This window comes from Clostridium sp. 1001275B_160808_H3 (assembly GCF_015550425.1).
Lineage (GTDB): Bacteria > Bacillota > Clostridia > Clostridiales > Clostridiaceae > Clostridium.
Map to the genome: position 1 here is coordinate 1 of NZ_JADNAT010000025.1, position 49,244 is coordinate 49,244.

Consider the following 49,244-nt stretch of genomic DNA (forward strand, 5'->3'; position numbering starts at 1 on the left):
TTATATCATAGGAGCTTTTTTCTGTGCAGAGCTTAAGCCATTTTATCCACCGGCATAGCCAGTGGTTTTCAACACAATTAAAAGCTACTATTTTCTAAAATCAATTTAAAATAGTAGCTTTTAACAAAAATATTATTACTTATTAAATCTTTAATTATTTATTATTAACCGTTAATTGAATCTAGTGCCTGTTCAAAATCTGCAATTATATCTCTTATATCCTCAACTCCAATTGAAACTCTCATTAAATCTGGTGTTACTCCACTTGCTATTTGTTCTTCCTTCGATAATTGACTATGTGTAGTGGTTGCTGGATGTAAAATACAGCTTCTAACATCTCCTAAAGTGACTACTAATGCTACTAAATTTAATGATTTTGTAAATTTCTTTGCTGCCTCTATATCTCCCTTTATTCCAAAAGTTAATAATCCACTTCCTCCACCATTTAAATACTTTTTTGCTCTATCGTATTGTGAGCTAGTTTCAAGATATGGATAGTTAACCCAATTTATTTTAGGATGTTTTTCTAACCATTTTGCTAACTCTAAAGCATTTTGTGAGTGTCTTTCCATTCTTAAATGAAGAGTTTCTAACCCTAAATTAGTTAAATAAGCATTAAATGGACTTTGACATGCCCCAATATCTCGTCCTAATGTAACTCTTAGCTTTGTTATATATGCTGCATTGCCAAATGATTCTACATATTTTAATCCATGATAACTTGGATCTGGTAATGTAAATTCTTCAAAATTTCCATTTGCCCAATCAAAGTTTCCTCCATCAACTACTATTCCTCCAATGCTTTGCGCATGTCCATCTGCATATTTTGTAGTTGAATGTACTACAATATTTGCTCCATGGTCAAATGGATTGCATAAGTATGGGGTTCCTACAGTATTATCCACTATAAATGGAATCTTTAATTCCTTTGCGACCTCTGAAAACTTCTCAAAATCTAATATATTTAGTCCTGGATTACCAATTGTCTCCCCATATATTGCTTTAGTATTTTCATTTGCACATGAAATAATTTCTTCTTTACTTGCTTCTGGGTCAACAAATGTTACCTCTATCCCCATTTTTTTAAGATTAACTGTAAATAAATTAACTGTTCCACCATATAAAGATGATGCTGATATTATATGATCCCCAACCTTACATATATTTAATATTGAATATAATACTGCAGCTTGCCCTGAGGATGCAGCTACTGCTCCAACTCCTCCTTGAAGTTTAGCAAACTTCTCTTCCAATGCACAAACTGTAGGATTAGATATTCTACTATATAAATGCCCCTCTGCTTCTAAGTTAAATAGATTTTCTAAGTTATCTGGATCATCATACTTATAAGTTGCACTTTGAAATATTGGCAATACCCTAGGTTCCCCAGCCTTTGGTATATATCCTCCTTGAATACATATTGTTCCCTTTTTCCACTTTCCTACCATATTGAAATCCCCCTTTTAATATTATTGCTTATTGCTTTTTATAAAATAAAAAAAGTTACTTCAAAATAAGAAGCAACCTAAATATACTAAACTATTCACTAATACGATTAATGAAACACCTCATTTGCCAAGCATCAGCTTGCAGGATTTAGCACCACACTAATTTATAAATAATTTTATACTCAGTAGGTTGCTAGGCTTCACAGGGCCAGTCCCTCCACCATTCTTAATAAAGTCTTTTTTATTTAATTATAATATATTATACACTACATTTTCCAATTTTCAACCATTATTTGTATTTTTTATAATTCTAGTATTCGTGATTATATAGTCTACTTTAATATCATGTGCTTCACATTCTATTTTATCAACTACTTGTAAATCATATGCTAATGCTATCTTATTTTCTTTAGATTTTATCTCATTTAAATATCTATCGTAATATCCTCCACCATATCCTATTCTGTTACACTCATTATCAAAAACAACCCCAGGTACTACTATTAAATCTATATTTTCTTTTTCAATATAATCAGAATCATCTATTGGTTCTAAAATTCCCATTGAGTTTTTCTTTAACTCATCAAAAGAATTTAATTTTATTGCCTTCATATATTTCTCATCTTTATATACTTTAGGAATAAAAACGTTCTTTCTATCTTCAAAAGCCTTTTCTATTATATTTATTGTATTTATTTCATTGCTAAAACTTATGTAAATAAATATATTACTAGCTTTTTTATATAGTTCTGTATTTATTAACTCATTAAATATCTTAGTATCCATTATCTCTTTTTTACTGTTATCTAGTGAATCTCTTATTTCTAAAATTTTATTTCTTAAAACTCTCTTTTCTTCTTTATTCATAATTCTCTCCTAAATATATTTTTAGCTACTTTGTTATATTTTGCGAATTAAACTTAATTACATTTATTAACTTTACGATTTTTATACTAAGTTCAGCTAGCTTCACTAAATATTCAATGCCTGCACAGCTATTTATCTTATGGAACATATCTAGTTTATCGTATCCCTTATATTAGCAATTTATATTTATTATGTCTCTTAATATAGATGCAGCTGCATTTGTTGTTCCTGATGCACCACCAATTACACTAATGTCCCCTAAAGTATCAGTCTTATAAAGCACACCTTTATTTTTACCATCTACAAAATATAAAGGATGACTTTTATCTATTATCTCAGGTTTTACATATGCTTTTATTTTATTATTTTCTTTATATACTCGCCCTATTAACTTAATTTTATTATCTTTATTCTTTTCATTTATTATTAAGTGTTTACCTAACGAACTTATTCCTTCTATTTCAATATCATCAATGGTTAAGCAAGAATTCATAATAACATTGGCTAATATTAAAATTTTTGATGCAGTATCATATCCCTCTACATCTAACTTATAATTTGCTTCTGCTATTCCTAAACATATTGCTTTGTTCAATGCTCCACTATAATCAACTTCATTTTCATACATTTCAGTTAAAATATAATTACTTGTCCCGTTTAAAATCCCTTCAATAGATAATACTTCTGCTCCAGCTATATCAAATGTTCCAACATTTATAGATGGAAGTGCTCCACCAGTTGTACAGCCTATACCAAGCTTTACATTATTTTTATCGGCTAACCTTTTTAAGTTATTATATTGTAAAAGTATTGGCCCCTTATTCCCTGTTACTACATTAATAGAGTTTTTTAAGGCTAAACTTATATGAGTTAAACCAGGTTCACCTGTTTCTATATTAGTACTAGTCAATTCTACAAGTATATCTATATCTTTATTTTTTATTATTGTATTAATATTTATATCTTCCTTAAATTCAAAGTCTTCAATATTTAAATTGTAATTATTGTTTATAATTTCTTTTAAATTTATTCCTAAATTATTATAAATTCCACCATTACTTTTTATTATATATTTAACCTTTATATCAGTTCCTAGATTGTATAAATATTTCTTTTTATCATTTAATAGTTTTATTAAAGCCTTACTAACTCCACCAAAACCTATTATAGCTATGTCCATATTCTCTTCCCCCTTTATACTATTATAATATATTATTCGTTTTAGATAAAAAAATAGATATATACAAGTTTGCCTACTCCAAAGATTTACCTAGACATAATTAAACTTATACATATCTAACAAAAGATTTATTTTTAAACTAATTTATTAATATGTAAATATATTAATTTGATATTTCTGTGCTAAATATCCATTGTTTTTCCTTTATATCTCTTCCTTTAACAGTAACATTATTACCATTTACCTCAACATAAACGCCTTTAATATAATCAGTTTCTCTTTTGTAGCCTTTTTCTTCATTTGAATCTGGTATAATGGTGTAATGGACTGCACCTGTATTTACTATAGTAAAAGGTTTATTTAAAACTAAACTATTTTCATTTAAATTGCTATGAGTATGAGAGGCAAACATTATCACTTCCGGATATTGAGATAATATCTGCTTAATTTCTTCACTTTTATTAGTTCCAATCCATGAATTTTCTCCATAATCTAAGTGTTGGTGAAGAAATACAAATATCGGTTTTCCTTTTTTATAATTCTCAGCTAACTTTTCCTTAAACCATTCTAATTGTTCATCAGATATAGAGGCCGTTACTGAATTTATAGTTTCAGAATTACCATCTTCAGACCCTAATGATATAAAATGATATCCATTCACCCATTTATCATGATATACTTTTTCTTCTCCTGAGAATTTCAAATATTTATTTATAAAGCTTTGAACCTGCTCATTAGAATTTGTTTCAATATTATAATCAAAAAATTCATGGTTCCCTATATTTTTTATAATTATTTCTGGTAACAAATCCTTATTTTTATTTAAAGTGTTTTGCATTGAATTATATTGTTCATCTAAGCCCTGATCAACAGCATCACCATTTAATACCAATGCATCCATCTTAGGATTTATAGTGTATAAGTCATTAATAGCTTCTTGAAGGTGATTAATATTTTCATGAACATCTCCTAAAACAGCAAAAGAGAGGTCCGCATTAGATGACGATGTTACTGTTGCAGCATCAAACTTAAATTTAGACTCATTAATATATATGGCATATATTGCTCCTAAAAGAATTACTGTGATTGTAATAATAATTAATTTAAATCTTTTCATTTTAATCACCTCTTACTTTAAAGTTAAGTCTAAAATACTAATTAAATCTATTTTTTTCTAAAAACTTTATAATATTCATATGTACAATTTAAAATTTCAAACTCTAAATAAACATAACATTTACATATTTAATTTAACATTTATTTCCTAAAATGTCTAATACCTAAATTAAGTATATTTTTTAAAAGATTACGTATTTATTTAAATTTACTATGTTAATTTTTTTCTATAAACAAAAAAAATCGTTAATTCTATTTATAAGAATTAACGATTTTATATTTTAATTAAAAACTATATACACTAAATATTAATCTATATCTAAGATGTTTTTAATTTCATTCTTGTATGCATCTGCTTTAGCACCAAATATAGCTTGAATTCCGTTACCAACTTCAACTACACCAGCTGCACCTAAAGCTTTTAATTCATCTTTATTTACGTTAGCTTTATCTTTAACTTCAACTCTTAATCTAGTTATACAAGCATCAACGCTAACTATATTTTCTTCTCCACCTAAAGCTGCTAAAACTGCTGGAGCTTTTTCAACTATTTCATTGTTCTTTCCAGCTTTCTTGTTGCCAGACTTTTCATTTATATCAGCTTGAGGAATACCTGCTTTTTCTTGATAATCAGCTTTTGAATAAAGCTTAACTTCTTCTTCGCTTTCATCTCTACCTGGAGTCTTTAAGTTAAACTTCTTAATTAAGAATAAGAATAAGAAGTAGTAAACTACTGCATAAACTATACCAACTAAGATTAATCTTAACCAATGAGTAGGAACTCCTGCTCCTGCTGGTAATAATCCGAATAAAGTAAAGTCTATTAATCCACCTGAGAATGTCATACCAATAAATACATTAAGTATATCCATTAACATGAATGATAAACCAGCTAATACACAGTGAACTCCATATAATACTGGTGCAACGAATAAGAATGTAAATTCGATTGGTTCAGTAATACCAGTAAGTAATGCTGTAACTGCAGCTGATGCTAATAATGAACCAACAGCTTTTTTCTTGCTTGGAGCTGCTGTCTTATACATAGCTAAAGCTGCTGCTGGAAGACCAAACATCATGAATGGGAATTTACCAGCCATAAATCTTGTAGTACCTGCAACTACTGTTGACATATCTGCTGTTGAAGCTCCAACTAAGCTACTCATGCTTGATAATTGAGCAAAGTAAGCTGTATTAGCTCCTGCAACTGTTTGCCATGCACCATCTACTAATATTTGTCCTTCAACGAATGAACCATACCAGAATGGTGTATAGAATACGTGGTGTAATCCAAATGGAATTAATGCTCTTTCAATAACTCCATAGAAGAATGTTCCGATAGCACCTGCATTTCTAACTAATTCTGAAAGCACTCCTATACCATTTTGAACTACTGGCCAAATGAATGCTAATAAAGCACCAACTATTGCCATAGCTAAAGAAGTTACTATTGGTACAAATCTTGATCCTGAGAAGAATCCAATAACTTGTGGTAATTGTATTGTATGATATTTATTGTGTAATATTGCTGTAACTATACCTGTGATGATACCACCAAACACTGACATATTTAATGTAAATATACCTAAGTTAGTAGTAACATAAGTACCATATTCACCAACTGCATCTGGAGTAACTACTCCTAATTGAGTTAATCCTAATGCTAACATTGAAGATATAACTTGGTTCATAACTATGAAACCAAATATTGAAGCTAATCCTGCAGTTCCCTTATCTTTTTTAGCAAGTCCAACCGCAACACCTACTGCAAATAGTAAAGGTAGGTTTCCAAATATAATATCCCCTACGTTTTTCATTATTGTTAATATTGCTGTAACTACAGGAATATTAACAAATGCTATTAATGGTTGATATACTGCTGGTGGATTAGATAATCCTGATATACCTAATAAAGCACCACCAACGCCTAGTAAAATCCCTGCAATTGGTAAAGCTGCTATTGGAAGCATGATAGCTTTACCGATTCTTTGTAATTGTTGTAGCATCTTATAATTCCTCCTTAATTTATATAATAAAATAAATTACTACAGTAGTATGTGTTACTTCCAACTTATTATTGCCATATATTTATTTAGTTATGAATAATTTTAAAAATAGTATAAAAAAAAATAAAAAAAGGACCAAAACCTTATAGATATAGCTATATCTATAATATTCTTAGTCCTTGCCTGCATAACCAGTAACACACTACGTATTTAATTATGTAATTATAATATCATATTTAAATTTAAATGTAAATGTTTTTTTAATTTTTTATCATTTTATTTTTTTCTATTAATTTGTTAATTATACTATTTAGTAACTTATATTGATTCAAATCTTTAGTTTGTCTATTCATAAAACCAACTCCTTGTTACTTTATTATTATAAATAATTTATAAATAAAACACTAACCTCATTATAAATTGAATTTTTTTCTTTTAGACAATTACACCTTGTAATCATTTACCAACTGTGAAAATCTTATATTTTCTTGTTCTTTCTATGATTTATAATTTTTAATTATATCAGCATGCTTACTTAATACTATATGCTCCATCCCCCACAATAATTCCAATTCTTATGTTATCTTATTAGTTATGATGTTTTAAAAAAAGTTTAAAATGGTTTTATACTTTATTATTAAATTAATTTTCTCCCATATGTTTAAATCTTCATAAACTTGGATATAAATTAAATGAGGTGATACTTTGGAAAATAACACTAAAAATGCAAGTTCTTTAAGAATAGATTTATCAATTATTTTATTATTAACGTCTTTCTTATTTTTCTTAATTTATTGTACTAGCTTATAATAAAATTTTATAAATACACAAAATAGTATGTAGATTTTAAAAATCTACATACTATTTTTTCTTCTTTTATATGTAAAATAAATAAGAAAAGCGTCCTCATTTCTTAAATTCAATAATATTTTACAAATTCTTAAATATTACTACTTTTTTAGAATTCTAATTGTAGTCCTCGTCCTTAATAATCCTATCAATACCTTAGCATTAATCCCTATTTTACTTATACAAATTTCAAAATGAATTTATTAACATTTTGTTAACATCCATATTTTTTACTGTATATTTATTAATTTTATATCATTATTAAATATTAATTATCAAATTTTTCTATGGATTTTATACGAATTTGATTGTATAATTATAAAAAAAATAATTGATTACAAATTTCGAAAGGATTCGATAAACATGGCTTTAATAGGAATATTAATAATAATTATAGGACTTGCATTAAAATTTAATACTATTGCTGTTGTAATTGTATCTGGATTAGTAACTGGATTAGTTTCTGGTATGAGCTTTTCAGAAATCCTTACCACTTTAGGACAAACCTTTGTTCAAAAAAGAGAAATGTCTTTATTTTTACTGACTCTTCCTATTATAGGAATATGTGAAAGATATGGATTAAAAGAAAAAGCAACAATGCTTATAAAAAATGTAAAGGGCTTATCTACTGGGAAAATTATATCTGGATATTTATTTATTAGAGAAATATCTATTGCAATGGCTGTTAAACTTGGTGGACATCCTCAGTTTGTAAGACCTCTAATTAATCCAATGGCTCAAGGAGCTGCAATTTCAAAATATGGCGAATTAGATGAAGAAGATGAAGACTTAATAAAAGCTCACGCTGCTGCAGCTGATAACTATGGTAACTTCTTTGGACAAAATGTATTTTTAGCAAACTCAGGTGTTCTACTTATAGCTGGTACTCTAGAAACTTTAGGATATAATGTTGACACGTTACAAATTGCTAAAGCCTCAATTCCAATTGCTATAATAGCTTTCATTTTAGGAGTTATTCAAAACTATTATCTAGACAAAAAACTTGCTAAAAAATATAAAAATAGGTAGGTAAACTTTATGGATATTAATACTTTTTCAAATACATTATTGGAAATATTCTATATCATAGTAGGCTTATTCTTCCTACTTACTATGATGTTTACATTAAAAGATAAAAATCATAAAACTAAGTACGGTACTGCTCTTTTTTGGGGAATACTTGGAGTTATATTTATATTAGGTGAAGCACTTCCTTCAATTATAACTGGATTACTTATTGTTGTTATAGGTATATTAGCTGCATTTAATCAAATAAATATTGGAACAATTAAGCAATTAGATACAACTTTTTCAAACTTAAAAGCAAATCAAATTGGAATTAAAATATTTATTCCATCATTGATTATAGCTTTAGTTGCTTTAGTTATTGCTCAATTTACACCAATTTCAGGGGTAACAGCTGTTGGTATTGCTGCAATAGTTGCTTTAATATCAACATTCATAATAACAAAAGCGAGCCCTAGTGAATTTGTTGAAGATAGTAACAGAACATTTCAATCTGTAGGTGCTACTGCAATATTACCTCAGCTTCTAGCAGCTCTTGGAGCATTATTTACTGCTGCTGGTGTTGGTGATATTATCTCAAATATGATTTCAAGCGTTATTCCAGAAGGAAACATATTATTAGGAGTAAGTGCTTATTGTATAGGAATGGCTATATTTACAGCAATTATGGGAAATGCCTTTGCTGCATTTTCAGTTATAACAGTTGGTATAGGTGTACCTTTTGTATTTGCTCAAGGTGGAGATCCTATAATTGCATCAACATTAGCTATGACTGCTGGTTTCTGTGGAACATTACTAACACCTATGGCTGCAAACTTTAATGTTTTGCCAGTAGCTTTATTAGAAACTAAAGATAAGAATGCTGTTATAAAAGCTCAAGCTGTATTTGCAATTGTATTACTTGCAATTCATATACCACTTATGTATTTCTTAGCATTTTAACCTTTAAAAGGAGGCTTTTTAAATGAAAATATTAATTACAGGGTTTGACCCATTTGGTGGAGAAAATATAAATCCAGCATTAGAAGCTGTAAAAAAATTACCTGATACCATTTTAGATAATGAAATAATAAAATTAGAAATTCCAACTGTATTTAGAAAATCTCTAGAAACAATTGAAGAAAATATAATAAAACATAATCCTGATGTTGTTATATCCGTTGGACAAGCTGGTGGAAGATTTGGAGTTACTCCTGAAAGAGTTGCAATTAATATAGATGATGCAAGAATAAAAGATAATGAAGGTAATCAGCCAATTGATATATCTATTTTTGAAGACGGTGAAGCTGCTTACTTCTCAAACCTTCCTATAAAGGCAATGGTTAAAGAAATGGTGGACAATGGGATACCAGCTTCTGTATCTAATACAGCTGGAACTTTTGTATGCAATCATGTTATGTATGGGATATTATATTTAATTGATAAAAAGTATCCAAATATAAGAGGTGGATTTATACACGTTCCTTATATTCCAGCTCAAGTAACTACAAAGCCTAATATGCCATCCATGTCTATTGAAGATATATCTAAAGGATTAGAATTTAGTATCAAAGCTATCATAGAAAATTCATCAGATATAAAAACTGTAGGCGGAGCTATTTGCTAATGAGTAAAAAACTAAATATCTTCGTATATGGTAGTTTAAGAGAAGGCTTTTTTAACTATGACCTTTATTTAAAAGGAAAGATAAATTCTATAAGACCTGCTGAAATAAGCGGCTTTGAATTATATCATATGCCTTACAAGGGATATCCTGCCGTATTACCTGGAAAAAGCACTATAGTAGGTGAAGTTGTTGAGCTTATAAATTATGATTCAACACTTAAACCTATGGATGAGATGGAAGGCTTCTTAGGTGAAGGAAATCCAAATAATGAATACTCAAGAAAAGTTGTAAAAGTTAAATTAACTGATGATGAAAGCTTTGAAGATTGTTACTCTTATTTCTATAATAAGGATATAGATACAAAATTCCAAGATGAAGCTATTTATATTGAAAATGGTGATTGGAAGGAATACATGCTTAAGGAAATAAAAGAATTAAAAAGTGAAAAAGTAAAAGAATTTATATAAAAAACTCAGCTATATGCTGAGTTTTTTTTATTCTTCTTTATAAGTTTTTTACGAACTCGTTGCATTCTTTTCTATTTTTAAATATGTATATCTGCTTGTCTTTTTCTTCTTGAAGAATATTGTAAAACTTATCTCTATGTTCCTTATTAAAATTCCATATCCACTTTAAAAATTCTAAATCAAATCTTTCAGGGCACCCATCTGCCATATCTGGACGAACTTTACCGTAACTAGATAAAACTCTTTTAATAACACCAAATAGACAAGTTATTCTTGAATAATCTAAATAGATTACAGTGTCACACATTCTTAATCTTTCCTTTATTGTTCTATCATAGTTGCCATCTATTATCCATTTATCTTTTTTTAATTCTTCTTTAAGTAACGTATTAAACTCTTCCCTTGATATATTTACCCATCCTTCTTTCCAAAATATCTTATCAAGATGAACAACTGGTAAATTAATTTTCTTAGATAAGTTTCTAGCTAATGTAGATTTACCACTTCCCCCACATCCAATAATTATAACTTTATCCATATCTATTTATCTCCTGCGTATATTATAATATATTTATTTTGTATTCTCATTTTCTTCTATGCTGTTATCCATTACTTCTTTTAATTCCTCAATACTTCTAACATGATTTCCACAGTTATTTCCAAAATAAATTCCCTTCTTAATTGGTGCAATTAAATAACCAGCTACAACTCCTCCTAGAAAGCATGTTAAACATAATAATGTCTTTTCTTTATTTTTCATATAATTCCCCACCATCCTTTTATACACTAATATATTATTTTTCTATAATATATTTATATAATTATATCACGCAAATATACATTTTTATCCATATAATTTTGTGTTGTTAGCACTTTTATAATATAGCAAAAACTGATTTAACTATAAAAATTGAATGGAGCTGTCGCAAAAATACATTTAATATAAAATAGTTAGTATGCGCCAGCTCCACTTTATTTACTTCTTCTCAACAGGTATCCATATTTCACAAAAGCAATTTGAATTATTATCTTCTTTGTAAAATTCAAAATCAATATCATCTAACATGGTGTATTCTGAACTTGGCAAAAATTCATTAAATATTCTATTCCACGTTTCACCTATACATTCTCCATTTTCACCTATACATTTAAAAACTCCCCACAATGTCGGTTCTACACTCCATACTGCAAATCCTTCTGGAATATCCCCACCATCATATTTCATAGCAATTCCATAATCAAAATATTCACTTTCTTTAGATATAGGCTTACATACACCATAAATATCATGCTTTGATGTATTACTCTTTAATACATCAAACACTCCATTATTAGAGCATTCATTCCAGAAATTAGGTATATCTTCGTTATCATCTTCTGAAATTGACTCAACTTTAAATACTTTTACTTTTGCTAATAGTTTAAAACTTTCTTTTTTTACAATCTTATAATCCATTACTGTTCCACCTTCCAATGAAATTTTTATTACAAGGCGATTAAAAGATTTTAATTCCATTCCAGAACGTCTTGCTATATTAGGTGTAACCCCATGAAATCTCATAAATGCTTTTGAAAAACTCTCAGGTGAATCATATCCATACTTTAATGAAATATCTAAAACTTTAGCATCTGACATTGAAATTTCTTGTCCAGCCATAGATAATTTACGCTTTCTTAAATATTCGTTAACTGTTATACCTGTAATCATGCTAAATAACCTATGAAAATGATAGTTTGACATATAAACATGTCTTGCTACATCTTCATAATTAATATCTTCTAAAATATGACTTTCCATATAATCAATAGCTTTTTGAATACTTTGAATACAATCCATCTTTTTCTCACCTCTTATTTTCATTGTAAGGTATTGAAATTTATAATTCCTAGTTATGCTTGCTCAATTTTGTCCACCTAATATTTTTCATATAGAATACTATATCAACTAAAAATTTCTCTTATAATCTGTGGATATCATAATTGGCTCATCTATTTATTCATTTCAGCAACAAAACTAATACTTTTTGCAGTCATTTCAACCCATGCTGGTCTAAAACCACTCTTCATTGCATTCCTAACAGATTTAATATTAGACCAAGCTGCACAATAGAAAGGAACTTTACCTCTTTTGATTACTTCTAGCGCCAATTTACTAGTCAACGCAGATGCAATTCCTTTCCTACGATAATCAGGTAATACATCTATACCAATTTGCCACATTGTATCGCAATCAGCAGAACATCCTGCTAACCCAACTAACTTATCTCCATCATAAGCTCCTACTGCTAGAACATCTAAGTGCTTACGCTTTTTGCATAAAGCATTGCTCCACTCTGCAGTATATAAGTTTTGAAAATCATTGCGATTTAAAATCTTTATTTCATAATCACATTTTAGAATCTTAATTTCATTCATATCAGGTAAAAAATATTCTGCCATAAAACATATTTGCATTCCTCTTTTATATAGTTCATCATTAAGGACATACATATTAGGAGTTTCAAAACAATGTTCAATAGGAAATCTATTAATATAGCTTTCTACAATTTCAGCAATTTCCGAATCTACTGATGCCACAATATTATTTCCATAAGAAACTAAATTACAATAAAAAGGTAAATCCAAATATTTTCTAGCATCTTCATTTACAGATGATATAACAACCTTATTTTCACTTTTACAAAAATCCTCTGGTTCACAATTTTCATCTATAGCTGACTGTTGCATTGCTATAGCTAATAACTCTTTATTTGTCATTTTTGTTTTCTCCTTCAAAATATTGATTATATAGATACTTGTTCTTTATAGTAATTCTTTATTAATGAAGCATATTATTCTTCATTACATATCCATACTAATTTAAAATTATCTGAATTATAACATAATGAACCTTAACTTACAATAAAAGTAATATCCCTAAAATATGTTCTTCCTTAAAATACCATTTGCTAATTATTAAAAGAAAAAGTGCCTTCTATCAGGCACTTTTTAATATTCTATATTTTAACTTTAATTTATAGGAACATAAATTTCACATTTATGATTCTTCAGCATTTTATAAGCATATCTTTCAATTATAGGTCTTGAAATATCTATTTGATAACCTCGATTAAACAATACAGAAAATATTTCATTCCATGCTCTTTGAACTGCTTCTACTTTATGATCTATAGTACAAACAGCATATTTGCCCCCACTTGTTTTTCCCATTTTTATATGCTCATCATTTATTTTAATATAATCTGAAATCACTAAACATGCATCATATCTACACTTTTCCGATTTAGTTTCTTCAGGGTTGTCCTGTGTAATTCCAAGAACTATGGCCTCGTCATCAAGTAAATTTTCATTTCTAGCAAAAGTTTTTATTTCCTCCATTACTTGCATATTATTTTCTCCATAAGGCCCAACTTGCCTTATATACGCAATACTATAAGATGGTAAAATTTCAAACTTCATTTCCATAAAATCACTTACCTCTCTAAAATATGAGCGGTCTACAATCAATGTAACATGCTTTAAAATGGAAATCAAAGCAACTTTTAAAATTGTTTTTATCCAATTCTCATTTCTTCTAATTTCTTTGCTTTTTTATATGCATTACTAAGAAACTCTTGCATTGATAGATCCTCATATCCCCAATTCATAGGCTCTAAAGTAGTTGCGCCCTTATAACCACTTCCTTCTATTTCCCCCATAACTCTCTCCCAATTTATATTCCCATCAAACGGTAGCTGATGTTGACCTCTAACTCCTCCATTATCATGAAGATGCATTGCCATTAAACGTTTTCCATATTTACCTAACAAATCTCTTTCACTATAATAATTTTCATGATGGCAACTATCATAACAGAATCCTATTTTATTGGAATCAATAGAATCTAGTACACGAGTCACGTTATCAATATTCCTCAAGTTTTCCATAGCAACATTAATGTTAAGTTTCTCTGCCTTTTCCACTATTCTTTTAATTCTTTCCATTCCTAATTCATTAATTGGATATTTATCGTCAGGCAAGTGTACTACCATAGTTGGTATATCAAATTCTGCACAATCTTTAATGCATTGTAAATAACACTTAATTAGCCCCTCTCCATCCAAATTATCAAGTGAAAGCTTATTTTGTTCTTGCACAGGCGTATGAATATTTTCTATAATCAATCCTGCATTTCTAGCATACTGCACACCATCTCGATAATCAGCTCCACGTCCAAATCCATTACTCCACCATAGTAACACGCCATCAAAACCTGCTGCTTTTATTAGTTTGTATCTATCCTCAATTGGAACTTCATATCCAAACCAATCATATATACTTATCATCACTATTATCCCCCACTAACTCAAAATCTCAATATACATTGTTTATAAATACACTGTATACTTTTTTATTTTTATCTTATCATCCTCACCTTAATCTTGCAATAAATGGAATTTGCGTTTTTGATTTAATTCTAGTATGTTATAATTAATCTAAATAACATTGGAGATGATTTAATGGAAAATAAAATAGATAAACTATCTCAAATACTTAAGGAAAGTAATAATATAGTTTTCTTTGGAGGAGCTGGGGTGAGCACTGAATCAGGAATCCCCGACTTCAGAAGTTCTAACGGTCTTTTTAATGAAAAGCTTAATATAACTTTTACTCCTGAACAATTAGTTTCTCATAGCTTTTATATCAGATATCCTGAAGAGTTTTTTAACTTTTATAAAGCAAAGCTAATTTATCCTGAAGCTAAGCCTAATAAAGCTCATATTGCATTAGCTAAGCTTGAAGAAATGGGAAAATTAAAAGCAGTTATAACTCAAAATATAGATGGCCTTCATCAAGCTGCTGGAAGCAAGAATGTTTTTGAATTGCATGGATCTGTTTTAAGAAATTACTGTAGTAGTTGTAATGCATTTTATGATGAAAAGTTTATACTAGAATCTACAGGTGTGCCTATTTGTACTAAATGTGGTGGAAGAGTTAAGCCTGATGTGGTTTTATATGAAGAAGGCTTAGATGATAATACAATTAGAGGTTCAATTAAAGCAATCTCTGAAGCAGATACTTTAATAATAGGTGGAACTTCCCTTGTTGTTTATCCTGCTGCTGGACTTATTGATTACTTTAGAGGTAAAAATCTTGTTTTAATTAATAAAACCTCTACTTCTGCTGACAGAAAAGCTAATTTAGTTATTAATGATTCTATTGGTGAGGTATTAAATAAAGTTATTAATAATATATTTTAAAATAATTCTATCGTAGAAATATATTTTGTTTAGAATTTTATTTATTCAATTTTAAGTAAGATTTATTGCCTTAGAACAGTTAATTTCTTATTATTCTAAAGGGGCTCGCGTTTCGCGAGCCCCTTTTAAAGCATTGATTTTCCTTGCTTATAGGAATTTTTTTAGTTAAAATATAATTTTTTATCTAATACATAAATATACATAAAGATGAATTTTTTTAGAAATTTTTAACCTGCAAAAGCAATATAAGATTAATATTTATTTTTTATACTTTTTATATAAATTTATATTTTACTGAATCATCTTAGGTGAGTATAAAAGTTATTTCCCTACAACTTCACAATTTAAATACTATCATTTGATATAATATGTCATTTTTTAACCTAAAGTAACTCTTTTTTCTTACAATGAATATACTAAAGTATATTTAGCTTAAAAACACACTTAGAAGGGAGCTTATCTATGGCAAATATTATTACAAATCAGGCCACAATTAATTATAATAATACTACTTCAAGCAGTTATCCTGTTACAACTTATGTAGAACCATTATTAGCCGTAACTAAAAAAGCATATACTGTGCAAGATGGAATAATTAAAGATACAGGAACCGTAGGAAAAGATCGTACAGTTATATATGACATTTTATTAGTAAATCATAGCTCAACTGATTTTACCAATCTAGTTATTCAAGATAAAGTAACGCTAGATGATGTATCATATGTAGATCAATCTTTTACTTATGATACTGAAAATTCAACTTATCCAAATGAAGCAACTGGAATCAACGAAATTAAAATAACAGTTCCATCTTTGGCAGCTGAATCAACACTTGAACTTCATTATGCATTAATTTTTAATAATGATATTCCAATTGGGACTCTTTTATCTAATAAAGCTCTAGTAAATTATGCAGAAGATCCAAGCCAAGCAGGTACAGAATCTAATCCAGTTGATATAACTTTATATTATACTGAGACCACTGTCACAGCAACCAAAACAGGCCCTGATTCAATTTTGTGTGGACAAACTTATTCTTATAATCTAGAATTTGAAAATACTGGTGATCAAGTTGCGACAGATGTAAGCATTGTTGATAATTTACCTGATAACTTTACTCCTGATTTATCTAAGATAGTTATTATAAATGATGGTACACAACTTACCACAGATCAATATAATGCTGAATATGACTCTAATACCCATACATTAACTATTTCAGAAAAAGATGAGTCAGGAACATTGACTACTAACCTTAGTATTAAACCTGGAAAGAAGTTAACTGCAACAATAACCGGAAGTCATAATTGCACAATTTAATTTAAAGGAGGTAGTATTTTGAAAGAAAAATCTATATTAACTAATCAAGCTTATATAAATTATAAAATTTATAATAAAAAAACATCTTCATATAAAGAATACAATATTCCTACTAATGATGTTAAAACAATAGTTTATCCCTTAAATATTAATCTTGATAGTTGTTACAAATGCTGCCTCCAAAACATATGCTGTTGCTGTCAATATTGTAACATCTATAAACTTTTTAATAATAATTTTCCTTTATATGATGTAAAAATAAAAATATTTATACCTCGTAATTCTAAGTATTTATATAATAGCTTTTGTATTGATAAAAAGAAAACCCTTATTTCAAATGAATTAACTTGTTTTATACCTTATATAAATCCTAATTCTAGTTTAAGATTTTCATTTATAACTTTGATGAAACAAAGCTTTATACCTCCTAAAGTAATATCTTTCATCGAAATGGATTTTCATTGCTTTGATCCTTGCGGCAATTATATCAAAAGAACAATTCATTCAGCTATTTTTACTTAAAGATATATAAATTTTAAATTACTTTCAAAAGTATCATAGTAAAAATTATATAAATTATTTACATTTATAGGATGGTGTAACAATGAATTTAATAGTTTATGTTTTTAATGATGTAAATAAATCTGGTACATTCGAATCCACAGATATTGGATTATCAGGTATATATGTAACACTTAAATCTAGCGATGGAACTTGCATATCTCAACAAACTAATGAAACTGGATATACTACATTTAGCAACTTAGAATATGGAAACAAATATACAATTTATGAGACATGTGAAAATATAAATGGTAATTACTCTGAAGAATATTTTAATTCTTTCATAGCTCAGCAACCTAAATTAACTAATGACATGTGGTATTCAACTACTTCTACTACCCCAAGAAAATTTATTTTTACCGCTAATTATAATGCAAGTATGACTGTATATTTTGGCCATAGCATATATAAAAAAGTCAGATGTCATTGCAAGGGATTTCTAGTAACTAACCCTAATAATACTACTTATTCTGAACTTATTGAATTAGATATTCATAATGGTAAAAATCAAGCAGTTGCAAAGTACCCTGAAAGATTGAATGCTTTAGGCTATAATATTAAAGAAAATATACTCTATTCAATGACTTCACCTTCTGCTACTATGACTGCTACAGGATTATATAGAATAGATGGTGATTATAATATAAGTAAAATTAATACAATTATAAACAGTACTACTAATAATTCATGGGCACCAGTAAGTATGAGTATTGGGTCATTTGATAATAATGGAATATATTACATCGCATTTATTAACGCTCCTAGCATCTCATCTAGGTACTTTTATACAATTAATCTGAATCCAACAAGTCTAAATTATTTGTATATAAATTCAATGAAAATGCTCAATTTTGGTTCATCTTCTTATACTAATGGAAGTTATACAATAGCAGATTGGGTATTTAATAATACAACTAAAAAGTTATATTCTTATGTTGATAAAGATTTAAATTCTTATGCAGATATTGATAAAATTATAGAAATCGATGTAGACCTAGCAAATAATACACTAACTGGTAATTTATTAGAAACAGATATTACTGCAATAACAGATTATTCTTCTCAAGACTCTAGAACAATGGCAAAAATATATGGTTATGATACAGGCTTTATTTATTTATCTTCTGGCACAGGAAAAGTATATGAAGTAAATCTTAATGATACAGATATCAAAACTCTAGTTCTAATATCAACAATAACTCCTATTCCAACAAATGGAGATGGTGCAAATTGTTCCGAAGCAGAATGTTCATATGATTATGGAAATGCTCCAGAGACATCTGAATTAAATACAGCTTCCTATAAATCCTATGAGTCCAGTAATGGTCCAAAGCATGCTATTTCTAAAGATATTTACATCGGAAATATTGTGTACTCTGAACCAGATGCCATTATTGGAGCAACAGTTATTGATAATGATGGTATATCTTATCCTCTACCATATATAAATAACTCTTCAACTAAATATGCAATAGATGTAAAATGCTATAATAACACTCTTTACCCAGCCAAATTATACGCTTGGCTAGATTTTAATACTGATGGTATATTTAGCCTAAGTGAAGCCTCTGTATATGACGTACCTAGCAGTTCAACTCCACAAATAGTTTCTGTTGAATTTACAAGGCCTACTGGATATTCTACTATCTATGACAACACATATATACGCTTACGCTTAACTACTGAAGAATTATCTCTTCCGAAAAATATACAAAGGGATGATGAAGATCCAAGATCATTAACTACTTACACCCCTGCCATTGACGGAGAAGTTGAGGACTATTTTTTAACAACAGCAGTTGTCCCTTATATTAATTTTAAGAAGTCAGCCGATAAAGAATCCGTTTTTCCTGGTGACTTATTAACCTATACTATCACACTAGCCAATAATAGTAATACCTCTGCAGACAATGTTATATTTAAAGATGTTATATCCGATAAACTTGAATTTCAATCTGGCAGTTATATTAATGGTGAAGAAGAGCCTATATATTTTTCTGAAAATGAATTAACAAAAGGAATAAACATAGGCACCTTGAATCCATTAAATGGTACAGCTATTATTACAATTATTACAAAGGTTAAATAAATTAGATTTCCTACTTCAAATTCAAAAATATAATATCAGTTCTTAGTAAGATATTCTCTTTAATAATATAAGAGACTATAGTAAGTCAAATTATTTCCTGGTTTACTTACTATAGTCTCCTTAATTAAATTATTTAAATTTAGTGTAATTTCTTAATCATATGCTTTTCATTAATAATGAGATTTTATAAAAACTTAACTTCATATTCAATTATTATTTGTTTGAATACTTTTTATGAGTTAAAATAACTTCCTTTGCCATTCCTTTTAAAAGTTCTGTTGTCATTAATTGATCTTCTGCATGCATTAAAAGTAATGATATTTGCACTTTATCTCCTGATGCTTCTTGCATGATTAGAGAACTATGTGATTCATGTGCTTTTATTAATGAATCTTCAGCATCCATTACTAATTTATCTGCTTCTTCAAAGCATTCTTCTCTTGCAGCTCTCATAGCTTCAAATAAAGCTGATCTTGCTTCTCCTACATTACTAATTAATTGAAATGATACTAATTCTAAATTATCCATTTATTCCATCCTCCACTATTTATCTATTTTTGCACTTTTAATACTTTTGCTACTTTAGTTTCTACTGCTGATTTTTTTACAGCCTCTGCTACTGCTGCCCCAATACCTTTTTCAAATGCCTTTGGAAGAATTTTTTCTTCACTTAACTCTTCTATTGAAACAAAATTTGCTATAGCATAAGCAGCTGCAATTTTCATCTCTTCATTTATTTCTTTTGCCCTAACATCTAGTGCTCCCCTAAATATTCCTGGGAAAGCTAATACATTATTTATTTGATTTGAATAATCTGATCTTCCTGTCCCAACTATTCTTGCTCCAGCTTCTTTTGCCTCTTCTGGGAAAATCTCTGGAATAGGATTTGCCATAGCAAATACTATAGAATCTTTATTCATTTTTGATACCATGTCCTTAGTTAAAACATTTCCAACTGATACGCCAATAAATAAATCTGCTCCATTAATAACTTCACTTAACTTCCCTTTTTCATTATTAGGATTAGTCTTATCCGCTAATTCTTTTATTGATTCATTATGATAGTTCATGCCTCTATATATTGCTCCATCTTTGCCACAAACTATCAAATTTCTTATTCCTGATGATAATAATAATCTAGTAATAGCACTACCTGCTGACCCATCTCCATTAACAACAACTTTTAAATCCTCTAATTTTTTATTTACTATTTTTAATGAATTTATTAAAGCTGCTAAAACAACTATTGCTGTACCATGCTGATCATCATGAAATACTGGTATATCTAACTTCTCTTTTAGCCTTTTTTCTATTTCAAAGCATCTTGGTGCTGATATATCTTCAAGATTTACTCCACCTAAAGTAGGTGCTATTCTAACTATTGTTTCAACTATTTCATCTGTATCCTTTGTATCTAATACTAATGGAAAAGCATCTACATCAGCAAAGTTTTTAAATAATATACTTTTCCCTTCCATTACTGGTAATGCTGCTAAAGGTCCAATATCTCCTAAGCCTAAAACTGCAGTACCATCAGATACAACAGCTACTGTATTCCACTTTCTTGTGTACACATATGCAGCTTCTGGATCTTTATGTATTTCTCTACAAGGTTCTGCAACACCAGGAGTATATGCTAAGCTTAAATCTTTTTCATTTTCTATAGATACCCTTGAAGTTATTTCAAACTTACCTTTTGCTTGTTTATGATACTTTAAAGATTCCTCATATATATTCAAATATATCCCCCTTCTTTCTTTTAGCTAACACTAAACTACTTTAGTCCCATGAATTTCTTTAGCTCCAGTATATTCTAAGATATAATCTCTATTATCTTTATTAACACCCTTTCCAGGCATAATTATTATTCTATCTTTAGCATAGTCAACTAACTCTTTAAGCTTATCTTTACCAGCTAAAGCATTTTCACATCCACCCTTAGTTAATATTCTATCTACTCCAAGCTTTACTAAGTCATCAATTGCAGATTTTTTATCATCAATACTATCAAAGGCCATATGGAATGTTACTTTCATTGGCTTAGCCTCTTCTACCATTTTTTTAGTTAAGTCTAGGTCTATTGTATTTCCTTTTAAGGCTCCTATTACTACACCGTATGCACCTAAATCTTTACATACTTTAATATCTTGTATCATGATATCAGCTTCATCTTCAGAGTACTCGAAGTTTCCACCTCTTGGTCTTATAATAACCATTACTGGAATATTTAAATTTTCTACAGCCTTTTTAATTGTTCCAAAACTAGGTGTAGTTCCGTCTTCTAAAAGGTTATCACAAAGCTCTATTCTATTAGCTCCTAAAGCTTCAGCTCTAACAGCATCATTGTAATTTCCAACACAAGCTTCATATATATTCATAAATTTACTCCTTATATTAGTCAAATGTTATAGGCGATTTAATTCTTTTTAAATATGCATCTAACCACTCTTGACTTGCTACTTCATAAGTAGTTTTGCCATTTTCTTGTTTATTACACACATAAACTGTTGGCTCTAAATCTTCTGTAACTAATGAGAATGAGAAACCTTCAATATTTGTTGCAACTCCAAATTCTCCTTTATTATTTAATGCTACTACTGATAAGTCACCAGCCTTACCTCTTCTTCTTATAAGCTCTTTATCTAATTTTTCAACTGCCATATCAGCTGCTTCTTGAGGATGATGCCCTTCTTTCATTAATCTTACTATCTCATAAGATATACAGCCCTTCATTAAGTCTTCTCCAAGTCCTGTTGCAGTAGCACCTCCAACTTCACTATCTACATAGAAACCTGAACCAGATAATGGTGAATCCCCTACTCTTCCTTTTTTCTTCATAAATAGACCACTAGTTGATGTTCCTGCTACCATTTTTTTATTAGAATCAAGTGCTACCATTCCAACTGTATCATGTCCATCATATGGACTTAATCCCTCTTTTGCTATTTCTCTTCTTTTCTTTTCATAATGCAATTTTGCTCTATCTGTAAGCATATTAACTCTTTCGAAACCATTTTTATGAGCAAATGCTTCTGCACCTACCCCCTGTAAAAAGCAATTCACTTGCTCATTGCTTAATTTTCTTGCTATACTAATTGGATTCTTAAAATCTTTGATTCCAGCTATAGCACCAATTGAAAGGGAATCACCATCCATATAAGCTGCATCTAACTCAACTTCACACTCTTCATTTGGTAATCCGCCATACCCTACAGATTTATAAAAAGGGAAGTCTTCTACCATTTTTATTGCATTTTCTATTGCATCTCCTGCTGATTTTCCATTTATCAACAATTCTGCTGAACTAGTTATTCCTTCGACTGCCATTCTCCACGTTGCTATCATTGCATATTTCATAAGTCTCTCCTCCAATTCAATTAACTATGAAATTATTAAAAGCAATATCTATGCCAACATTTTATGTAACTGGTATTTTAGAGAATATTATAATTATCAATTGCCTTTTCATATAAGTGTATTGTAAAATGATACATATATCAATAATTTAACTTACTTTTAATACAGTAACTTAATATTTTTAATAATAATAATACAAATTAAATAAATCTTTTATACAAATAATAAACTTATCAGAAGGGATCATTTATGAAAAGAGTAGATTTAATTTATAATACTGTCAAAAAACTTGATAATGGTGATGGTATAACCACTTTAGATATAAGTAAATACCTTAATTTAGAACGTTCAAATGTAAGTAAAGATTTAAATATATTATTAAAGAAAGGAAAACTATTTAAAAATAATAGCCGTCCAGTAAAATATTTTTTTAATAACCCCAACGCTACTGATTTTTCTAAAAAATCTTCTATGGATAGGCTTAGTTATTTATATCCCTCACTTGCCCCTGCAATTAAATTAGCTAAAACTGCAATATTATACCCTCCAAATGGTATGAACTCCTTAATAATTGGAGATACAGGGGTTGGTAAATCCATGCTAGCAAAGCTTATGCATGAATATGCTAATTCTTTAGATGATACAAAAGATATGCCCTTTATCCATTTTAACTGTTCAGACTATTCAAGTAATACTCAATTACTAAGTGCTCAATTATTTGGAGTAAAAAAAGGTACATATACTGGCGCTAACGAAGATAGACCTGGATTAATAGAAGAAGCAAACGGAGGGATTTTATTCTTGGATGAAATTCATAATCTTCCAAATGAAGGCCAAGAAATGCTATTTGTCTTTATGGATACTGGATACTTCAAGAGATTAGGAGAAGTATCTAAAAGAATTAAATCTTCCGCTCGTATAATATGCGCTACTAATAAAGATATAAATTCATCATTATTAGATACATTTATAAGAAGAATTCCTATAAAGATAAATTTACCTGATTTAAATGAAAGACTTTTAGAAGAGCGATTGACTTTAATAGAATCTTTTATTAAAGAAGAAAGTATAAAGCTAGATAAACCTGTGCTTGTATCAAAAAACTCAATGTTATGTTTATTGTCATATGATTGTCCATATAATGTTGGACAATTAAAAAATGACATTATTCTTGCTGTTGCTAATGCTTATTCCGAGTATTTTATAAATAATAAAAAGCATATAAAAATTAATAGTCCAGATTTGCCTTTAGATATTAAGAGAGCTCTTAATAATCCTTTAGATCGAGAAAAACTACTTATTGAATCTCTTAATTCAGTAGATGGATACTTTATTTATGATAAAAATACCGAGATAACAAGTCATTCATTTTTAAAACAGAAACATATGATTTTATCAAGCTACAAAGATTTTATAAATAATATAGATAGTGCTATACATCATAAAGAAAATTGTACAAATTTAATTATTAATTATTTTACTAAATATATAGATTCAGTAATTGAAAATAAGGCTAATTATAATTTCAATTTTGAACAATCAGCATATAGTGAACTATTATCTAAACTATTAGAATTAGATGATAAGATAAATGAAAAACTTTCTAATAGTGATTTTAAAACTTTCTTTAACATCCATATTGATATGATTTATGATAGAATCGACCTTATGGATTACTCCACTTTGCCTTCATTGAATAAACTAAAATCTATTTACAAAGATTACTATCCATTAACTATGGAAATTAAATCTTTAATTGAAAAAACATATAATATAAATTTATCTGACTTAGAATTTATTTTCTTAATGACATTTACTATTTACTGCATTAATAAATTAGATACCTCTAAACTATAAATTGCGAATTAATTTTTAGATTTTCAAAATAAAAAGCACCTAATAAGATTTAATTATTCTTACTAGGTGCTATTAATTTGTCATATAATTTATTTAATTTTTAAATAAAACAAAATATTCCTTTTAGAACTAGTTACTTAGATATAATCCCTTTATTAGCTTACTAAGTTCACCATATCCTTAATGTTCAATATCTTACTTACTTCATTTTCTTGCATATCACATTCTTCAATGGCAACATCCTTAACATATCTTTCTGTATTTAAGGCTTTCTTAGCAATGTATGCGGCTTTTTCATATCCTAACACTGGTGCTAAAGCTGTTACAATTCCTATACTTCCGTTTACAAGTTCATTACATCTTATCTCATTAGCCTCGATTCCCTTAACACAATTTTCTATAAAAGTTTCTATGCCATTTGTTAAAATTATTATAGACTCATATATATTGTGCATAATTATTGGATAGAAGGCATTTAACTCCAATTGTCCACTTTGAGTTGCCATGGTTATTGTTAAATCATTTCCCATTATTTGAAATGCTATTTGCTTCATTACTTCTGGCATTACCGGATTAACCTTTCCAGGCATGATTGAAGAACCATTTTGTTTTGAAGGTAATTTTATTTCTCCAAAACCAGTTCTTGGTCCTGATGACATTAATATTAAATCACCAGAAATTTTGCTTAAATTAACAGCACAAACCTTTAACTGTGATGAAATCTCAGCATACTTATCAAGATTTTGAGTTCCATCAATTAAATCTTCTGATTGATTTATATCTTCTCCAAATAATTCTGCTAACACTTTTGTAACTTCTTTTATATACTCTTTATTAGCTGTTATACCTGTTCCTACAGCTGTTCCCCCTAAATTCACTGTTAATAATGAGTCCTTAATTTTTTCTAACCTCTTAGCATCTCTACCCATAGCTAGTGAAAATGCCTTAAACTCAGATCCTAAACTTATAGGAACTGCATCTTGCATTTCTGTTCTTCCCATTTTTATAATATCAATGAACGCCTTAGCCTTTTCATCTAATTCAGTTTCCAAAACTTTAATATTTCTTATACATCTAACCAATAATTCATATGCTGTTATACTAGCTGCAGTAGGAATTACATCATTTGTTGATTGTCCCATATTTACATGATCATTTGGATGAACTGGGTAATACTCACCCTTTTTATATCCTAATATTTCATTTGCTCTATTTGCTATTATTTCATTTATATTCATATTCATTGAAGTTCCAGCTCCACCTTGAATAGGATCTATAATAAATTGATCAAAATATTTTCCATCACATATCTCATCACAAGCTTTAATAATTACATTACTTAACTCTTTTTTTAATTCTCCAGTTTTCTCATTTGTGATTGCACATGCTTTTTTTACTATTGCTAAATTCTTTATAAATTCTTTATTTATATTTAATCCACTTATTCTAAAGTTTTCATATCCTCTTAAACTTTGAACTCCATAATAAGCATCCTTTTCAACATATTTTTCACCAATAGAATCTCTTTCTTTTCTATAATTCATTTTAATACCTCCTAAGTAATAAATACTTTTAAACATTTTCTTACTATATTTAGAAAGCAATATATATGCCAAATATATAAATATTGATTTATAGTTACTTTTTATAAAATATTTATTCACTACAAGAAACTGTATTACTTTTCTTTGGATATTCTAATATCATTTTATACACTAACCAAATTTTCCAGTCTATTTAACACACTAATTTATAACTTATTCCTCTTTTATACTCTAATTAACCTTATTTATAATTATAACAATAAAAAAAATCTTAGAATAATTTAAAATCATTCTAAGATTTTTATCATTATATTATTTTGCTAATTCATAAATTGCTCTTGCATATGCTTCTATACATTTCTTAAGTTGACTTACTTCTATATACTCATTTTTTTGATGAGCTAAATCAGGATCTCCTTCATTAAGAGGCCCGAAGGCTACTGTATTTGGCATTAATTTAGCATAAGTTCCTCCACCTGAAGCTAAAAGTTTAGCTTCTTTCTTAAATGTTTCCTCATAAGCTTTCTTTAAACATTTTATAAGACTATGATCTTTTGGAAAATGTAATGGATAATTATGATTTCCCATTACAAAATTTAATGTACTTAAATCTAATTTTTCTTCTACTTTTTTAACTATTTCCTTAAAATCAATAGTTACTGGATACCTTACATTAAATCTCATTCTTATCTCTTCAGAATCTCCATTAACAATACCTAAATTCATAGTTAATTTTCCTGATTCTTCATCTTCAAAATTAATTTCTAAATTTTCTCCATTATAGCCTCTTCCAATAAGATTATTAAAATCCTTTAAAAAGGTTGTAAAATCATCATTAAAGTTCAAAGTCTTATATAAATACTCCATCATCTTACATACTGCATTGTCTCCTTCTTCTGGAGTGCTAGCATGAGCAGATTTTCCAAAAGCCTTTACTAATATTGAATTTTCATTTTCTAGAGTTTCAATATTATATGCCTTATTCAAATCTAAATTATTGAAATTATTTAAAAAGCTTCTATCTTTAAATGATACTTTAATTTCACAAATATCTGGGACTATGTTAGACTTTTTACCACCTTTAATATATTCAATTTTGTATTCTTCACTAGGACATACTTTATGAGTAAGCTCAAAAGTTAATATTCCTTTTTCTGAAGTAACTATTGGAAAGTATGCATCTGGTGTAAAACATAATATTGGTGGCTTTTCTCTTTCTAAGTAGTAATCTATATCCTCAGTTCCTGATTCCTCATTAGTTCCAAATATAATTCTAACATTCTTAGATAACTTAATATCTGAATCCTTCAACAGCTTTAATGCATATAATGAAGCAAATAGTGGCCCCTTATCATCTAATGCTCCTCTTGCATATAACTTTCCTTCCCTTATTACAGGATTAAAAGGATCTGTATTCCATCCATCTCCAACAGGAACTACATCGATATGTCCAAGTACACCTACATAATCTTTACTATCTTCATTTTTATATTCAGCATATCCAATGTAATTATCTAAGTTTGTAGTGTTAAAGCCATAACTTTTACATATATCTAATATACATTCTAATCCTGATTTTATGCCACTCCCAAAAGGAGCATCATCTTGTTTTTCAGTTTTAACTGTGTTTATTTTAAGTATTCTAAATAAATCATTAAAAAATTCATCTTCTAACTTTAGATTATTGAATAAATCCATACTTATTACCTCACTTTTATATTATAGTGAGAAATCAAAATCATCATCATCTTCTTCAGCTTCTTTTACTTCTAATTCATATTGCTTCTTATCCATCATCTTAATAAATGGATACCATATTCCCATAACAACAAACATATCAAATAATTGTAATAATGCACCTCTTATACTTCCAGTAATTAAGTATCCTTGAATTATTGGAGGAGTTGTCCAAGGTAAGTAAATTCCGTTTGGTTTTGGTACTATTCCAGTACTCATTGCAAAGTAATTTATGCAAATAAGAACTACTGGTGCTACTATTAATGGAATAAATGCAATTGGATTTAAAACCATAGGTAATCCAAACATAATTGGCTCATTAATATTGAATATACCTGGTACTGTTGATAACTTACCAATTTCCTTGTATTGCTTTGATCTAGCTCTTAATGCTAAGAATATACAAACAGCAAGTGTTGCTCCTATTCCTCCCATGTAAACTAAATCATAGAATTGTTCAGTTAAAATATGTGGTGGTTGAAGTCCTGCTTGAATTGCAGCCATATTTTCTTCTTGTAATTGTAGCCAGAACGGTCTTACAACACCATTTAATGTTGAAGTTGCATTAACTCCTAAGAACCAGAATAAAGTAGATAGTACTGCTAATCCTATAGCTCCAAATATATTATTCCCAACTAAAGCTTGCGCTGGAGCTGCTATCATTGTATAAATCATATCGAATATTGAACCATATGAAGTTATTTGGAATAATGTACGAACTACTAGCATTAATGTAATAATAACGAATCCAGGGATAAGTGCTGAGAATGCTTTTGAAACTGCTTCTGGAACACTTGGAGGCATCTTAATTGAAATATTTTTCTTTACAAATATATTAAATATTTCTGTAACTACGATACCTACAAATATAGCAACTATGATACCTTTAGCTCCTACCCAGTTACCCATTTCAATCATTCTTCCTACATAGTGAGAAGTTCCTTCTATTTCAATATACTTATCAAATGGCATTAATATTATGAAACTTGCTATACTTATTAAAGATACTGTAAACGCATCTATTCTATATCTCTTTGATAAGTTATATGCTATAGCACCTGCTATATAAACAGACATAAAATCAAAAGTTACTCTTACTGGAGTTTTAATTAGTTGATAGAAACCTTCTCCAAAAAGTTTTACTTGTAAATCTTCCCATCCTGGTATAGGGAAATCTGCAATTATCATAAATACAGATCCTATTATTAAGAAAGTCATTATTGTTGCAAAAGAATCACGGACAGCTCTTAAATGTCTTTGTGCAGATATCTTTTGAGCTATAGGAATAACTTTTTCTTCTAACATTGCTTCAAACTTATTCATTTTATACCCTCTTTTCTTTATTAATCTTATTGATTAGCTTTTATCATTTTTATTGCTTGCTTTAATACCTTTTCACCATTCATTGTTCCATAATCAGCAGCGTTTATAACATCTACTGGAACTTTTTTTTCTTTACAAAGTCCTTCTATATCTTTTAGTAAAAATTTTACTTGTGGCCCTAAAAGAACACAATCTACTTGTTTTTCATTTAATGTTTCAAAAGATTTTGCAAAAGGAAGCGCTTCTATGTTAACATTTACATTATGCTTAGTAGCAACCTCTCTCATTTTTGTTACTAATAAGCTTGTTGACATTCCTGCGTCACAGAATAAAAATATGTTTTTCATAATAATTCCTCCTAAATAAATTTAATTTATTAATTGTACAATTATACTAAGCAAGTTTTATACCAACTTTTTAATAATTCTCTAATCTCTTTATTTTATTGATATTTTTCTAATATATTAGGGGTATAAATTTATAGTTCTTTTTAGTGTATCGTATATAAACACACTCATTTTATAATTTTTTCTTTAATTTATACTAGTGTATCATTTTTTAAATTTATATATACAATAACCATTATAAAAGAATACAATCAGAAGATTTATCTCAGGATATATATTATTAGCTTTTGTAATAAAAAAATATAGCCTTAATCATTCTTAAAATTTCCTGCTGCATTGCAAGTTAATCTATAGAACATATTAAAGGCTATATTCATAATTTATTATTTTATTTTTAAATTTATATCTCTGCCTTCACTTATGTAGTACATATCATTTTAGAACTTAGTATTATTTTACTTAATATTATATAATATGTCTACTTATCTTATACTAATTATTATATTGAATAATATTCTAACAAACTATATTTTTTATAATAATCTTATAATAAAGCATCTTGAGATAACTTTTTATATCTTTCATATCTTTCTTTAGCATCTTCTTCTGTTTTAGCAAATAATTCTTCTGCTATTTCAGGGAAAGCTTTTGCTAATGAAGCATATCTTACTTCTCCCATTAAGAACTCTTTAAGACTGCTATTTGGCTCTTTTGAATCTAAGCTAAATGCATTCTTTCCTGCAACCTTTAGGTCAGGATTGTATCTATATAAATGCCAATATCCAGATTCAACTGCTCTCTTTTCTTCATATGGAGTATTAGACATACCCATCTTTATTCCATGACTTATACAAGTTGAATAAGCTATTATTAATGAAGGTCCATTATAAGCTTCTGCTTCTGCAATTGCTTTAAGTGTTTGATTTAAGTTAGCACCCATACAAACTTGCGCTACATATACATAGCCATAAGTCATTGCCATTAATCCCAAGTCTTTCTTCTTTGTTCTCTTTCCTGTTGCAGCAAATTTTGCTACTGCTGCTTCTGGAGTTGATTTTGATGATTGACCACCTGTATTTGAATATATTTCTGTATCAAATACTAAAACATTAACATTTTCACCTGATGCTAAAACATGATCTAGACCACCATATCCAATATCGTAAGCCCATCCGTCTCCTCCAAATATCCATTGAGATCTATGAACAAAGAATTCTTTATCCTTTAAAATTTCTTTTGCAATTTCAGAATTTTCTTCTTCTAAAACTCTTGTTAAGTTTTCTGCTCTTTGTCTTGTTCCTTCTCCACTATCCTTATGATCTAACCAATCTTTTAATACAGCCTTTGTATTTTCAGGCATATCACTTTCTAATGCAATCTTAATATTATCTGCAACTCTTTCTCTAATTGTTTTAACACCTAAATACATTCCTAAACCATATTCTGCATTGTCTTCAAATAAAGAGTTTGCCCAAGCAGGACCATGACCATCATAATTCGGTCTATAAGCAGTTGCTGCTCCTGATGCTGCCCAAATTGATGAACAACCTGTAGCATTAGCAATCATCATTCTATCTCCAAATAATTGAGTAACAAGTTTAGCATAAGCTGTTTCTCCACAACCTGCACATGCTCCTGAGAATTCAAGTAATGGTTGCTCAAATTGACTTCCCTTAACAGTAGTTTTACTCATAGGATTTGTCTTTTGAGTAACTTCTTCAACAGCATAATTCCAAGCTTCTATTTGATCACTTTGTGTATCCATAGGTTTCATAACCAATGCTTTTCCTGGTGCAGGACAAATTTGAGCACAGTTTCCACATCCAGTACAATCTAAAGGAGTTATTCCTATTGTATATAAATATTCCTTATCTCCCTTAATTCCATTAGCCTTTAAGCTCTTATAGCTGCTTGGTGCATTTTTAACTTCTTGAGGTGTAGCTAAAAATGGTCTTATAACAGCATGTGGACATACAAATGAACATTGGTTACATTGAATACAATTTTCTGGAATCCACTCTGGAACATTAACTGCAATTCCTCTCTTTTCAAAGGCAGTTGTACCAGCCATAAATGTACCATCTTCTGCTCCATATTCTATAAATTTAGATACAGGCAAGTGATTTCCTTCTAATTTGTTTATTGGAATACATATTTCCTCAACAAATTTAGGAACATCCATCTTTTCTTCTAATTTATCATCTTCAGCATTTTTCCATTCTTCAGGTGGATTTATCTTAACTAAAGACTCTATACCTTTATCTATAGCTTCGTAGTTCATGTTTACTACTTTCTCGCCCTTTTTACCATAAGATGTAACAACTGCTTGTTTTAAATATTTAACAGCATCTTCAAGTGGAATTATATTAGCAAGCTTAAAGAAAGCTGATTGCATTATCATATTAATTCTTCCACCAAGACCTATTTGTTGCGCTATTTTTATGGCATTAATAATATAAAAATCTATATTATTTTCTACTATATATCTCTTCATGCTTGCAGGAAGTTTTTCATTTAATTCTTCCTCAGTCCATATTGTATTTAAAACAAAGGTACCATTTTTTCTAAGTCCTTTTAATAAATTGTAATTATACACATAAGATTGATTATGGCATGCTACAAAGTCTGCTTGATCTATCTCATAATGTGATCTTATTGGAGTTTTACCAAATCTTAAATGAGATACAGTTATTCCACCTGACTTTTTAGAGTCATAAGCAAAATATCCTTGTGCATACATATTTGTATGGTCACCAATTATCTTAATTGCACTCTTATTTGCACTTACTGTTCCATCTGATCCTAGTCCCCAGAACTTACATGCTGTTGTTCCTTCTTCTGCAACATCAATTTCTTCTTTTGGTGAAATTGATAAATTAGTAACATCATCTTCTATACCAATAGTAAACCTGTTTTTTGGTTTATCTTGACTTAAATTTTCAAATATTGCTGCTATATGTGATGGATATGGGTCCTTTGATCCAAGACCAAACCTTCCTCCATATACCTTAGGTGGATTATCCATTTCACTTACTGCTCTAACAACATCTAAATATAATGGTTCTCCAATTGATCCTGGCTCTTTTGTTCTATCTAAAACAGCTATTTTCTTAACAGTCTCTGGTATAACTTTTAATAACTTTTCTATTGAAAATGGTCTATAAAGTCTTACTTTTACAAGCCCAACCTTTTCTCCCTTTTTCCTTAAGTAATCTATAGCTTCTTCTGCAACTTCCATTACAGAACCCATAGCTACAAGTATTCTATCAGCTTGTGGATCTCCATAATAATCAAAGCAATGATATTCTCTTCCTGTAAGCTCTGTAATTTTTGCCATATATCCTTCAACAACTTCTGGAATATCATCATAGTATTTATTTAATGATTCACTTAATTGGAAATATGTATCTGGATTTTGTGATGTTCCTCTTACAACTGGATGATCAGGATTTAATGAATTTTTTCTAAAATCATTAATTGCATCATAATCAACTAGCTTAGCTAATTCTTCATATTCTAAAACTTCTATTTTTTGAATTTCATGAGATATTCTAAATCCATCAAAGAAATTAATAAATGGCATTCTAGCTTTAATTGCAGTTAAATGTGCAACTGGTGCTAAATCCATAACTTCTTGTACTGATCCTTCAGATAACATAGCAAAACCTGTTTGTCTCGCAGCCATAACATCTTGATGGTCACCAAATATACTTAATGATGATGTAGCTATTGCTCTAGCTGCAACATGTATAACTGCTGGAAGTCTCTCACCCACCATCTTATACATATTAGGAACCATTAATAATAAACCTTGAGATGCTGTAAATGTAGTAGTTAAAGCACCAGCTTGAAGTGACCCGTGTACTGCTCCAGCTGCTCCAGCTTCTGATTGCATTTCCACTATATTAACTGGTTTTCCAAAAATATTTTTTCTTCCTTGTGCTACCCATTCATCCATATGTTCTGCCATAGGTGAAGATGGAGTAATTGGGAAAATTGCACTTACTTCTGTAAAAGCATAGGAAACATATGCAGCAGCAGTATTCCCATCCATTGTTTTTGTTTTTCTCATATCTTTATTAATCCTCCTTATGATTTAAAAATAACTGCATTTATAAATAAATTTATAATAATTTAAGTATTTGCATAGACCTTGTCTATTATTCAATATTAAATACATGTATTTAAAATACTATACCAAAATCTTCTTAAATTTAAAAGATAATTATTATTTCTAGATAATTATTAAACTAAATTTCTTTACTTAATCTATAAAAAAATATATGAACTAAATACTTATACCACACTATCTATTTCACTATGATATAAAAATAAGGTAAATCATTTCTATTATGACTTACCTTACTTTTAATATTTATATACTTTTCAATATTTATATACTTTTTAATCTATACTACTATATTTAAATAATTCTCCTACTTTACCACTTTAACTGCTTTTTCATTTCAATCACAAGTATATGTGATTTTTTATCGGCCTTGATTAAAATATCTTCTTCTATTATTTCAAGTGCATCTCTTTCATTTAATTCTAAATTATTAATTGTAGAATTTCCTTCTATTTGAACTAAATAAGCCTGTCTATTGGGACCAACTTGAAAATCTATTTCTTTTCTCTTATCTAGTTCTACTACATAAAAGTTTGAATCTTGATTAATTTTAATAGCAGCATCTCCATCTTTGCTTGAAACTATATTAAGCCATTTATTTTTTCTATCGTCCCAATTGAATCTATAATCCCCATATGCTGGCTTATATCCTTTTTTATCCGGAATAACCCATATTTGTAACAATCTAGCCGTACTATCCCCTAAATTATATTCACTATGATATACTCCCGTTCCTGCACTCATGTATTGAACATGGCCTCTAGAAATAGTATTTTTATTTCCCATTGTATCTCCATGAGTTAATTCTCCCTCAACTACATAAGATACTATCTCCATATCCTTATGTGGATGTAAATCAAATCCAGTATTACCTTCAATCAAATCATCATTTATAACTCTCAATACTCCAAAATTCATATTATCTATATTAAAATACTCTGCAAAAGAAAAATGGAATATACTCTTAAGCCATCCTAAATTACTTTTTCCCATGTTTCTATGGTCCAATTTTCTTAACATAATCAAACCTCCTTAGCTTCTTATAAAATGAGAATATAAAGGCTACGATAACTAGATATGTTCCATAAGCTAAATAGCTGTGCAAAGAATTACTAGGCTTGGAAAAACTACTATGCCAAGTACTTCTAATTGCTCGCTATATGCTTATTCCACAGTCTATTTATCTTCGCCAACTTTTATTCCTCCACTTAAAATTATCAAATAAAGAATTAGCCTCATTAATGATATGTATTAAATTGGAGATTTTATTATAATGAGAAACTACAATTCTTATTTAAGATATCTAAGATGGCGTTAAGAATTTTTATTGTTTGAGCGTAGTGAGTTATAAAAATTTAGTCATCTTAGATATCTTAAATTTAGAATTGTATTCGAAATTATATAAAAATCGGAAAGTTAATACATATCATTAAGGTTAATTCTTGATTATTTTAGTATTTTCACTCTGTTTTCTATTGGTGAAAATTCTTTTTCTCCAGCTGGAGCTGTTCCTTTACCAAAAGGCATTTGACCAATCATCTTCCAATTATTTGGTATTTTAAATTCTCTTTTAACTTCATCTTCTATTAATTCAGTATAATGTTGTAGTGTTGCTCCAAGTCCTTCAATAGATAATGCTGTCCAAATAGCAAATTGCAACATTCCTGAAGTTTGTTCTGCCCAAACTGGGAAATTGTCTTTATAAAGTTCAAATTGCTTTTGTAATGATTCTACTACGCTAAAATCTTCAAAATATAATACTGTTCCGTGACCAGCTTTAAATGAATTTATTTTTTGTTCAGTTGAAGAAAAGTTTTCTTCTGGAACTATTTTTCTTAATGCTTCCATTGCAATATCCCATAACTTATCATGTTTTTCTCCAAATAATACGACTACTCTTGAGCTTTGTGAATTAAAAGAAGATGGAACATGTTTTACTGCATCCTCTATTACTTCTTTAATTCTTTCATCTGACACAGGTGATTCTTTACTAATTGAATATATACTTCTTCTTTCTTTTATTGCATCATAAAAATTTTTACTCATTTACATCATTCTCCTATCATACCATTTTAAATTTTTGATTGATTTTAATTATTTATCTATCTAAAATAATTTCTTAAAGTCTATAAACTTATAATTTAAAGCTTATTTTTTTAATATGTTTCTTAATTGAATTAAGTTATCTACTAATTCTCTTTTAGTCCTTTCATCCAATTCACTAAATAAATTATCTAAGAACTCCTTATGTTTTGGAAATATATCTGAAATAAGTTCTTTTCCTTCTTCTGTTAAAGAAACATAAAAGACTCTTTTATCTTTTTCGCATTTTCTCCTAACAACTAATTCTTTCTTTTCTAATTTATTTATTACATATGTTATTGTTCCACTTGTAACTAAAATTTTTTCAGCTACTTTTTGTACTGGTTGATCACCTTTATGATATAGCATTTCTAAAACACCAAATTCACTAATATTAAGTCCAAATTCTTGAACATTTTTTTCTATTTCAAAAAACATATCATTATAAGTTCTAGCCATAGCAATAACTAGTTTTAAATTTATATCGCTCATATCTCCACCTACATTATCTTGATTTCAAGATAATTATATATCTTAAATATCTTTAAGTCAAGATATTTATTGATAATAATTATCATCTTTTTAAAACCAACTATTTTATTTTATGTGAACATATATTATGACAAATTTATAGTAATTGATTCTAACCAGTAAATTAACAAAAAAGAATAATACTTTTACTTAAAATAAATAAAAAGCATATAAAATTTCTAATCTTTATATTAGATTTTTCATATGCTTTCATATTAATATTTAATTTTATGTAATAGATTACTATATACCTTGTACACATAGTAATAAAATAATTTACTTATTTATAATTCTATAGTTTCTGTAATGCTTCATTAAAATCATCTACATATTGTACTGATTCAGTCCAACCTGCTATTTCTTTTCCTAATCTCTTAAATTGAGACATAGTAACAACATTTCCTTGAGTAACTAAAAATCTGCTCTTAAATGGAACTTCCATATATCTTTGTAATAAAGTTCCTAACATATTTGCTACGGCTGGACTTGATGGCTTTAATTCTGCTGCATAAATTACTAAAGCATAATCTTTTGTAGGAAATGTCTTAGTAATAGCATCATAATCCTTTAAAAAAGATGTACCATCTTCTTCACTAAAAAATCCTGAAGCTTGCGCATGAAAAACCTTCTTTATCTTGTCCGCATTTAATTGATAATTTGAATTTTTCCCTTGATATTTTATCATAATAAATCCTCCTAAAATTATTTTTTATTATTATAAACATACTGATATTAACGATATATTAGTATATTTATCTTTAGAACTTAAATAATAAAACAGTTACCAGTGACCCTGATCCCATAGATGATAATGTTACATAGTCACCTTTCTTTATTCTTCCTGATTTTAGTGCTCTATCAAGAGCTACTATAGGACTTGTAGTTCCTGTATAACCAAATTCATCTCCAATATAAGTTGTCCTATTCTTATCTATATCTAACTTCTCTAATGTAAGTCTAGCATCAGGAATTGTAAATTGAGAAAAAATAAGATGATTAATCTCATTAGCTCTTATCCCATTATCTTCAGCAACTTCTTTAATTAGTTTTACCCAAACATCAGATATAAAACTTCCGTCAAAAGGCTTCCAAGACCACTTTTTATCGTCTTCCTCTTCTACTCCATCTCTTATAACTTTTGAGTATCCTGCTCTAGGCATCAGTATATTGTTACATTCTGATGTTTGAGCTAAGTGTGTAGAATCAATGAATCCCCTCTTTTGATCTTCCTCAGCCTTCTCTAAAACAACTGCTGCTGCTGCATCTCCAAAGTTTGAATATGAAACTGAATCATTAGGACTTCCAACAGAACTAAATAAAATTCCACCCACAACTAAAGCCCTTTTAAATCTTTTATTAGTCATTAGTATTCTACTAGCTTGATCTAATGCAGTTATCATTCCTAGACAATTTGTATTTGTATCATATGCCATTTGTATTTTAACTTCTGGTCCACCTAACATCTCTAATACTTTAACTGCATTAGATGGTGATGTATATTCTGGTGTATCTGTTGCAAAAATAATTAAATCTATGTCTTTAATATTTAATTTTGCATCCTTTAGTGCAGCTATACTTGCCTTGTGAGCCATAGTTATAACAGTTTCATTAGGATCATTAGAAATATATCTATATTCTCTTTCTAAATGCTTTAATAATCCTGCTACTTCAATCCCCATTTTATTAAAGTGATTAATAAAATAATCATTATGTATTCTATTTGCAGGATGATAAACTCCTGTACTTATAATGTTAATGTTTTGATGTCTCATAATATACTTCCCCTTTTTACATGACTATAATTTATTTTTTAATTTCAATAAATTTTCATATTATATATCATTGCTATAAATAACATAATATTCATTATATATACATATTATAGTATAATATTCCAAATTACAACATTTTAATCAGAATTTTATTATAATTATAAATATTCTTATATTTTGTTTCGTAATTTACCAATAAAAAATAAGGATTATGTTCTCTATTAAAACACAATCCTTATCTTTCTAATTATTTTCTTTTTCTAAATCTAATACTATATCTTTTCCTTCAATATCCTTAACTATCAGTTTTAATTTATCTAAATTATCGAAGGTCGTTGCATCAAACATCATTGAAACTTCCACGCCTCCATTACTTGTAGTATTCATTCTTGCAGAATTAAATCTTTCAAACTTATTTCCATTTTCATCAGTAATAACTACCTTACTTACAATATTCTCATCAACTTTTGAATTACACTAAAATAAAAAACTATTGCAAAGAAGTAAACTTCAATACAATAGTTCTTTACTTTATTTTATTTTTATATAGGGCGTTTTTAAATGTTTTATTTTTTATTTATCTTTCAACCTTCTATTAATCTTCTAACTTGATTATAGTAATGCTCTATTTTAATTAATATTTCACTATCTTCTGGTAATTTTGCTATCTCTGATAATGATCCTTTTATTCCTTTACTTTTTATTAAGTTCTGTAGCTGTCTGCTCTGCTCATCTTCATCATTTTTATAGTGCATAGCAGCTCCAACACCTAGTAATAAGTTTTCAGAATCAATATTATATCCTCTTGCTGTTATTAATGGCTTTATTAATCTATCATTTTTATTTAATTTTCTTAAAGGTTCTCTTCCTACTCTTGCAACATCATCCTTTAAATAAGGATTTCTAAATCTTCCTATAATTTTATCAATATATTTAATATGGCTTTCTCTATCAAATCCATATTTAGCTATTAAAGCTTCTCCACTTTCAATCATAGCCTTCCTTACGAAATTATATATTTTTTCATCATTTATACTTTCATCTATTGTTCTATATCCCTTTAAGTATCCAAAATATGCTGTGATAGCATGTCCAGTATTTAATGTAAATAACTTTCTTTCTATATAAGCTACTAAATTATCTACTAAATTCATTCCTTCAATATTAGGAATTTCACCTTTAAAGGCAGTTTCTTCAACATTCCACTCATGAAAACTTTCAACAACTACATCTAAAATATTTTCACTTTTAACAGGAGGAACTATTCTATCAACTGAGCAATTAGGAAAACCAATATATTTTTCTAAATATTGTAGTTCTTCTTCATTTAAATATTTTATTACCTCATCTCTAAGTTGAGAACTTGCTTTAACTGCATTTTCACAAGCAATTATATTTAGATATTCTTGTATGTTATTTTCTTTCCTTAGCTTAATTCCTCTTGCGATTGTTTCTGCTATTCTAGGTAAAACTAGAGGCCCAACAGCAGTTGTGATTATATTAGCTTCATTTATTTCATGTAAAATATCATTACTATTTGATAATACACCCCTTATATTATTTATTTTTTCTTCTGTGCATTGTATATCCATAACATTTATAGTGTATTGCTTGTCTTCATTAATTTTATTTATTATAGTTTCATTCACATCTGCAAAGACCACCTGATATCCTGATTTAGATAGCAATGCTCCTATAAAACCTCTTCCTATATTTCCAGCTCCAAATTGTACAGCCTTTTTCATAAAAACCCTCCTTATTTCTTAAATACGTCTAAAATCTCTTTTTTATCTCTTGTCTTATTAAGTCTATCTACCAATTCAATATCTTCTAGTGATATTGCTATATTAGATAGTATTTCTAAATGTTCATCTCCAACTCCAGCAATCCCTATAACTAAATAGGCAAGCTCTTCTCCAAAATCAACTCCCTCTGGATATTGAATAACTACTATTCCAGACGCTTTTATATTTTTCTTGGCTTCACCTATTCCATGAGGAATTGCAACACCCATTCCTATATAAGTAGAAATAACTCTTTCTCTTTCCAGCATAGCTTCTATATAATTTTCATTTACGTATCCACCTTTTACTAACAGCTCTCCAGCTCTCTTAATCGCATCTTCTTTGCTTTCACTTTCTAACCCTAAAAGTATATTGCTTTCTGATAAAATCGGTAAATTATTCTTTTCTTCTGTAGCATTTAAAATATTTTTAATTTGCAATTTTTGCTTTAAACTTTTTAACATATTCTCTTCCAACCTTTCAAATAATTTATCTATTTTATTGTCACTAAAAAAATCTTCTATAAATATGTGTTCTGCATTTGGAGAGTTTCTTTTTGCTCTTTCCAATAAATTAATGTGACTAATTACTAAATCAGCATCTTGCGGTATTGAATCAACTGATGAATTAGTTACTTCAATATTTAAACCTAAAGATTTTATTCTTTTTCTAAATTTTGTTGCTCCCATAGCACTTGATCCCATTCCCGCATCACATGCAAATACTATTTTTTTAATTTCACTATTTTCTATTTCATTCACTTTGAAATCTTCTTCTTCTCCTTCTACTTCTTCTTTTGATTCATTATCTATTGATAACACTCTTAAAAATATTATTAATGCTACAAAAGAAATTATAAAAATTGATGGTATTAATCCTTTTGATACAATGAATTCTTTGCTACTTTTTAAAATCATCAGCAATCCAAAGGTTATTGGCTTAATTATCATAAATCCTATTATTGCTAATATCATGCTAATTGCTCCAATGGAAAAATTATTAACTAACATCTCAAATCCTGCTGGAATTCTATTTTCTATAACCTTATCAAAAGCCTTAATTATGTATGCTGCTAAAGGTCCAAGTATCATTGCTCCAATCATCATTGGTATATCTGTACCTACTATTACTCCCATAGTTGCTACTGCCGCTATAATTCCTCCTCTGTATCCCGAAATCATATTTCCACCTTTTATTGAAACTATTAATGGAAAGAGGTATTTTACCATTGAATCTGCTAAAGATCCTAATGCTTCATTATGAAAAAAGCCTTTTGGAATAACTAGTAAAGTTATAAGTCCCCAAGCAATAAATACTCCTATATTAGTCATTATCATTAAACTTAAGAATTTAACTACTCTTTGAAATTTAGACTTTATCACTCCTTATCCCTCCAAGCTTATTTTTATCTTACTTATGTAAACTTCCTTTAATATCTTTTCAACCTCTTGTGAAGCCTTTTTACTGTCTTCTTCATTTAACGCATTTAAAAAGCTTTCATCTTCAATAATTGCGCCATTTATCTTGCTCATAAGTTCTGAAGTAATTTCTTTGTAGTCTTCTGGTATTATAGATATTAAAGCTCCCTTAATTACTCCTTTTTCGTCCTTAAATTGACCCTTAATTTTTAAATACCCAAACCTCCCACCATCTAAACATTTACATTTACAATGCAAGAGTAGTATATTTAAATCTTTTAAATAGGTACTATTAATTTTTTCTCTATCTAGGATTTTATTTTTTATCTCGTCAGCTTCTTTTTTATCTTTTGAAAATAACTTGCTTGCTTCATCAATTATTTCATCTAAATCTCCAATATCTTTTATTTCTTTTATTCTTACATTATCAACTATTGATATAATTTCAGTTCCTAGTTCTGTAATTTCTCTAATTCCTATAGCTTTTTTATTATTTATGCCTACTTTCTTTATAACATTTTTGTATTTCTTGTTTTTAAGTATTTTTCTAAAACTATCTTGTAGTAATCCCTTATCATGTAAAGATAAAATTGGATCAACACAAATATTTTTGAAGTCTATATCTAATGGAACTGTAGAAACTATAATATCTACTCCATCATTTTTTAATTTCTCTTCGTCTATATTTATAGCAGATATTGTACCTATAACTTCAATATTATTAAATTCTCTTTCAAGTAGTGCTGCTAATAAACTAGAGGTTCCAATACCAGTTGGGCAAGATATTACTACTTTTATTTTTTCTTCTATCCCCTTTTTATAAATAGCTGCAGCTATATGCATAGTTATATATGCTATTTCAGACTCTGGAATTTCATCAACCTTAATATTTAACTTAAGTATTTCACAAGCCTTTTTTGTTGCATTGTATTCCATTGGATATTTTTCTTTTATATTGTTTAATAAAGGATTTCTTATATTTAGCTTCATCTTTAGCCTACTTATTGCAGGCACTAAATGATTTGTAAGATCCTTTAAAAGTTTTTCATCATCCTTTAAAAGAATATTTAATTCATTTTCCACTACTTCAATTATATTTTTTCCTATTCTCTTAATATCAATATTAGCTATATCTTCTTCTAATTTTGAAACAGAATTTAATCTAAGCTTTGCCCCTTTAAGATGCATAGTTATATAGCCAATCTCATCAATTGGAATTTCTATATTGAATTTGCTCTCAATATTTCTCACTAACATTTTTCCTATTTCAAACTCTGGTAATTTAGCTAATTCTTCTAAGACATCTTGGTCCATCTTTATATTTTCTTTATTCTTTATCCTTTGAATAGCTAGAGATAAATGAACTACCAACCCTATATAAGCACTATCTACAAGTCTGATATCATTTTCTTTTTCTAATCCTGAAACAATTTCTTCAATAGCTTTTATAATTGACTTGTCTATAAAATTTAAAAGTCTATTTTCTATTGAGAATTCTACTATTCCATTTTCTCTATTAGTTATTAAGGAGCCTTTTAAAAGATTGATTAATTCTTTTTCTTCTAAAGTATCATATAAAATATTAGTAAGTGCTTTTCTATAATCGTTTTCTTTACCTTCAACATAAACGCCTAGCCCTGGTTTTCTAATTAGCTTTATATTAAATGATTTTAGCCAATCTTCTATGCTATCTAAATCATTACTTAAAGTTCCTTCTGAAATTTTTAAAAGTGATGTAAAGTAAAATGATTTAATAGGACCTTGTGAAATGAGCAACTCGCTTATTATTATCCTTTTTCTCTCATCTTTAGAGTACTCTTTTTCAATTTTTTCTATCTCTAGTAATTCTAATATTAACTTTTGATTTTCTAAGTCTTCATCAATTACTAGTCCTACACCTGGTTTTTTTATAAACTTGAACTCATTTTCTTCCAACCACTTTTCTATCTTTGGCATTTCTCGTAATACTGTTCTAGAGCTTAATGATAATTTATCTGCTATTGATGATATTGTTATTGGATTTGTTACTGTAGATCTAGTTAATATTTGAATTATTTCTTTCTGTCTAGAGTTTAGTTTTTTGTTTTTCATATTAAACCTCTCCATTAATGACATCTTTGCTTGTCCAACTCCTTATATCTATATTTTAAACTTTGTTATATCTTAACTCAATTTAATCATCCATCATAAATGTCTTAATCACTTAGTGACACTTTTAAATAAATGATCATATTTATTAATCATTATATCAAAGTTGTATTTGTTTTTTATAAAAATTTATTTCTATTAAATAAACAATTAGACAATTTGCAATTGCTTCTTTAAATAATAAAAAAGGCGTAACTTTTTCTAAAAAATACTTACGCCTTTTCTTTGATTATTTATTTGCTAATCTATTATATAAGCCCTGAATATTATCATCAGTTAAGAAATTTTGGATTCCTATTAATTCCGCATTAGGACAAGACTTCTTAGCTCTATCTATTAATGTTTTATGAGTAACTACAATATCTGTATCTTTAGGTATATCATCAACAGATGCATGAATAACTTCTATTCCAAGATTTAGCTCTTTAATCTTATTTCTAAATTTTGAAGCTCCCATTGCACTTGATCCCATACCTGCATCACAAGCAAATACTATCTTTTTCACGATAGATTTGTTTATATTTTTCATTTCATTAACTTTTCCCTTTGCTTCTTCTAGATCTTCTTCTTTTGCATTCTTTGATGCTATCTTAATAAATGGTGCTGCCACTAAGAATGAAACTACTGTTGCTGCTGCTACCCCTGCTAAAACTGGTAGTAATCCCCCCTTTGGTGCCATTGCCATTAAAGCAAATATGCTTCCTGGTGAAGGTGTTGCTACAAGACCTGCTCCTAACATTGAAAATACTAATATTCCTGATGCCCCTCCTGCTATTACAGCTAATAAAAGCAGCGGATTCATTAATACATATGGGAAGTAAATTTCATGAATACCACCAAGGAAATGTATTATTGCTGCTCCTGGTGCAGATTGTTTTACTGATCCTTTACTATACATCCAATAAGCTAATATTATACCTAATCCAGGTCCTGGATTTGCTTCTAATAAGAACATTATGGATTTACCACTTTCTTGAACTTGTTCTAGTCCTATTGGTCCTAACACTCCATGATTAATAGCATTGTTTAAGAATAAAATCTTACCTGGCTCTATGAATAGTGAAACTAAAGGTAATAGCTTTCTTGCAACTAAAGCTTCCACACCAGTTTTTAATATTCCTGTTAAAACTACTACTACTGGACCTATTGCAAAAAATCCAAGTATGGCCAATATCATACCTAATATACCGATAGAAAAGTTATTTACAAGCATTTCAAAACCTGATGGAATTTTTCCATCTACAGCTTTATCAAACTTTTTAATTACAAAACCAGCTAAAGGTCCCATAATCATTGCTCCAATAAACATTGGAATATCTGCTCCTACTATAACTCCCATAGTAGCAACTGCTCCTATAACCCCGCCTCTTGCACCTCCTACCATCTTACCGCCTGTATAACCAATTAGTAATGGTAATAAGTACTTAATCATTGGGTCTACTAAACTTCCTAATGATTCATTTGGTGTCCATCCAGTTGGAATAAAAAATGCTGTTATAAGTCCCCAAGCAATAAATGCTCCAATATTGGGCATTACCATGCCACTTAGAAATTTTCCAAATCTTTGCATAGAATCCCTTGCACTAGTTTTAGAATTTGTCATTATTTTCCCCTCCATTTATTTATTTTTCTATTGTAAACTTTTACTTTGCAATTTAATTATATTTATACATACACATTAATTCAATTTGAAGAAACCGACCTTTTGTCATCTAACATTGGTGACAAGTTTATGATGAATTATGAATATAATGTTGAAGATAAATAGATATGTTTCCATAAGCTAAATAGCTATGCAAAGAATTACTAGGCTCTGAAAACCTACTATGCCAAGAGTTTTGGTTAACTCGTTGCGCTCAAACAAACCAACAACACTAAGGCCTAGTAGTTTTTCCTTCACCAAGTACTTCTAATTGCTCGCTATATGCTTATTCCACATATTCTATTTATCTTCGCTAGCTTATATTTCTCAACTTAACATTACTAAACAAATAATTATGCTGAATAAAATATAAAATAAAGAGGCTATGCTAGCATAACCTCTTTATTTACTTGTGTTAAATTTTCTTACATCATATTATTTATAACTTTTACAAATGCTTCTTCTTCTAAATCTGAGTATCCCTTAAAAATTATTTGATCTATATCTTCTTTATTAAAAACATAACAGTACTCTTCACCTAAATATCCCTCTGGATAAAGACACCCTAAATAATCATTTAGTTTTTCACCATTTTCTGAATAAATTTGTCTTCCTATAACCATTAACTTTTTATATCCATCTCTTAATACAACTATTGACCCTAGTGGTAATAAACTCATTTTATATCCTCCAGATTATGTATATAATTCTATGAATATTGTACTACATATTATTTTCTTTTTATAGTGAGTATTAATTTATTTTAAGAAGATACTATGCACAATAAACCAGTAAGTATAACTTAATGTCACTATTTTATTGTGTTATGAAATATTAATGCAAAAATTATTATTGCTAATATTATTAATAAAGACCTAATGACATATTATTTTTCTATAAATAGTTTTAATATCCTATGAATAAACGGGATGTCTAATATAGACATCCCGTTTATTATACTTTTCTACAAGTCATTTAAAGCACAAACAAGATAATATAATCTTATTTTACTTACATTAGTTTAAAAAATTTTACAATTATAAATTTCTATTTCTAATTGTATTTTCTTTGATTCTTATAAGTCTACAATCAATATAAGTATTTATATATACTCTTTAACCCTTTTCACTACATTTTCCACTGTAAAGCCAAATTTTTTAAATAACTCTTCAGCTTTACCAGATGCTCCAAATGTATCTAATGAAATAACTTCACCATCAAGTCCTACATATTTATGCCATCCAAATGAAGATAATGCTTCAACCGCAATTCTTTTTCTAACCTTATTTGGAAGAACACTTTCTTTATATTCTTTATCTTGAGAATCAAATATTTCAAATGAAGGGATACTTACTACTCTTACATCTATCCCCTGATTTTCTAATTCATCTGCTGCCTTGTAAATTAATTCAACCTCTGAGCCTGATGCCATTAATATTGCATCTGGAATTTCTTTCTTGGAATCCTTAATTATATATCCTCCATTTAATGCTCTCTTTGCAGATCCATCATATAAAGGTAAGGTTTGTCTACTTAATACTATTGAAGTTGGACTTGAACCATTAGTTACTGCATAATACCAAGCAGCCGCAGTTTCCTTTGAATCTGCAGGTCTAAATACAGTCATATTTGGCATACTTCTAAGTGCAGCTAATTGCTCTATTGGTTGGTGAGTTGGGCCATCTTCTCCTACTCCAATACTATCATGAGTTAGTACATATGTTACTGGTAAATTCATTAATGCTGATAATCTCATTGCACCCTTCATATAATCACTAAACACAAAGAATGTTGCACAGAATGCCTTTAATCCACCATGAGCATAAATACCATTTGTTATAGCAGCCATAGCATGTTCTCTTACTCCAAAATGAAGATTTCTTCCACTTCTATTTTCTTCTGAAAAATCTCCTTTTCCGTTCATATAGCTCTTATTAGAAGGTGATAAATCAGCTGATCCTCCAATAAAATTAGGAATTAATTCTGCTAATCTATTTATAATTATTCCTGAAGACTCTCTAGTAGCCATTGCTTTCTCAAAATTCCAGAAATCTTTATTATTTAATAGAGCTTCACTATCAATTGTTCCAGAAATCCATTTACAATATTCTTCTGCTAATTTTGGATATGCATTTCTATAATCTTCAAATAAATCATTCCAATGTTTTTCTTTTTCTATTCCTAAATTGATGTAATTATCCATATTAGAATATACTTCTTTTGGAACATAGAAATCTTCTTGATTCCATCCTAAATTTTCCTTCATTGCTTTTACATTTTCAGTTCCTAAAGGCTCACCATGGGCAGATGCCTTTCCTTGTTTTTCAGGGCATCCAAACCCTATTTGATTCTTAACTATTATAATTGACGGCTTAGTAGTTTCATTTTTTGCTTCTTCAATTGCTTTTTCAACTGCTTCGATATCATTACCATCATTTACTTTAATTACTTGCCAGTTATATGCTTCATATCTCTTGGCTACATCTTCTCTAAATGCTATATCTGTATTTCCTTCTATAGAAATATTGTTTGAATCATATAAAACTATAAGCTTTCCTAATCCTAAAGTTCCTGCTAATGAAGATGCTTCTGCTGAAATTCCTTCCATTAAACATCCATCTCCAACTATAGCATAGGTATTATGATTAACTACTTCATATCCTGGTTTATTAAATTTTTCTGCTAAATGGCTTTCTGCAATAGCCATCCCAACAGCATTACATACACCTTGTCCTAAAGGTCCTGTTGTTATTTCAACCCCTTTAGTATGACCATATTCGGGATGTCCTGGTGTTAAGCTACCTAATTGTCTAAAATTCTTTATATCCTCAATTGTTATTCCATATCCAAATAAGTGTAATAAAGAATATTCTAGCATTGATCCATGACCTGCTGATAATATAAATCTATCTCTATTATCCCAGTTTGGATTCTTCCCACTATGATTCATCTTAGTCCATAATATATATGCCATAGTCGCTGAACCAAGTGGTAATCCCGGATGTCCTGATTTTGACTTTTCAATTGCATCTGCTGAAAGTACTCTTATTGCATCTATAGATAATCTATCTAATTTTCTACTCATTTTCAGCCTCATTTCTCATATTATTGTATATGTGTTTTTTTACTATTAAATATTTTACTAATTCTACTTTCCAAATGCTGCTTGCCAGTCTGCTTTGAATTTTTCTAATCCTTGATCAGTTAAAGGATGCTTAAGCATATTCATAATTAAATCATAAGGAACTGTAGCTATATCAGCACCTGCCTTTGCAGCCTCTATAACATGAATTGGGGTTCTTACACTTGCTGCAATTATTTTTGACTCAATTCTATGAATTGAGAATATTTCAGCTATATCTTTTATAAGATCCATTCCATTCATTGATATATCATCTATTCTTCCTAAAAATGGGCTTACATAAGTTGCTCCTGAATTTGCTGCAAGTAATGCTTGTGTTGCTGAAAATATTAAAGTAACATTTGTCTTTATTCCTTCTTTTGATAAAACTTTTACTGCTTTAAGACCTTCCTCAGTCATTGGAATTTTTACTATCATATTTTTATGAATAGCAGCAATTTTTCTTCCTTCCACAATCATGCCTTCTGAATCTTCACTTACAACTTCACCACTTATAGGTCCATCAACTATTTCAGTTATTTCTTTAATAACTTCATTGAAATCTCTTCCCTCTTTAGCTACAAGTGATGGATTTGTTAAACTGATACCTATAGACTAGACACTTAAATAAAAGGGTTTATGGCTATAGGTATTTTTTATATAATTAAATAAAT

41 protein-coding genes, 1 pseudogene and 1 riboswitch are annotated in these 49,244 nt (G+C 28.7%); of the genes and pseudogenes, 9 read left to right on the forward strand and 33 right to left on the reverse strand.

From position 1 onward, the window contains the following. Positions 1 to 164: 164 nt before the first annotated feature. The 5 genes from I2A75_RS15255 to I2A75_RS15275 all read right to left on the reverse strand — a co-directional run bounded on the left by I2A75_RS15255 (position 165) and on the right by I2A75_RS15275 (position 6,617). A complete protein-coding gene (locus tag I2A75_RS15255; RefSeq protein WP_195266100.1) occupies positions 165 to 1,448 on the reverse strand; it encodes an O-acetylhomoserine aminocarboxypropyltransferase/cysteine synthase family protein in 1,284 nt (427 codons plus the stop codon). Positions 1,449 to 1,565: 117 nt separating this feature from the next. After that, positions 1,566 to 1,684: riboswitch (SAM riboswitch) on the reverse strand. A gap of 46 nt (positions 1,685 to 1,730) precedes the next feature. Next, positions 1,731 to 2,315, reverse strand: a complete 585-nt coding sequence (locus tag I2A75_RS15260; protein ID WP_195266102.1) for a 5-formyltetrahydrofolate cyclo-ligase — start codon at positions 2,313 to 2,315, stop codon at positions 1,731 to 1,733. A gap of 172 nt (positions 2,316 to 2,487) precedes the next feature. Further along, a complete protein-coding gene (locus I2A75_RS15265; protein WP_195266104.1) occupies positions 2,488 to 3,495 on the reverse strand; it encodes a homoserine dehydrogenase in 1,008 nt (335 codons plus the stop codon). Positions 3,496 to 3,658: 163 nt separating this feature from the next. Beyond that, entirely contained in the window at positions 3,659 to 4,612 is a 954-nt protein-coding gene (locus tag I2A75_RS15270) for a metallophosphoesterase (protein ID WP_195266106.1), read from the reverse strand. Between the two features lie 307 nt (positions 4,613 to 4,919). Further along, complete coding sequence (locus tag I2A75_RS15275) at positions 4,920 to 6,617, reverse strand: PTS transporter subunit EIIC (protein WP_195266108.1); 1,698 nt, start codon at positions 6,615 to 6,617, stop codon at positions 4,920 to 4,922. A 1,212-nt stretch (positions 6,618 to 7,829) separates the two neighbouring features. Here I2A75_RS15275 and I2A75_RS15280 point away from each other — a divergent pair. From I2A75_RS15280 to I2A75_RS15295, 4 genes are read left to right on the forward strand one after another with little or no spacing between them, the layout of a single operon-like run. Continuing rightward, a complete protein-coding gene (locus I2A75_RS15280; protein WP_195266110.1) occupies positions 7,830 to 8,495 on the forward strand; it encodes a DUF969 domain-containing protein in 666 nt (221 codons plus the stop codon). A gap of 9 nt (positions 8,496 to 8,504) precedes the next feature. Next, a complete protein-coding gene (locus I2A75_RS15285; protein WP_195266112.1) occupies positions 8,505 to 9,434 on the forward strand; it encodes a DUF979 domain-containing protein in 930 nt (309 codons plus the stop codon). A gap of 22 nt (positions 9,435 to 9,456) precedes the next feature. Continuing rightward, positions 9,457 to 10,098: a pyroglutamyl-peptidase I gene (pcp, locus tag I2A75_RS15290; RefSeq protein WP_195266114.1), complete on the forward strand. Its 642-nt coding sequence runs from the start codon at positions 9,457 to 9,459 to the stop codon at positions 10,096 to 10,098. Beyond that, positions 10,098 to 10,565: a gamma-glutamylcyclotransferase family protein gene (locus tag I2A75_RS15295; protein ID WP_195266116.1), complete on the forward strand. Its 468-nt coding sequence runs from the start codon at positions 10,098 to 10,100 to the stop codon at positions 10,563 to 10,565. Before pcp ends, I2A75_RS15295 begins: the two co-directional genes overlap by 1 nt. Positions 10,566 to 10,602: 37 nt before the next feature. Here the strand turns inward: I2A75_RS15295 and I2A75_RS15300 are convergent, their stop codons facing one another. The 6 genes from I2A75_RS15300 to I2A75_RS15325 all read right to left on the reverse strand — a co-directional run bounded on the left by I2A75_RS15300 (position 10,603) and on the right by I2A75_RS15325 (position 14,890). Continuing rightward, positions 10,603 to 11,103 carry a DNA topology modulation protein gene (locus I2A75_RS15300; RefSeq protein ID WP_195266118.1) on the reverse strand — a complete coding sequence of 167 codons (501 nt, stop codon included), beginning with the start codon at positions 11,101 to 11,103 and terminating at the stop codon, positions 10,603 to 10,605. Between the two features lie 33 nt (positions 11,104 to 11,136). Further along, positions 11,137 to 11,325 carry a hypothetical protein gene (locus I2A75_RS15305; protein ID WP_195266120.1) on the reverse strand — a complete coding sequence of 63 codons (189 nt, stop codon included), beginning with the start codon at positions 11,323 to 11,325 and terminating at the stop codon, positions 11,137 to 11,139. Between the two features lie 216 nt (positions 11,326 to 11,541). Beyond that, positions 11,542 to 12,426 carry an AraC family transcriptional regulator gene (locus I2A75_RS15310; RefSeq protein ID WP_243242191.1) on the reverse strand — a complete coding sequence of 295 codons (885 nt, stop codon included), beginning with the start codon at positions 12,424 to 12,426 and terminating at the stop codon, positions 11,542 to 11,544. Between the two features lie 128 nt (positions 12,427 to 12,554). Then, positions 12,555 to 13,322: a GNAT family N-acetyltransferase gene (locus tag I2A75_RS15315; protein WP_195266124.1), complete on the reverse strand. Its 768-nt coding sequence runs from the start codon at positions 13,320 to 13,322 to the stop codon at positions 12,555 to 12,557. A 252-nt stretch (positions 13,323 to 13,574) separates the two neighbouring features. After that, positions 13,575 to 14,030, reverse strand: a complete 456-nt coding sequence (locus I2A75_RS15320; protein WP_195266133.1) for a GyrI-like domain-containing protein — start codon at positions 14,028 to 14,030, stop codon at positions 13,575 to 13,577. An 89-nt stretch (positions 14,031 to 14,119) separates the two neighbouring features. Further along, positions 14,120 to 14,890 (reverse strand): sugar phosphate isomerase/epimerase family protein, encoded by a 771-nt coding sequence (locus tag I2A75_RS15325; protein WP_195266210.1) that lies wholly within the window; start codon positions 14,888 to 14,890, stop codon positions 14,120 to 14,122. A gap of 174 nt (positions 14,891 to 15,064) precedes the next feature. Between I2A75_RS15325 and I2A75_RS15330 the strand changes: the two genes are divergently transcribed. From I2A75_RS15330 to I2A75_RS15345, 4 genes are all read left to right on the forward strand, one after another. Further along, positions 15,065 to 15,805, forward strand: coding sequence for an NAD-dependent protein deacylase (locus I2A75_RS15330; RefSeq protein ID WP_195266135.1), 741 nt, complete (start codon positions 15,065 to 15,067; stop codon positions 15,803 to 15,805). 462 nt (positions 15,806 to 16,267) lie between these two features. Continuing rightward, positions 16,268 to 17,125: a DUF11 domain-containing protein gene (locus I2A75_RS15335; protein WP_195266137.1), complete on the forward strand. Its 858-nt coding sequence runs from the start codon at positions 16,268 to 16,270 to the stop codon at positions 17,123 to 17,125. An 18-nt stretch (positions 17,126 to 17,143) separates the two neighbouring features. Next, positions 17,144 to 17,647 carry a hypothetical protein gene (locus I2A75_RS15340; protein ID WP_195266139.1) on the forward strand — a complete coding sequence of 168 codons (504 nt, stop codon included), beginning with the start codon at positions 17,144 to 17,146 and terminating at the stop codon, positions 17,645 to 17,647. Positions 17,648 to 17,729: 82 nt separating this feature from the next. Beyond that, positions 17,730 to 19,778: an SdrD B-like domain-containing protein gene (locus tag I2A75_RS15345; RefSeq protein ID WP_195266141.1), complete on the forward strand. Its 2,049-nt coding sequence runs from the start codon at positions 17,730 to 17,732 to the stop codon at positions 19,776 to 19,778. A 213-nt stretch (positions 19,779 to 19,991) separates the two neighbouring features. Here the strand turns inward: I2A75_RS15345 and I2A75_RS15350 are convergent, their stop codons facing one another. Genes I2A75_RS15350 through I2A75_RS15365 form a run of 4 tightly spaced genes read right to left on the reverse strand, consistent with a single transcriptional unit; the run spans position 19,992 to position 23,135 of the window. After that, positions 19,992 to 20,306 carry a PTS lactose/cellobiose transporter subunit IIA gene (locus I2A75_RS15350; protein ID WP_195266143.1) on the reverse strand — a complete coding sequence of 105 codons (315 nt, stop codon included), beginning with the start codon at positions 20,304 to 20,306 and terminating at the stop codon, positions 19,992 to 19,994. Between the two features lie 23 nt (positions 20,307 to 20,329). Further along, positions 20,330 to 21,517, reverse strand: a complete 1,188-nt coding sequence (locus I2A75_RS15355) for a malic enzyme-like NAD(P)-binding protein (protein ID WP_195266145.1) — start codon at positions 21,515 to 21,517, stop codon at positions 20,330 to 20,332. Between the two features lie 30 nt (positions 21,518 to 21,547). Next, on the reverse strand, positions 21,548 to 22,156 hold the full coding sequence (locus I2A75_RS15360; protein ID WP_195266156.1) for a copper homeostasis protein CutC: 609 nt from the start codon (positions 22,154 to 22,156) through the stop codon (positions 21,548 to 21,550). 16 nt (positions 22,157 to 22,172) lie between these two features. After that, positions 22,173 to 23,135: a N(4)-(beta-N-acetylglucosaminyl)-L-asparaginase gene (locus I2A75_RS15365; protein ID WP_195266158.1), complete on the reverse strand. Its 963-nt coding sequence runs from the start codon at positions 23,133 to 23,135 to the stop codon at positions 22,173 to 22,175. Positions 23,136 to 23,384: 249 nt separating this feature from the next. On the opposite strand from I2A75_RS15365, the gene I2A75_RS15370 reads away from it, so the two are divergent. Further along, the gene (locus I2A75_RS15370; protein WP_195266168.1) at positions 23,385 to 24,992 is read left to right on the forward strand and encodes a sigma 54-interacting transcriptional regulator; all 1,608 of its coding nucleotides are present in this window, start codon (positions 23,385 to 23,387) and stop codon (positions 24,990 to 24,992) included. A 155-nt stretch (positions 24,993 to 25,147) separates the two neighbouring features. On the opposite strand, the gene I2A75_RS15375 is transcribed toward I2A75_RS15370, so the two are convergent. From I2A75_RS15375 to fsa, 18 genes and pseudogenes are all read right to left on the reverse strand, one after another. Continuing rightward, positions 25,148 to 26,536 (reverse strand): aspartate ammonia-lyase, encoded by a 1,389-nt coding sequence (locus tag I2A75_RS15375; RefSeq protein WP_195266170.1) that lies wholly within the window; start codon positions 26,534 to 26,536, stop codon positions 25,148 to 25,150. 312 nt (positions 26,537 to 26,848) lie between these two features. Next, complete coding sequence (pepV, locus tag I2A75_RS15380; protein ID WP_195266173.1) at positions 26,849 to 28,234, reverse strand: dipeptidase PepV; 1,386 nt, start codon at positions 28,232 to 28,234, stop codon at positions 26,849 to 26,851. A gap of 21 nt (positions 28,235 to 28,255) precedes the next feature. After that, entirely contained in the window at positions 28,256 to 29,596 is a 1,341-nt protein-coding gene (locus I2A75_RS15385; protein ID WP_195266175.1) for a PTS sugar transporter subunit IIC, read from the reverse strand. A gap of 26 nt (positions 29,597 to 29,622) precedes the next feature. Further along, positions 29,623 to 29,943: a PTS sugar transporter subunit IIB gene (locus tag I2A75_RS15390; RefSeq protein ID WP_207733843.1), complete on the reverse strand. Its 321-nt coding sequence runs from the start codon at positions 29,941 to 29,943 to the stop codon at positions 29,623 to 29,625. A gap of 544 nt (positions 29,944 to 30,487) precedes the next feature. Beyond that, positions 30,488 to 34,015, reverse strand: coding sequence for a pyruvate:ferredoxin (flavodoxin) oxidoreductase (gene nifJ / locus I2A75_RS15395; protein WP_195266177.1), 3,528 nt, complete (start codon positions 34,013 to 34,015; stop codon positions 30,488 to 30,490). A gap of 369 nt (positions 34,016 to 34,384) precedes the next feature. Then, positions 34,385 to 35,092, reverse strand: coding sequence for a pirin family protein (locus I2A75_RS15400; protein ID WP_195266179.1), 708 nt, complete (start codon positions 35,090 to 35,092; stop codon positions 34,385 to 34,387). A 426-nt stretch (positions 35,093 to 35,518) separates the two neighbouring features. After that, positions 35,519 to 36,118 (reverse strand): nitroreductase family protein, encoded by a 600-nt coding sequence (locus I2A75_RS15405; protein ID WP_195266181.1) that lies wholly within the window; start codon positions 36,116 to 36,118, stop codon positions 35,519 to 35,521. 102 nt (positions 36,119 to 36,220) lie between these two features. Beyond that, complete coding sequence (locus I2A75_RS15410) at positions 36,221 to 36,646, reverse strand: MarR family transcriptional regulator (RefSeq protein WP_195266192.1); 426 nt, start codon at positions 36,644 to 36,646, stop codon at positions 36,221 to 36,223. A 331-nt stretch (positions 36,647 to 36,977) separates the two neighbouring features. After that, the gene (locus I2A75_RS15415; protein WP_195266194.1) at positions 36,978 to 37,370 is read right to left on the reverse strand and encodes a hypothetical protein; all 393 of its coding nucleotides are present in this window, start codon (positions 37,368 to 37,370) and stop codon (positions 36,978 to 36,980) included. 73 nt (positions 37,371 to 37,443) lie between these two features. Continuing rightward, positions 37,444 to 38,457: a ketoacyl-ACP synthase III gene (locus I2A75_RS15420; protein WP_195266196.1), complete on the reverse strand. Its 1,014-nt coding sequence runs from the start codon at positions 38,455 to 38,457 to the stop codon at positions 37,444 to 37,446. 243 nt (positions 38,458 to 38,700) lie between these two features. Next, positions 38,701 to 38,844 carry a hypothetical protein gene (locus I2A75_RS15425; RefSeq protein ID WP_195266198.1) on the reverse strand — a complete coding sequence of 48 codons (144 nt, stop codon included), beginning with the start codon at positions 38,842 to 38,844 and terminating at the stop codon, positions 38,701 to 38,703. 197 nt (positions 38,845 to 39,041) lie between these two features. Next, entirely contained in the window at positions 39,042 to 40,202 is a 1,161-nt protein-coding gene (locus I2A75_RS15430; RefSeq protein ID WP_195266200.1) for a mannitol-1-phosphate 5-dehydrogenase, read from the reverse strand. An 11-nt stretch (positions 40,203 to 40,213) separates the two neighbouring features. Further along, positions 40,214 to 41,623 (reverse strand): PTS sugar transporter subunit IIA, encoded by a 1,410-nt coding sequence (locus I2A75_RS15435; protein ID WP_347707770.1) that lies wholly within the window; start codon positions 41,621 to 41,623, stop codon positions 40,214 to 40,216. Between the two features lie 3 nt (positions 41,624 to 41,626). After that, complete coding sequence (locus I2A75_RS15440) at positions 41,627 to 43,750, reverse strand: transcription antiterminator (protein WP_195266202.1); 2,124 nt, start codon at positions 43,748 to 43,750, stop codon at positions 41,627 to 41,629. A gap of 286 nt (positions 43,751 to 44,036) precedes the next feature. Further along, positions 44,037 to 45,410 carry a PTS mannitol transporter subunit IICBA gene (locus I2A75_RS15445; RefSeq protein ID WP_195266204.1) on the reverse strand — a complete coding sequence of 458 codons (1,374 nt, stop codon included), beginning with the start codon at positions 45,408 to 45,410 and terminating at the stop codon, positions 44,037 to 44,039. A 464-nt stretch (positions 45,411 to 45,874) separates the two neighbouring features. Beyond that, a complete protein-coding gene (locus tag I2A75_RS15450; RefSeq protein ID WP_195266206.1) occupies positions 45,875 to 46,129 on the reverse strand; it encodes a DUF4176 domain-containing protein in 255 nt (84 codons plus the stop codon). A gap of 422 nt (positions 46,130 to 46,551) precedes the next feature. Beyond that, the gene (tkt, locus tag I2A75_RS15455; protein ID WP_195266208.1) at positions 46,552 to 48,534 is read right to left on the reverse strand and encodes a transketolase; all 1,983 of its coding nucleotides are present in this window, start codon (positions 48,532 to 48,534) and stop codon (positions 46,552 to 46,554) included. A 63-nt stretch (positions 48,535 to 48,597) separates the two neighbouring features. Then, a pseudogene (gene fsa / locus I2A75_RS15460) lies at positions 48,598 to 49,179 on the reverse strand (fructose-6-phosphate aldolase); the annotation flags it as partial. Positions 49,180 to 49,244: the final 65 nt, after the last annotated feature.

Coding starts and splice junctions, on each gene's coding strand:
- I2A75_RS15310 (WP_243242191.1), bottom strand. CDS start 12,426: ATGAAAATAAGAGGTGAGAAAAAGATGGATTGTATTCAAAGTATTCAA.
- I2A75_RS15285 (WP_195266112.1), top strand. CDS start 8,505: ATGGATATTAATACTTTTTCAAATACATTATTGGAAATATTCTATATC.
- I2A75_RS15345 (WP_195266141.1), top strand. CDS start 17,730: ATGAATTTAATAGTTTATGTTTTTAATGATGTAAATAAATCTGGTACA.
- tkt (WP_195266208.1), bottom strand. CDS start 48,534: ATGAGTAGAAAATTAGATAGATTATCTATAGATGCAATAAGAGTACTT.
- I2A75_RS15375 (WP_195266170.1), bottom strand. CDS start 26,536: ATGAATTATAGAAAAGAAAGAGATTCTATTGGTGAAAAATATGTTGAA.
- I2A75_RS15425 (WP_195266198.1), bottom strand. CDS start 38,844: ATGAATACTACAAGTAATGGAGGCGTGGAAGTTTCAATGATGTTTGAT.
- I2A75_RS15370 (WP_195266168.1), top strand. CDS start 23,385: ATGAAAAGAGTAGATTTAATTTATAATACTGTCAAAAAACTTGATAAT.
- I2A75_RS15320 (WP_195266133.1), bottom strand. CDS start 14,030: ATGGAAATGAAGTTTGAAATTTTACCATCTTATAGTATTGCGTATATA.
- I2A75_RS15415 (WP_195266194.1), bottom strand. CDS start 37,370: ATGATAAAATATCAAGGGAAAAATTCAAATTATCAATTAAATGCGGAC.
- I2A75_RS15410 (WP_195266192.1), bottom strand. CDS start 36,646: ATGAGCGATATAAATTTAAAACTAGTTATTGCTATGGCTAGAACTTAT.
- I2A75_RS15305 (WP_195266120.1), bottom strand. CDS start 11,325: ATGAAAAATAAAGAAAAGACATTATTATGTTTAACATGCTTTCTAGGA.
- I2A75_RS15405 (WP_195266181.1), bottom strand. CDS start 36,118: ATGAGTAAAAATTTTTATGATGCAATAAAAGAAAGAAGAAGTATATAT.
- I2A75_RS15335 (WP_195266137.1), top strand. CDS start 16,268: ATGGCAAATATTATTACAAATCAGGCCACAATTAATTATAATAATACT.
- I2A75_RS15280 (WP_195266110.1), top strand. CDS start 7,830: ATGGCTTTAATAGGAATATTAATAATAATTATAGGACTTGCATTAAAA.
- I2A75_RS15325 (WP_195266210.1), bottom strand. CDS start 14,890: ATGATAAGTATATATGATTGGTTTGGATATGAAGTTCCAATTGAGGAT.
- I2A75_RS15420 (WP_195266196.1), bottom strand. CDS start 38,457: ATGAGACATCAAAACATTAACATTATAAGTACAGGAGTTTATCATCCT.
- I2A75_RS15440 (WP_195266202.1), bottom strand. CDS start 43,750: ATGAAAAACAAAAAACTAAACTCTAGACAGAAAGAAATAATTCAAATA.
- I2A75_RS15450 (WP_195266206.1), bottom strand. CDS start 46,129: ATGAGTTTATTACCACTAGGGTCAATAGTTGTATTAAGAGATGGATAT.
- I2A75_RS15365 (WP_195266158.1), bottom strand. CDS start 23,135: ATGAAATATGCAATGATAGCAACGTGGAGAATGGCAGTCGAAGGAATA.
- I2A75_RS15255 (WP_195266100.1), bottom strand. CDS start 1,448: ATGGTAGGAAAGTGGAAAAAGGGAACAATATGTATTCAAGGAGGATAT.
- I2A75_RS15360 (WP_195266156.1), bottom strand. CDS start 22,156: ATGAATATATATGAAGCTTGTGTTGGAAATTACAATGATGCTGTTAGA.
- I2A75_RS15400 (WP_195266179.1), bottom strand. CDS start 35,092: ATGTTAAGAAAATTGGACCATAGAAACATGGGAAAAAGTAATTTAGGA.
- I2A75_RS15430 (WP_195266200.1), bottom strand. CDS start 40,202: ATGAAAAAGGCTGTACAATTTGGAGCTGGAAATATAGGAAGAGGTTTT.
- I2A75_RS15265 (WP_195266104.1), bottom strand. CDS start 3,495: ATGGACATAGCTATAATAGGTTTTGGTGGAGTTAGTAAGGCTTTAATA.
- I2A75_RS15260 (WP_195266102.1), bottom strand. CDS start 2,315: ATGAATAAAGAAGAAAAGAGAGTTTTAAGAAATAAAATTTTAGAAATA.
- I2A75_RS15330 (WP_195266135.1), top strand. CDS start 15,065: ATGGAAAATAAAATAGATAAACTATCTCAAATACTTAAGGAAAGTAAT.
- I2A75_RS15295 (WP_195266116.1), top strand. CDS start 10,098: ATGAGTAAAAAACTAAATATCTTCGTATATGGTAGTTTAAGAGAAGGC.
- I2A75_RS15350 (WP_195266143.1), bottom strand. CDS start 20,306: ATGGATAATTTAGAATTAGTATCATTTCAATTAATTAGTAATGTAGGA.
- I2A75_RS15390 (WP_207733843.1), bottom strand. CDS start 29,943: ATGAAAAACATATTTTTATTCTGTGACGCAGGAATGTCAACAAGCTTA.
- I2A75_RS15385 (WP_195266175.1), bottom strand. CDS start 29,596: ATGAATAAGTTTGAAGCAATGTTAGAAGAAAAAGTTATTCCTATAGCT.
- pepV (WP_195266173.1), bottom strand. CDS start 28,234: ATGGATTTATTCAATAATCTAAAGTTAGAAGATGAATTTTTTAATGAT.
- I2A75_RS15315 (WP_195266124.1), bottom strand. CDS start 13,322: ATGACAAATAAAGAGTTATTAGCTATAGCAATGCAACAGTCAGCTATA.
- I2A75_RS15270 (WP_195266106.1), bottom strand. CDS start 4,612: ATGAAAAGATTTAAATTAATTATTATTACAATCACAGTAATTCTTTTA.
- nifJ (WP_195266177.1), bottom strand. CDS start 34,015: ATGAGAAAAACAAAAACAATGGATGGGAATACTGCTGCTGCATATGTT.
- I2A75_RS15445 (WP_195266204.1), bottom strand. CDS start 45,410: ATGACAAATTCTAAAACTAGTGCAAGGGATTCTATGCAAAGATTTGGA.
- pcp (WP_195266114.1), top strand. CDS start 9,457: ATGAAAATATTAATTACAGGGTTTGACCCATTTGGTGGAGAAAATATA.
- I2A75_RS15275 (WP_195266108.1), bottom strand. CDS start 6,617: ATGCTACAACAATTACAAAGAATCGGTAAAGCTATCATGCTTCCAATA.
- I2A75_RS15300 (WP_195266118.1), bottom strand. CDS start 11,103: ATGGATAAAGTTATAATTATTGGATGTGGGGGAAGTGGTAAATCTACA.